This window comes from Pseudomonas sp. UBA5706 (genome assembly GCF_002419965.1).
Classification (GTDB): Bacteria; Pseudomonadota; Gammaproteobacteria; order Pseudomonadales; family Pseudomonadaceae; genus Aquipseudomonas.
In genome coordinates this window covers 8,052-64,659 of record NZ_DIHC01000039.1, presented here as the reverse complement: position 1 = coordinate 64,659, position 56,608 = coordinate 8,052, and the positions used below count along the sequence as shown (strand labels likewise).

The window sequence follows — 56,608 nt, the reverse complement described above, 5'->3', positions numbered from 1 at the left end:
TTGGCGATGGCGATGATCGGTTTCTTGAAATCTTCGTCTTTCATCCCCGTGGCGCGCCACAAGGCACGCGCACCGGCCATATTGCGGCCGTGGGTAGAGGTTTTCGAGCGGTAATCAGGCATTGGAGCACTCCGGGCGGCTAATCAGGTTCAGTAGGGGAGTGAGCTTCTCTTGGTCCGTTGCAACGGCGACAGGTCGCTACCGTTGCGGATGAGGTCGGTAACGCCACAGGATCACTGCGCGCTCGACCGGAGCTCATAAACCCGCCGGGGGATGATTGGCGATGAATAGGCCGATTCTACACCGCTGGCGGCGGGATGGAATGCCAAGACCGATCATGGGCCTTTAGTCGTGAGTGTGTAGGAAATGTCTGAGTTTTTTCCTTCGGGTTTTTTAGCCTTGCTTGCTTGGTTAACATCCCCGCGCCGCATGTGCGGTCAACGAGAAATCATCTTAATGGACCACCCCGGTTTAAGTTCCTCGAGAACACACAATCTGGCCCGACCGCAGCGGTGGTGGCCTTGTCTGTGAGCTGATGCGTCCGCTCTCCAGGCAGGCACGCGCCGTTGTCTGGAGAACACCATGACCACTTTGAACTTCGCTCAACTGCTTCGCGCTTCCCTGCAGGAGCACCACCTCAAGCCACAGGCTGTCGCCAGCCATCTGCTTTCAGCTGACATTGCCCGCTACCTGGACCAACTGGAACTGGCCGATATTATCCGCCTGCTCAATGAACTGCCCCTGGAGAAGCGCGCCGAGGTCTTCGGCTACTTTCCCTTGGAGCGTCAGGCCGCACTGGCCGAAACATTGCCCCGCAGCGCTCAGGTTGCCTTGATCGCCGCTATGTCATCGGACGAACGCGCCGACCTGTTCAACCGCATCGGTCAGCCAGCCCGGGATGCTCTGCTGCCAGCGCTGGCTCACTTGCAACGCGAAGACCTGCGCAACCTGGCCAGCTATGCCGAAGGCACCGCTGGCGCCGTGATGACCAGCGAATACTCTGCGATTTGCGCCGGACTCACTGCCGCACAGGCTATCGACGCGCTTCGTCGCGAGGCAGCGGATGCGGAGACTATCTACCAGACTTATGTGCTCGACGATCAACGCCAGTTGCTTGGCACCGTGTCGTTGCGCGAACTGATCCTGGCCGCGCCGTACGCGCCTGTCACACAGCTGATGATCAAGCCGGTCATCAGCGCGCGCGTTGACACCGATCAGGAAGAAGTCGCGCGCCTGATCAGCCATTACGACCTGCTTGCTTTGCCTATCGTTAACGCCGAGGGCGCTCTGGTGGGCATCGTGACCTGCGATGACGCCATGGACGTCGTCGTCGAGGAAGCCACCGAGGACTTCCACAAAGGCGCGCTGATCGGCAAGCATCTGGGCAATATTGCGACGGCTTCGGCGGCCATGCTTTACCGCAAGCGGGTGTTTTGGCTGGTGCTGCTGGTATTCGGCAATCTGTTTTCAGGCGCGGGAATTGCCGTGTTCGAAGACGTGATAGCGGCCAACATCGTGCTGGTGTTTTTCTTGCCGCTTCTGGTGGATAGCGGCGGCAATGCCGGCGCGCAGTCGGCGACTTTGATGGTCCGTGCGTTGGCGACCGGGGAGGTGGTCCTTAAAGATTGGCTGCGTTTGCTATGGCGCGAATGCTCGGTTGCCCTGGCGCTGGGCGTCACAATGGCCGTTGCGGTAGCCTTTTTGGGGGCGGTGCGTGGCGGCTGGGAAATTTCAATGGTGGTGGCCAGCAGCATGCTGGTCATCGTATTGATCGGCAGCCTCATTGGCATGAGCCTGCCTTTCATGTTCAGCCGCCTGCGGATGGACCCGGCTGTCGCCAGCGGGCCGCTTATCACGTCGATTGCCGATGCGGCTGGGGTTGTGGTTTATTTTGGTATTGCCTCCGCAATGCTGGATCTGACCGTTTAAAGGTATTGGATTGACGGGTGTATCCTCCTAAATCCGCGTCGTGTATTTGTCCACTCATCGATTCCGAGGGTCTCCTGTCGTCGTCCCGTTGAGACGTGAACGATGGCAGGAGCCCACCCTTGCCCTCGGTGGGCACGAAACAGGCAGGTAGCGATGTGTCTAGTTACCCTGCATTTATAAAGTTTTCGCATATTCTATTTTGCTATAAATGTTAGTGCGAATTAATAAGTTCGAAGTTATAGCTTGGGTCTAATATAATTTAAGTACATTTCGCGATGGCTAATATTAATTTAACTTCGCAGAGTGCTCTGGATGGCAGCTAGCTGCAACCAATCATTACCTGTATTCGATTCTCAATCATGGAGAACATCATGGCAGTTGCCGATCTGAAGTATTCAGTAAGTTAATAGCGGCCATACGCGCCGGGGAGTTTGGTGAGATAGAAAATTTATCGAGCAGGCTGGATGATCATACGATTTTTAGCGGCCAAGAGCGCACGACATTTGGTTCTGCCGTCAGAGAGGGAATTCAGTCAGGACTGAAGTCTTGGGTTGCTGTGTCTGAGCGCGAGCGGAAGGCAGAAGGCAACGAGAACGTGCGGGAGGAGGCAATAAAAGAAAAACAAGAAATTGAAAAGGTGCTCAGGGCATTTTGCAATAAACTTATAAAAATCGTGAGGCAGCAGTTAGACTTAGGAGGCGAAACTGTTCACAAGGTTTTATTCGGAACGCTTTTAGGAGATATATACACCTGTTTAGCACGCATTCTACTAACGGAAGAACGTAATTCGGTTATCGATCAGGCGCAGCGTTCTTATAATAAAGCTTTTGACGAAGCGGAGAAAAAATTGAGTACCTTCGATCCCTATAGACTTAGCTCGGCGTTGAGCTCTTCGATTTTTGATTTCGAAATTCTTAACCAGCTGCACAAAGCCTGTGATTTCGCTAAACAAACTTATGATAAGGCGATTGTTGAAATTCCCTCCTTGAACGAAGCTCCCGAAACTCAGGAAGCCTGGGCACTGATGCAGCAACTGCGGGATAAGGTACTTTTATGGGCCAGCTATATTGACGAGGAATAACCGAGGTCGGTGATAAGAATGACACTTGAAAAATGCGTGGGCATGGCTTGATGCGTGCAGATGTCAACGAAATCGTTAGTTGACGCTACGCATCGGTCAGGATCTGGCTTCGATGCGTAGCTTCCCGCGTCATTCGTCTTGCCGGATTTAGATCGCTCCAGGCGCAGCAGCCGCCAACCCCGGCAAGAGACGTAACCTCAACTATTAGGCAACAACCGGCACGTAATGCTCTTGATATAGCGCGTTTCCGGAATCGCCGGGTGTACCGGATGGTCCGGGCCTTGGCCGCCGCGTTCCAGCAACTGGATATTGCGGTCCAGATGGCGGGCGCTGGTCAGGAGGATGTTCTGCAGATCGTCTTCGGGCAGGTGCATTGAGCACGAGGCGCTGACCAGAATGCCGTCCTTGCTGAGCAGACGCATGGCCTGTTCGTTGAGGCGGCGGTAGGCGCCTTCGCCGTTTTTCAGGTCTTTCTTGCGTTTGATGAACGCAGGCGGGTCGGCCACGATCACGTCGAAGCGCTCCTCAGCCGCTTTCAGTTCTTTCAGGGCCTCGAACACGTCGCCCTCGATGCAGGTCACTTTCTCAGCGAAACCGTTCAGCGCTGCGTTGCGTTCAACCCCATCGAGCGCGAAGCTCGACGCGTCGACGCAGAACACTTCGCTGGCGCCGAAGGCACCGGCCTGCACGCCCCAGCCACCGATGTAGCTGAACAGATCCAGCACGCGCTTGCCCTTGGCGTATGGCGCCAGGCGCGCACGGTTCATGCGGTGGTCATAGAACCAGCCGGTTTTCTGGCCTTCCATCACCGGCGCTTCGAATTTCACACCATTCTCTTCCAGCGCTACCCACTCCGGCACCAGGCCAAACGCAGTTTCGACATAGCGATTCAGGCCCTCGGCATCACGAGCCGCCGAGTCATTCTTGAGCAGGATGCCGCTTGGCTTGAGCACTTGAATCAGCGCAGCCAGCACGTCGTCCTTGTGCTGCTCCATGGTAGCGGACGCCAGTTGCACGACCAGAATGTCGCCAAAACGGTCCACCACCAGCCCTGGCAACAGGTCGGAGTCGCCATACACCAGACGGTAGAACGGTTTGTCGAACAGGCGCTCGCGCAGGGACAGGCAGACGTTCAAGCGATGCACCAGCAGCGACTTGTCCATCGGCAGTTTGACGTCACGCGATAGCAGGCGCGCGCAGATCAGGTTGTTCGGGCTCATGGCAACGATGCCCAGCGCTTTGCCGCCTGCTGCTTCAAGAATTGCTTGAGCGCCTGGAGCAAAGCCGTTGAGCGGGGTGGTAGCAACGTCGATCTCGTTGCTGTAGATCCACAGGTGGCCGGCGCGCAGGCGACGATCGGCGTTGGGCTTGAGGCGCAAGCTAGGCAGGGACATGACGTCGCTCCGGAAAAAAGAGCGGGATTATAGCGCGTGATGTTGCTCTAGCGTGGGCTGATGAATAAACGGGGAGCCATCAGACAGTTTCGAAAGGTCTTTGCGACAGATGTCGAAGTGGGGCTGCTAGGGTTAGAATCGCCCCCTGACCTTGAGTGTTTATCTATGTCCCAAGAGCTTACCTCCGAGCAGATCCAGCAGGCATTGCAAGGCATCACCGTGCCGCCCCAGCCGCAAATCATGGTGGATTTGCAGATGGAGCAATACATGCCCGACCCCGATCTGGGGGCGATCGCCCGGCTAATCGCGCAGGACCCCGGACTGTCCGGTGCCTTGTTGAAAATCGTTAATTCTCCTCACTATGGCCTGACCAACAAGATTGCGTCGATCCAGCGTGCAGTGAATCTGCTGGGCAGTCGTTCGGTGATCAACCTGATCAACGCCCAGTCGATCAAGGGCGAGATGAGCGATGAGACGATCGTTGTGCTCAACCGCTTCTGGGATACAGCACAGGACGTCGCGATGACCAGTCTGACGCTGGCCAAGCGTATTGGCTCGCAGACTGTCGACGAATCCTACGCCTTGGGTCTGTTCCACGATTGTGGCGTGCCGCTGATGCTCAAGCGTTTTCCCGAATACATGAGCGTGCTGGAAGAGGCCTACGCCAAAGCCGGGCCCACGTGTCGGGTGGTTGATACCGAGAACCGTGTGCTAAACACCAATCACGCCGTTGTTGGTTATTTCACCGCCAAATCCTGGCGTTTGCCCGAACATGTCAGCAACGCCATCGCCAATCACCACAACGCACTGGCGATTTTTCAGGAAGACTCGGGTCGAAACGCGCCACTGAAGAATCTGCTGGCGATCCTGAAGATGGCCGAGCATGTCTGTGCGTCCCACCGTGTGCTGGGCAATCAGGCTGTCGACCATGAGTGGGACAGCATTGGTCACCTGATCCTCGATTATGTCGGGCTGTCCGATTACGACTTCGAAAACCTCAAAGAAAGTATTCGAGAGCTGAGCGCCCATTGATTTTGTGCGCTCGGGTTTCACCTGCCATTGAGCTGCCCCATGCCTGAATTACCGGAAGTCGAAACCACCCGCCGGGGCATTGCGCCTCATTTGGAAGGCCAGCGCGTCAGCCGTGTGATCGTCCGCGATCGCCGCCTGCGCTGGCCGATCCCGGAAGACCTGGATGTGCGGCTTTCGGGGCAGAAAATCGTAGTCGTCGAACGCCGCGCCAAATACCTGTTGATTCAGGCAGAAGTCGGCACGCTGATCAGTCATTTGGGCATGTCCGGCAATTTACGCCTGGTCGAAGCGGGGCTGCCCGCGCTCAAGCATGAGCATGTGGATATCGAGCTGGAATCGGGAATGGCCCTGCGCTACACCGACCCGCGTCGTTTTGGCGCGATGTTGTGGAGCCTGGATCCGCACAACCATGAGTTACTCATTCGCCTGGGGCCGGAGCCGCTGACCGAGCTGTTCGACGGTCTGCGGTTGTACGAGCTGTCCCGTGGGCGTTCGATGGCGGTCAAGCCGTTCATTATGGACAACGCGGTAGTGGTGGGCGTCGGAAACATCTATGCGACCGAGGCATTGTTTGCGGCAGGCATCGACCCGCGTCGTGAAGCCAAAAGCATCTCCAAGGCGCGCTATATAAAGCTTGCGATCGAGATCAAGCGCATCCTCGCCGCTGCCATCGAGCGCGGTGGCACCACGTTGCGCGACTTTATCGGCGGTGACGGCCAGCCCGGTTACTTCCAGCAGGAACTGTTTGCTTATGGCCGTGGCGCAGAGCCCTGCAAGGTCTGCGGGGCCCTGCTGCGCGAGGTCAAGCTGGGGCAGCGAGCGAGTGTGTATTGCCCCAAGTGCCAAAAATAACGAATGCAGCCACCCCGTATCCTGCAGCTGTGCGGCTTGCCTATTGGCGACGATTTCATAGCCGCAGCCCTCGTCGATCGTGCGGCTACAGAATGTCGCGAATGAAATAGACATCCCCTTGCTTAACCCTGATCGCTGTTTATAGTGAGCAGCATCACTTTTCCTGCTGCGCCTGAAGGATCACGCCATGAGCCCGTTTCGTATTCTTGCTGCTTCGCTGACCCTGGTTTTCGGCCTGCACATGACGTCGGCCATGGCGCAGGTCGAGGCCTCAGGCAGTGGCGATCCGGTTTACCAAATTGATAACCCACCTGCATACGCCATGATTGGTGACTTACTGATCGCACGTCCACTGCTGATCGTGGCAACGGTTGCCGGTGCAGCGCTATTCGTGGTTGCGTCGCCGTTCGCGGCGGCGGGTGGCAACCTGGGCGCCACAGGCAAGGCCCTGGTGGTCGATCCCGGCAAGGCTGCATTCGTACGCTGCCTGGGTTGCACCACCAGCGGCTACGGCAAACACGACTGATCGCCGCAGCCGGGCACCCTGTCCAATGGTGCGGCCGGCCGGAAAATCGCTGAAACGCCCACGCCGCGATGATCACTCGCGGCCTCTACGCTGGCGTTGTTCTTGCGCCACAGCAACACCTGTTCATTGCCGAAGTCGCGTTTTGCCTCCTTCAGCTGATACCCGCGCTCGCGCAAGTCGCTCAACTCTGCATCCGTAAACGCATCCGGCTCATACTCAAGCACATCGGGCAGGTATTGATGGTGGTAGCGCGGCGCCGATGCCCAATTGGCCACGGGCTGATCGTCCAGGTATTGCAGCATCGACAGCAGCACAATGCTGGGAATCCGGCTGCCGCCAGGTGTGCCGAAGGAGGCAAAGGCGCGGGGGCTTTCAATGAAGCTTGGGCTCATGCTGGACAGCGGTCGCTTGCCTGGTTCGACAATGTTGGCCTGGCTGCCCACCAGCCCGTAGGTATTGCTGGCTTTTGGATCGACGGCAAAATCGTCCATATCATCGTTGAGCACCACACCGGTGCCGGGCACCGTGAAAGTCGAACCGAACGGCAGATTCAGCGAAAGCGTTGCCGCAACAGCGTTGCCCTGGTCGTCGAGTACCGAGAAGTGGCTGGTATTGTCACCCTCCCGCCAGCGAGGGGCTGGGGGCAGAGCGCTGTTGGGCGTCGCACTGTGCGGATCGACGCTGGTGGACAGTTGCAACAGGTAATTCGAGGAGAGCACCTGGGCAGTCGGATTGGGTACGAAGTCCGGGTCGCCGAACAGCGAGCGGTCGCGGTAGGCCCGGCGCAGTGTTTCCACCACGTAATGGGCACGCTGGACTTTTGCGGATTCACGCCAAGGCAGCTGCTGCAACATGAACAGGCTCTGCGCCAGCGCAATGCCTCCCGCGGAAGGGGGCGGGGCGCTGATCAGTTCGCGCTGATCGGCCAACTGGAAGCGCAGGGGCGTACGGGTGATGACCTCGTACTCCTCGAAGTCATGATAATTCCAGATTCCACCTCCTGCCCGCACCCCACTGACCATCGCCTGCGCGGTCAGACCGCTGTAAAACCCGGCGCGGCCCTGATCGGCCAGCCGATCCAGCGTCTGCGCCAGTTCCGGTTGCCTGATGATTTCGCCTAACGCCGGCACGTTGTTGTTACGCAGGAACAGCCGGGCGCTTTCCTTGTTGGCGCGTAAGGCGAACAGCCGCCAGCTGGCGCGTTCGCGATACAACTCGTCCACCTTGAAACCGCTGTAGGCAATCCGTATGGCCGGCGCCATGGAGATGCTCAGTGGCAGGCGACCATAATGCTCGGCCAGTTCGACCAATGCCGCAGGCAGGCCGGGAATCGCCGCTGCCAATGGGCCGTTCAGGGATAAATCCGGCTGCACGATGCCATTGCGGGTGAACATCTTGAGTCTGGATTTGAGCGGCGCTTTTTCTCGCGCATCAAGGAACTGGTACTGCACCGGGTCGCCCGCCTGGCGCAGCAAAAAAAAGCCGCCGCCCCCCAGGCCCGAACCATAGGGCTCGACCACGGCAAGCGTCGCACTGATCGCGATGGCGGCGTCGAACGCATTACCGCCGTCGACCAGGATTTCCCGGCCGGCGGCGGTGGCTATGGGGTGAGGACTGGCGACGGCGGCCTGATCGGGATGATCAGGACTGCCTTCAACCGATAGGGCGCACAGCAAAAGTGCTGCGCCAAACGAGGAGGGTACCCACGTAAGCTTTAATGTCATGCGTATCTCGCTCAGGTCAACAGGCATTACAGCCAGTGTCTTCGGCGAAATCGCGGATGCCGACAGGAATATGCCTTCGTTTATGCCTTGCTTGTTATCAACTGGTATTTGGCCATCAGCTCATCTTTGCTCTCGACGTGGTTTTCATCCAGGGGGATGCAATCCACAGGGCAGACTTGCTGGCATTGCGGCTCGTCGTAATGACCAACACATTCGGTGCACAGGTTCGGGTTGATCACGTAGATCTCTTCACCCTGGGAAATCGCTTCGTTCGGGCACTCGGGTTCGCAGACGTCGCAGTTGATGCAATCGTCGGTGATGATCAGGGACATGGATACTCCTGCCACGGTCGACACCGGGGCATATCAAAACTAATGCAGCGAATTGTGCCGCATTAGTGAGCGGTATGCACCTGTGCATCACTCAGGAACCCGGCTGGAACTTCTCCTTGAGCGCCTGGGCGACGGCCGGGTGTACGAATTTGGTGATATCCCCGCCCAGCGCCGCGATTTCCCTGACCAGCGTAGATGAAATGAATGAATAGCGTTCGGAGGGGGTGAGAAAAAGACTCTCCACGTCAGGCGCCAGCTGTTTATTCATGTTTGCAAGCTGGAATTCGTACTCGAAGTCGGAGACCGCACGCAGGCCTCGTAGCAGAATATTGGCGTTCTGCTCTTGGGCGAAATGCGCCAGCAGGGTGGAGAAGCCAACGACTTCGACGTTGGGCAGGTGCTTGGTCGCTTCTCGAGCCAGCTCGACCCGTTGCTCCAGCGCAAACAGCGGGTTTTTCTTGGGACTGGCAGCGATGGCGATAACCACTTGGTCGAACATGCGCGAGGCTCGCTCGACCAGATCGCCGTGGCCCTTGGTGATCGGGTCGAAGGTGCCTGGGTACAACACTCGGTTCATCGCATCGTCCTGATCGGAATCCGTTGGGGACTGGGATGGTATCGCAGCGCGACGAGGCGGCCAAGTCGCGGCAGCGCCGGGAATGTGCGAGCTCTAGAGTGAGCCCTGTTGAAGACATCGCAGGCTGCGACGGCAGCCAAAGCGATAGGTCAGTGACGAAGGTATTCACTGACACGCTGCATGGGCGGGTAAGGCTGACTCTGCGGCCCAGTACGCATCGGGATTGGGCGCAGGCCCCGGACTCAACGTACGAAAAGCCTGTAAATAAGCTTCTGAATCGACCGGCCATAGGGCGGATAGATGAGCCTCGCGGCGTTGAAACGCTGCTTGATGAAGACCCCCTTAGCCTTGCTGAATGTCAGGAATCCCTCGCGGCCATGGTACTGGCCCATGCCCGAAGGACCGATCCCGCCAAAGGGCAAGTCATCCTGTGCCACATGCAGCAGGGTGTCGTTCAAACACACACCGCCGGAGTGCGTCTGCTCCAGCACCCGTTGTTGCTCCGCCTTGCTGTAGCCAAAGTAGTACAGCGCCAAAGGCCGCGGTCGCTGGTTGATGTAGGTAAACGCTTGTTCAATGCGCTGATACGGCACGATCGGCAGCAGCGGGCCGAAGATTTCGTCCTGCATTACCAACATGTCGTCGCTGACATCGAGCACCAGACTGAATGGCATGCGTCGTCCCTGGCCCTGTTCGTACAGCGAAATGATCCGCGCGCCTTTACTGCTCGCATCGTCCAGATAGCTGTTGAGCCGAGCCATCTGCCGGGGATTGATGATAGCGGTGTAGTCTGGGTTGTCGGTCAGCGTCGGATAAAAACCGTTGACCGCCTGGCGGTAGGCATCAACGAACTCGTCCACTCGATGTTCGGGCACCAGCACGTAATCCGGCGCTACGCAGGTTTGTCCGGCGTTCAGTGTTTTGCCGAAAGCGATGCGTTCGGCCGCGTCCTTGATCGGTACGTCATGGGCGACGATGGCTGGGGATTTACCCCCCAGCTCCAGCGTCAGCGGTGTCAGGTTCTGCGCTGCTGCGCGCATTACATGGCGTCCGATGCTGGTCGCGCCGGTGAACAATAAATGATCAAACGCCAACCTGGAGAACGCCTCGCCCACTTCGGCCTCACCCAACACGACAGCGACCAGGTCCTCGGGAAACACCTTGGCGAACAGCGTTTTGAGCAACGATCCCGTGGCGGGCGTCGACTCGCTGAGCTTGAGCATTACCCGATTACCTGCGGCCAGGGCGCCCACCAGCGGGCCAATCGCCAGATACAGCGGGTAATTCCACGGCACGATCACGCCAACAACGCCCAGCGGCTGATAGATGACCTTCGCCGATGCCGGCTGAAACGCTAGACCGACGCTGCGCCGCGAGGGCCGCATCCATGTTTTCAAATGGCGACGAGCATGATGGATGTTGTGCAGGCTCGGCATCAGTTCGGCGAGCAACGTCTCGTCGGCGCTGCGGTGGCTGAAGTCTGTGCTGATCGCGGCGATCAACGCCTGGCGTTCGTCGCTGAGCACGCGGCGCAGGTTGTCCAGCCACTGAAGGCGTTGCCCGGCGGGCGGCATCGGGTTGTCTGTAAACGCCTGGCGCTGCATGTCGAACAGTTGTTCAAGGTCCGTGCGCGAGGAACCAGCACCAGCGGGAAGGGGCGAGCACACGGATTCGAACGTCATCACTGCGGTTCCTTTTGACTTTATAGAGCGGTTCTAGAGTCAATGCTCTATAAAGTCAAACGACACGCCTGATCAACACCAGCACTTGCGCTAAGATCCGGCACATCTGTGTTACACCCTACGTTCGAGTCGAGCATGGCCCCGCGTATCAAAACCCTACGAACCAATACCCGCGAACGTATCGTGCAGAGCAGTCTGGAACTGTTCAACCTGCAGGGCGAGCGCAGCGTCAGCACCAACCATATCGCCGCGCACATGGAGATTTCGCCGGGCAACCTGTATTACCACTACCCTAACAAGCAAGCGATCATCGCCGAGTTGTTCAGCGAATATGAAGCACGCGTGGATAGCTTCCTGCACCCGCCGAAGGGGCGACTGCCGAACGTCGAAGACAAGCACCATTACCTGATTGCCATCCTTGACTGCATGTGGCGCTACCGTTTTTTGCATCGCGACCTCGAGCATCTGCTTGACGCCGATCCAGAGCTTGCAGCCCGCTATCGTCGCTTTTCGCAGCACTGCCTGATCAAGGCGATGGCGATTTACGACGGTTTCGTTGCGGCGCGGATACTGGACATGGACAAGGTGCAGATCGAGTCGCTGACCCTCAACGCGTGGATCATCCTGACATCCTGGGTGAGGTTTCTCTGTACCACCCGAGAGAGCGCCACGCATCTGAACCAAGACGCTATCCGTCGCGGTGTGTACCAGGTATTGGTGCTGGAGCTGGCCTACGTTACGCCCCAGGCGCATGACGCCGTACATGCGTTATGTGCAGAATTTTATGTGCCGCTGAACAAGGCACTGGAAGACGCCAATTGAAATGCGTCTTTATCTTCTAATAGCTTGTCTTATCGCTTAGTCACTTTCACTGTCTGCAGGAGCCGTCATGTCCATCGCGCAATTGATCAGCCCGCAACAACTGGCCGAACGCCAGACGAAGCCAAACCTGGTGATTCTGGATTGTCGTTCTTCCCTGGAGGATCAGGACTACGGCCAGCGCAGCTACGCAGAAGGGCATATCGCGGGGTCTTGCTACGCCGACCTGCTCAACGACTTGAGCGGCCCGATCACCAAGGGGGTGACCGGCCGCCATCCGCTGCCGGAACCGCAGGCATTGATCGAGCGTCTGCGATTCTGGGGCGTCAACAACGATAGCGACATCGTGCTCTACGACGATGGCCCCGGTGCTTACGCCGCTCGTGCATGGTGGCTGTTGGCGTGGCTGGGCAAGCGTGTTGGCGTGTATATCCTCGATGGCGGCCTCAAAGCCTGGCATGCCGCCGGGCAGCCACTGAGCCTGGACCCGCCCGGACATCCCAAGGGCTGGTTCGACGGCAAGCCCGACGACTCGTTAATACTGAGCGCAACCGAGGTGCAGCAGGAGAAAGATCAGCCGGACGTGACGTTGATCGACGCCCGTGCCCCGGCGCGTTTTCGGGGAGAGGTGGAGCCCATCGATCCGGTGGCGGGACACATTCCGGGCGCGCAGTGTGCCGCCTTTACCGACAACCTCGGTCCGGACGGCCGTTTCCTGCCAGCGGAGCAACTCAAGCAACGCTTTAACGACGCCCTGAACGGCCGCCCGCCGGAGAAACTGGTCGCCTATTGCGGCTCAGGCGTAACCGCCTGCCACAACCTGTTCGCCCTGTGCATGGCCGGCTATCCGCTGGGGCGTTTGTATGCCGGGTCCTGGAGTGAATGGATCACCGACCCGCAGCATGGGGTCGCAAAAGGGGAGTGAGGCGAGCGGGTCTTGCGTGGGCTGACCTGAACGGCAGCCCATTCACTGAGCCATGTGCCTAGCGCACAAGCTTCTGATCCGGGACCACGAAGCCCCGGTAATTGGCGTCGATGAACTGTTTCACTTCAGGTCCCGTCAGGTACTTCGCCAGCAGGGTTACCCGCGGATCATCAAGCATGTCGTTGCGGGCGTAAATCAGGTTGGCGTAAGGATTGTCGGTCGTGTGTTCTCGCACCAGCGCCCGAGAAGGGTCGATGCCGTTCGAGAGAGCGACGTCACCGTTGATGAAACTTGCGTCGGCGTCGGGTAAGGCTTTGGCACGCAGCACCGTGTCGGTGGGGACCAAGTGCAAGTGCCGAGGGTTCTCGACGATCGACTTCTCGCTCACGGAAATGGCCGCCGGCGAGCTGTCGAGTTTATCCACGTTGAGTTTGATCAGGCCCAGGTCCTGAAGAATGAACAGCGATCGGGGCAGGTTGGTTTGCTCGTTGGGGATCAGGATTTTTGCGCCGTCGGGCAGATCGCCAGCGCTTTTGTATTTCTCGGAGTACAGGCCGAAGGCATTCAGCAGAACGGTCGCCTTGCCGTCGAAGTTATCGAGTGTGGGGTGTGCCGCCTTCCAGGTATTGACGTAAGGCTGATGCCCGGTGAAGTTCACGTCGGTGTCGCCGCTGGCGAGCAGTTCGTAGGAATCCAGCGCGCCGCTGCCACCGCTGGTGGTCAATTTCAGCGTAAGCCCCGATCCGTCTGCGTCTGCCAGTTTCTGCACGAAGCGAACGATGTCGCCTTGGGGCGATGCGGTGGCATAAATTTTCAGCGGCGTGTCAGGTACGGTTGTGCCCTTGTTGGCGGTGGTTGCCAGCTCGCTGGCCGATGCGTACGCGTACTTGCCCAGCACCGGTAGAACCAGCGCGGCGCCCACGGCCATCACTCCAATGGCGGCACTGCGCAGTACTGTGCGTCTTGACTTGGCTCGTGTGTTTTCCATGATTTCTCTTCGACAAGGGGTGGGCGGGGCTGACTGCTGGATAGGTGTAGCTAGCGCTTGTGACTGCGTGCGCGGATCCACACGTCGCCGGTCACCTGAATCAGTTGCACGATGATCACCATGGCAAATACCGAGATGAACATCAGTTCGCCATAGAAGCGCTGGTAACCGAACTCGATGGCAAAGTCGCCGACCCCGCCCGCACCCACGGCTCCGGCCACCGCCGTGCCTTCCACGGTGCCCACCAGAATGATGGTGATAGCGTTCAGCAGGCCGGAGAATGACTCGGGCAGCAGCACGCGGAAAATCAATTGGATGCGAGTCACGCCCATGGATCGGGCGGCCTCGATCCGGCCTTGGTCGATCTCGCGCAACGCCGCTTCCACCAGCCTTGAGAAGAACGGCGTGAATCCCAGCACCAATGGAATAATCGCGGCGATGGGCCCAAGTGTGGTGCCCACCGCCGCTCGGGTGATGGGAATCAGCAGCACGATGAGGATAAGGAACGGGATGGAGCGCCCAATGTTCACGGCCGTGGTCAGCAGGTAATAGAGCGCCGGCCTCGGCGAAATGGACTGCGGCGCAATCAGGTACAGCGTGGTTCCCACTGTCAGCCCGAACACGATGACGCAAGGGCCGGCGATGGCAATCATGTAGAGGGTCTGGGCCAGTGCGGCCCAGAAATCCGGTAGGTAGCTTTGCCAGGTCATTGGGCTCATGGGGCGCTCGAACGGATATTAAAGATTGACGGTGATCATCTGGTCGGTGAGCCACTGCCTGACCTGCAGCACATCGACCCGGGTTTGCGGAGGGCGCGGGCGAAACCTCACCTGAAACCGTGCAACCGGGGTCTTGCCCAGGTTGTCGACGCGCCCGGACAAGATCGAGAAATCGATACCCAAGACACCGGCCAGCGTGGAGAGAAGCTCGGTCTGGGTTTCGGGGTGTTCGAAAATCAGGTCGAGGGTGTCCGGGCCGCTTTGCCAGGCAGCGTCCTTGTTAAGCGGCAGGAGATGATCCTTGAGCGCCGAATGCTCCCGCTGGATGACCTGCGTGAGCGTGCCGGTTTCGGTAATACGCCCATGTTCGATCAGCACGGCGGCGTCGCAGGCGTAACGAATAACGTCCCAGGAATGGGTGATCAGAATGACGGTGAAGCCATAAAGCCGCTTTAGCTCAACCAGCAGATCGAGAATCGTCTGGGTGGTTTGCGAATCCAGGGCACTGGTGGCTTCGTCGCACAGCAACACTTCGGGGTTGGTGATCAAGGCGCGTGCAATGCCGACGCGTTGCTTTTGCCCGCCGGACAACTGCGAGGGGTAGTGTCCTTCGCGATCGTGCAGGCCGACCTTGGCAATCAGCTCACGGGCGCGTGCATACCGCTCAGCGGCCGGTATACCGCGGATTGCCAATGGAAAAGCGACGTTGTCGAGCACCGTTTTACCGTGGAAAAGATTGAAATGCTGGAAGATGGTCGACACTTTCGACAGGTATTCGCGTTGCCCTTTGGCATCCAGCAGCGCAAGGTCCTGGCCATTGAATTCGATGATGCCCGTCGTGGGGATTTCCAGCAGATTGAGCAGGCGCAGCAGGGTGCTTTTACCGGCACCCGACGTGCCGACGATACCCAGAAAGGAACCGCGCTGGATTTCCAGCTCAATATCGGACAATGCGGTCGTTGCTGTATTGTCGCGGGCGAAGGTTTTACTGACGTGGGCCAGACGGAAAATCGGATCACTCACTGCAGCTGTCCTGGGTGATATTCGCGTGCGCGAACAAATCAGACGTCAAAAACCGCCGACATCAGAAGTGCCGCCAATCATTCAAGAACCGCATAATCAGTGCATCTTGTTATAGCTGAAAGGAATTTTTAATTCTTTGCTTATAACCTTCGACATGTGAGTAGACCCTCGCGGTCCATGCGTTGCTGGCTCCCTAGCTGTCCGGCCTATCGGCGGCAGCGCCCTTGAGCTCACCGCCGCCGGCAAGCCGCACGGCTATCGGGTATCGGGTATCGGAGCTGCACCTCAGATCTGCCCCAGTGCCCACCGCAGCAAAAAGAACGCCATCAACCCGCCACCGATGGTCGCTAGCAGATTGCGGCTGAGCGCGGCTATCCCGATTGCCGCGATGCCTGCCAGCAGGTAGGCGTTAGTCCACGACATCTGCCAGTGCTGTCCGTCGGGCAACAGCATTCCTGGCACAACGATAGCGGTCAGCACCGCCGTCGGCACGTAATGCAGCCCCTGTCGCACAACGGGCGGGAAGCGCAGGTTCGGCCAGGCGAAGAGGCTATAGCGCATCAGAAAGGTGATCGCGCTCATCCCCAGAATCAGCCACCAGTCACTCATGGGTGAGCTTCCTTGGCCGAGACGTCGCAGGGTTTTGACAATGGGTGGCGTTCGAGCAAAACCCCTACAGCGATACCACTGAACGCCGCAGCCATCAGGCCCAGTTTGTACGGCCACGACCAGGTCAGCAGGGCGACAGCACCTGCCGCCAGGGCTGCAGCGACTTGCGGCCGGTTGCGCAGAAGGGGCACGACAATGCCAATGAAAGTCGCCAGCATCGCGAACTCCAGACCCCAACTGGCGAGGTCCGGTACGGCCTGACCGAACAGCACACCGACCAGCGAGCTGATGACCCAGCAGGCGTACAGCGCGCTGGTCACGCCCAGCCAGTACCAATGCGTCAGTGGCCCACGGCCGTGCAACTGGTAATAGCGCTGGACCACTGCGAAGGTTTCGTCGGTGAGCCAGAAGGCCAGCAGCAATCGCCAGCGCTGCGGCAGGCCCTGGACCTGAGGCTGCAGTGTGGCGCTGTAGAGCACATGGCGCAGATTAACGATGAAAGTGGTGAGCAGAATCACCACAGCACTCGCGCCCGCGCCCATGAGGCTGACGACGATGAATTGTGCGGACCCTGCATAGACGAACAACGACATACCCACCGCCTGCCACAGCGACAGGCCACCGACCCCGGCCAGGGTTCCAAATATGATGCCGAATGGCGCAACGCCGACGAGCATGGGCACGCTGTCGCGAAGGCCGCGAACGAACAGTTGATGACGGGACATGCGATTTCTCCTTATGCCCCTGATGTTAGGACCTTCGCGGGAAGGGTTTCTAGAACGATCTTGCACGGCCGTGCTGCTGCAAACGAATGCGTGCCTGGGGTCAGAGCGTCGGGTGGCCGCTGTGCACATCTGCCAACCATTCCGGAATCCGCTGTTCCAGGTAATAGCTCGGTGTTCTTATCGTGCCGCCGACGAATCCGACATGTCCGCCGCGCTCCTGCAGGTCGAACCGAGTGCTTGCAGACAATTCGCGCGCTTCGGGCAAGCTGTGCTTGAAGACGAAAGGATCATCCAGAGCCTGCACCAGCAGGGTGGGTGTGCGAATCGCGCCAAGGTAATAGCGGCTCGAGGCGCGTCGGTAATAATCGCGGGCGTCGACGAACCCGTTGAGCGGTGCAGTCACCTGGCCATCGAACTCCCAGAAGGTGCGCAGGTTGTCCAGCGAGCCGAGGGCCGCCAATGTTGCCAGTCCGTCGCCCAGGCCTTCATGTTGAAAGCGTCGTTGTTTGTCCTTGATATAACCCACCATCTCGCGCATGAAATGCCGCTGGTAGACCCTGGAAAACCCCAGGCCGATACGGTCAGCGCACTCGTCCAGACGAAACGGCACCGACACCGCTGCCGCGCCTTGCAGGTGGCTGTCCTGCCCTGACTCTCCCAGATACTTGAGCAGGATGTTGCCACCCAGCGAATACCCAACCGCATAGAGCGGTGCCAAGGGGCGCGCCGAGCGCAGGTGTTCGATGACCGCCGCCAAATCTTCACTGGCACCGGAGTGATAGCTGCGCGGCAACAGGTTGGGTTCGCCCGAGCAACCGCGCCAGTTCACTGCCACGCTGGACCAGCCGCGTTGCTCCATTGCCCGTTGCAGGCCCACCACATAGGGTGAGTTCGACGAGCCGGTCAGGCCATGCAGCACCAGCACCACCGGCACGTTCGCGTCATGCGGCCCGTGCCAGTCCATGTCGAGAAAGTCGCCATCTTCCAGCCAGAGGCGTTCGCGACGGCGCTGCAGATGAAGGGTCTTGCGCCACAGCGGCCCCCACAGCGTCTGCAGGTGAGGGTTGCCAAGGCCGGTTGCCGGAACGAACGGCCGGCTGTCAGTTGGCGACGACACTTCGTTCCCACAGCGCGTAGTACACCTGACCGGCTTTCTTCTCCCGATGCAAGCGCCAGTTACCCGGCATGCCGAGCGTCGATGGCGCGGTTTCGCTTTCGGTGTAGATCCATGCGTTGTCCGCCAGCCAGTTGCGTTCTTCCAGCAGCGTGCACGCAGGTGCCAGCAAGTTCTGGTGAAACGGCGGATCGAGAAAGATGACGTCGAACTGCTCCGCAGGCTGGGTTTCGAGATAGCGCAGGGCGTCGCCAGTCGATGTCTTGCCAACCGTGCAACGCAGCGTTCCCAAATGCTCGCGCAAGTTGGAGATGGCCGATGAGTTGGTGTCCAGCGCCAGACCCATGCTGGCGCCACGGGACAATGCCTCCAGGTACAGCGCGCCACTCCCGGCAAACGGGTCGAGGACCCGGGCGCCCGCAATGTAGGGTGCCAGCCAGTTGAACAGGGTCTCGCGAACCCGGTCCGGCGTCGGACGCAGGCCCGGGGCATCAGGAAAGCTCAGACGCCGACTGCGCCATTCGCCGCCGATAATCCGCAATTGGCCCAGGCCCGTGTGGATTTTGTGCCCTTTGTGAATGCGTGGCGGCTTGGATGTCGAGGTCATTAGTGCTCCGGAACGCCGAGAGGTTGTTCGGCTGGTTTATCTGTAGGGGCCGGCAAAGGCTTCTGCGCGACAGTGGGGCCCGCGGTCACGATGACCAGCTTGTCCACGTCCAGATGCTTGTTCATCACCGTCTTGATCTGTTCGACAGTGACGCTTTGGGACTGCGTCATGAAATCCTCAAGGTAGGTCAGCGGCAGATTATAGAAGCCGATGGCGCCCAGTTGGCCAACGATCGCCGAATTGCTTGCGGTGGACAGCGGGAAGCTGCCGGCCAGTTCGCGCTTGGCATCGTCGAGCTCTTTCTGGGTTGGGCCGTTGACCAGGAAATCACGCGTAATGTCCTTGACCAGCTTGAGTGTGTTTTCGCTCAATTCGGCGCGGGTTTGCAGACCAATCATGAATGGGCCTTGCGCTTGCATTGGCGTGAAGCCCGATGACACGCCGTACGTCAGTCCGCGTTTCTCGCGCACTTCAGTCATCAGACGACTGCCGAAACCGCCACCGCCGAGGATCGAGTTACCCAGCGACAACGCTGCGTAGTCAGGATCGGCGCGGTCGATACCCAGCTCCGCCAACATCAGATGAGTCTGCTTGGACGGAAATTCGATGTGGGTTTCGCCAGGTTTAGGTTCGGCTGGCGCGGCCGTCTTGGCCAGCGCCGGGCCTTTAGGCAGCGAAGCGGACACTTGCGCCGCCACGGCTTCTGCCTCCTGGCGAGACAGATCGCCCACCAGCGCGATAACCGCATTGCCAGCGGCATAGGCCTTGGCGTGGAAGGCCTTGAGCTGGGCGAGGGTAATCGGCGTGATGCTTTTCGCCGTGCCCATGCTCGGGTGCGCGTAAGGGTGATCGCCGTACAAGCGTTTAAACAGCTCATCGCCCGCCAGTTTGCCGGGATTCTGCTTCTGGTACTCGAAGCTGGCCATCAACTGGTTTTTGATCCGTGCCAGGGAGTCGGCGGGGAACGTCGGTTTGCCGACGACTTCCGAGAACAGCTTGAGCGCCGGTTCACGCTTGTCCGCTGCACTCAGGCTGCGCAGCGACGCGAGCGCCATGTCGCGGTAGGAGCCGTTGCCGAAATCGGCGCCCAGGCCTTCGAAGCCCTCGGCGATTGCACTGACGTTCTTGCCTTTGACGCCTTCGTTGAGCATGGCGTTGGTGATCAAGGCGATACCAGGGGTAGCGCCGTCCTGACTGCTCCCTGCGGCGAACAGCAAGCGCAGATCGAACATCGGCAGCTCGTGAGCTTCGACGAACAGCACGCGCGCGCCTTCAGCCGTGTTCCACGACTGAATGTTCAACTCGCGGCGGGCCGGGGCCTTACCGTCGAGTTCCTTCAACGATTGGAGCGTATTGGCAGCCTTGTCGATGGCTTTAGGCGCAGCGGCTGGCGTATCGGCCATCACAGGGGTGGTGCCGAAAAGGCCCAGCGTCACGGCCAACAGCAGTGCAGGAGCCCGCGTTCGCGAAGCGCGTAGTTCGATGCGCTGGGTCATTGGGCTTTCTCCTCAGGCAGAACATGGGCGACGGCAAGACGTTCGCGAGTGAAATAAGTGCGGGCGGCTTTCTGGATGTCTTCCGGGGTAACGCTTTGCAGCGCAGCCAGTTCACCATCGATCAACCTCCAGGACAGACCTACGGTCTCCAGTTGACCGATCGTACTGGCCTGGCTGGTGATGGAATCACGTTCGTAGACCAGGCCGGCAATGACCTGGGCGCGAACCCGTTCGAGTTCTTCCCTGGTCGGCGGCTTGGTTTTCAGCTCGTCGAGCAAGCGCCAAATACCGGCCTCGGTGTCGGCCAGGGTTTTTTTCTTCTGCATGTTCGGCGTGGCGCTGATGGTAAACAGGCTGTCGCCGCGCGTGTAAGCGTCGTAGTCCGACGATGCGCCTGTCACCAATTCCTCACCGCGTTCCAGACGGGTCGGGATGCGCGCGCTGTAGCCACCGTCGAGCAGCGCGGAAATCAAGCGTAATGCGTTAACCGATTGCGGATCGGTCGTGGTCGCCAGGCTTGGCACGTTGAAGCCGTACATCAGGCTTGGCATCTGCGTGGCCACATGCACCGTGATCTGGCGCAGGCCCGGCTCTGGCAATTCCAGCGGTTTCTTCGACGGTGGCACGTCGCGGCGCGGGATCGGCCCGAAGAAGCGCTCGGCCAATGCTTTGACCTCGTCGGGTTTCACGTCACCGACGACTACCAGCGTGGCGTTGTTCGGTACATACCAGGATTCATACCAGTGGCGCAGTTCCTCGACCTTCATGCGGTCTAGGTCAGCCATCCAGCCGATGGTCGGCGTGTGATAACCGCTGGCGGGGTAGGCGAGGGCCTTGAAACGCTCATAGGCCTTGGCGTTCGGCTTGTCGTCGGTGCGCAGGCGGCGTTCTTCTTTAATAACCTCGATCTCGCGAGCGAACTCTTCCGGCGGCAGCCGCAAGCTGGCCATGCGATCGGCTTCAAGCTCGAACGCCACGCCCAGACGATCACGGGCCAGGACTTGGTAGTAGGCGGTGTAGTCATCGCTGGTGAAGGCGTTTTCTTCCGCGCCCAGGTCGCGCAGGATCAAGGAGGCTTCACCGGGGCCGGCCTTGGAACTGCCTTTGAACATCATGTGTTCCAGCGCATGGGAAAGGCCGGTCTGGCCGGGCGTCTCATAGCTGGAGCCCACCTTGTACCAGACTTGGGACACCACCACCGGCGCGCGATGATCTTCGCGCACGACCACCTTCAGGCCATTATCGAGCGTGAATTCGGAAGTGGGTTGAGGGTCGGCGGCGAGAGCAGCAAGGGGCAAACACAATGTGCCGAGCAGAAGGCCTGCGGCACGGCGGGCAATAGCATTCATTCGTAATTTGAACCTTCGAGACGGCCTGCTTGAACTTAGCGTCGGCGGGCGCGGGGGTGTTAGGATAGCGGCCAGTTTGGCTGCCGACTATGTCTAAGACTCGTGCTTGGGAATCGGACTACGAGAAAAACCGTTCGTCTGACGGGTTTTTGGTACAAGTCTTCACAGGTCCCGGCAGGCGGTGACATAGCCGGGCTCAGCCAGCGGATGAACAAGCGGACATAAAAGCAGTCTGTTTCGCATACAGAATTTTTCAGAGGCGCCGCTCTGGCGCGTCGCTACCTTGAGATAGCCGTCCTCCATGTTTGGTTCCAACGACGACAAGAAGACCCCAGCCCCGGCTGGCGAGAAGAAAGGCCTGTTCGGATGGCTGCGCAAGAAGCCGCAGGAAACCGTCGCTGATCAGCCCCAAGACTTATCCACAATAGCGCCTGAGCCTATCGTCGAATCGACGCCGCCCGCCGCTGAACCGCAGATCGCACCGAGCATTTCTCCCGCGCCTGTGCCGCAAGCCGTAACTGCCGCACCGCCTGCGCCCGTCAAGGACGAGCAGCCGACGTCAGAGCCTTGGCTGAAATTACCGGTCGCCGAAGAGCCTGTCGCGCTGGTCGACGAAAGCGAACCCCACGTCACGCCGCAGATTCCGGCCCATACCGCATCTCACGTGCCATCCGAAGCCGTGATTGAGTCGGCGCCGGTTCAGCATGCTGCGGTGGATACTGCCGCACTGCCAGTGCCGCCATCGATCGAGCCTGTACCAGTCGTCGAACCCGGCCCGGTTGCGGGCGGCGATCTGCCTGCGTTGTCGCAGCCGTCAGCGGTTGTTGCGCCAATTATTGCCGCGCCGGTTGCACCCGCAGCACAAACGCCACCCGCGGTGATCACGCCTGAAACACCCGCGCAGCCGGTCGAGCCAAAACAGCCCGGTTTTTTTGCCCGTCTTAAGCAAGGCCTTTCCAAGACCAGTGCCAGCCTCGGTGAAGGCATGGCCAGTCTGTTCCTGGGCAAGAAAGCCATCGACGACGACATGCTCGATGAGCTGGAAACCCGGCTGCTGACTGCCGACGTTGGCGTTGAGGCGACATCGTTGATCGTGCGCAACTTGACGCAGAAAGTGGCCCGTAAACAGCTGACTGACAGCGACGCTCTGTATAAATCGTTGCAAAGCGAACTGACAGAGATGCTCAAGCCTGTGGAAGCTCCATTGGTCATTGGCTCGCAGAACAAACCGTTCGTGATTCTGGTCGTGGGTGTCAATGGTGCAGGCAAGACCACCACCATCGGCAAGTTGGCCAAGAAGCTTCAGCTCGAAGGCAAGAAAGTCATGCTCGCGGCGGGCGACACCTTCCGTGCGGCGGCTGTGGAGCAGCTTCAGGTCTGGGGTGAGCGCAACAAGATCCCGGTTATTGCCCAGCACACCGGCGCTGATTCGGCGTCGGTGATCTTCGACGCCGTGCAGGCTGCCAAGGCCCGTGGTATCGATGTGTTGATCGCCGATACGGCCGGTCGTCTGCATACCAAAGACAACCTGATGGAAGAGCTGAAAAAAGTGCGCCGTGTGATTGGCAAGCTCGACGAAGCGGCTCCGCACGAAGTGCTGCTGGTGCTCGACGCGGGCACCGGTCAGAACGCCATCAACCAGGCCAAACAGTTCAACCAGACCGTGAGCCTGACCGGCCTGGCGCTGACCAAGCTCGACGGCACTGCCAAGGGTGGGGTGATCTTCGCCCTGGCCAAGCAGTTCGGGTTGCCGATCCGTTACATCGGTGTCGGCGAAGGCATCGACGACTTGCGGACTTTTGAGGCCGAACCTTTTGTTCAGGCCCTATTCGCCGAGCGGGAGCGCACATGATTCGTTTCGAACAGGTCGGCAAACGCTATCCGAACGGACACGTCGGCTTGCATGAGCTGAGCTTTCGAGTGCGTCGTGGCGAGTTTCTGTTTGTAACCGGCCACTCCGGTGCCGGCAAAAGTACCTTGCTGCGCCTGTTGTTGGCCATGGAGCGTCCAACGACCGGCAAATTGCTGCTGGCCGGGCAGGATCTGGGACAAATCAGTACTGCGCAGATCCCGTTTTTGCGGCGTCAGATTGGCGTCGTTTTCCAGAACCATCAGTTGTTATTCGACCGCACCGTATTCAATAACGTCGCCTTGCCGCTACAGATACTCGGTTTGTCAAAGCCTGAAGTGACCAAGCGCGTCGATTCGGCGCTGGAACGCGTAGCGTTGTCCGACAAGGCCGAGCTTTACCCAGGCGATTTATCCACCGGCCAACAGCAGCGAGTGGGTATTGCGCGCGCTATCGTTCATCGCCCGGCCTTGCTGCTGGCGGACGAACCCACTGGTAACCTCGATCCACGGCTGGCGGCGGAAATCATGGGTGTATTCGAAGACATCAATCGCTTGGGCACCAGCGTGCTGATCGCCAGTCACGACCTGGCCCTGATTGCCCGTATGCGCCATCGCATGCTGACTCTGCAACGCGGCCGACTGATCGGCGATGGGGAGGCTGGCGTATGAGTGCCACGCGCAGTTCCAAGGTTTCCGAGCGGGTGGCGCCTAAGGCGTCCGAGCCTGCCCCGAAGAAGAAAAAGAAACACGACGATGATGACGGCCCCGGTTTCGGCCAGCTGTTTAATGCGTGGATCGAAGCACATCGTTCCAGCATGGCCGACAGCTTGCGTCGCTTGGGCAAACAGCCGATCGGGAGCTTCTTTACCTGTCTGGTGATGGCGGTTGCGTTGAGCTTGCCGATGGGCCTGTCGCTGTTGCTGAGTAACGTCGAGCGTTTGGGTGGCTCGTGGCAACGCGCCGCGCAAATCTCCCTTTATTTGCAACTGGATGCTTCACCGGCCGAAGGGCAGGGCCTGGTTACGCAAATCAAAGCAATGCCCGGCGTTGCCGAATCGCAGTACATCTCCCGCGATCAGGCGCTGAACGAGTTCCAACAGCAGTCCGGTCTGGGTGAAGCGCTGAAGGAATTGCCTCAGAACCCGCTGCCGGGTGTAGTGTTAGTTACACCGAAGGAAGTTGACAAAGCCGCGCTGGAGGCATTACGTACGCGTCTTGCCGAATTGCCGAAAGTCCAGCAGGCCCAACTGGATCTGGTCTGGGTTGAACGTTTGGCGGCAATTCTCAAGCTCGGTGACCGCTTCGTGTTTGGTCTGACGGTTTTGCTGGTGGTAGCCCTGTTGCTGGTCATCGGTAATACCATTCGTCTGCACATCGAGAACCGGCGTACCGAGATTGAAGTCATCAAGTTGGTAGGCGGCACCGACAGCTACGTGCGTAGGCCCTTCCTTTATATGGGGGCGCTTTATGGCTTCGGTGCAGGGATTCTCTCGTGGGGTGTCCTGGCCTTCGGACTGGACTGGCTTAACGAAGCCGTGGTCCGCCTGGCAGGGTTGTACGGCAGCGATTTTGCCTTGGCCGGTGTGCCAGTGTCTGATGGCCTCTCGCTCTTGCTTGGAGCGGTCTTGTTGGGGTATATCGGTGCTTGGATTGCAGTCGCACGCCATTTGAGAGAGCTGGCACCTCGCTGAGTTTTAGGATCACATAATTTTTTTGCGTAAATTTTGTTTCATCTATTGACTTTTCAGCTAGGGAACTTGTTTAGCGGTTCCCGGTCAATTTCGCAGTGCTGAACTGCACGAGTCATGTGTCGGAGGTTTTTTCGTATGACCAATTCTTTGCAACCTGCTTATGCCCTGGTTCCCGGTGCAAACCTGGAAGCCTATGTGCACACGGTGAACAGCATTCCACTGCTGACGCCCGAGCAGGAGCGTGAACTGGCCGAGAGTCTCTATTACGAGCAGGATCTGGAGGCGGCTCGGCAGATGGTGCTCGCCCACCTGCGTTTTGTCGTGCATATCGCACGCAGTTATTCCGGTTATGGCCTGGCGCAGGCTGACCTGATTCAGGAAGGCAACGTCGGCCTGATGAAAGCCGTTAAACGCTTCAACCCTGAGATGGGTGTACGCCTGGTGTCCTTTGCGGTGCACTGGATCAAGGCCGAGATCCACGAGTTCATCCTGCGCAACTGGCGCATCGTTAAGGTGGCGACGACCAAGGCTCAACGCAAGCTGTTCTTCAATCTGCGCAGCCAGAAGAAACGTCTGGCGTGGCTGAACAATGAAGAAGTGCATCGTGTGGCCGAAAGCCTCGGTGTCGAGCCGCGCGAGGTTCGCGAAATGGAAAGCCGGCTGACCGGCCACGACATGGCGTTCGACCCGGCTGCCGAAGCCGACGACGACAGCGCGTTCCAGTCGCCGGCCAACTACCTGGAAGATCATCGCTACGATCCGGCACGTCAGCTGGAAGATTCCGACTGGACGGACAATTCGACCGCCAACCTTCATGAAGCGTTAAACGTCCTTGACGAGCGCAGCCGTGACATCCTTTACCAGCGCTGGCTGGCCGAGGACAAAGCCACTTTGCATGACCTGGCCGAGAAGTACAAAGTCTCTGCCGAACGTATTCGTCAGCTCGAAAAGAGCGCGATGAACAAGCTGAAGCTGTCGATAGCTGCATAAGCGACACGCCGCAATAAAAAACGCCCCGAGATGATCGGGGCGTTTTGCTTTTTGCAGTTATTTCAAAGCGCCATTGCTGGCTGTGATGCTGCCGGGTGTCGCAGCGAAGAAATCGGTCGTGCACCGGAATAGCTCAGGGTTTACCACCTGCGGCTGTGATTCAACCCAACAAGGTATTCATTCCCGCCCAACTGCCCCATCTGCTGGCGAATCCATCCGGCACGGCGCGACACATAGCTGCTTGGGTGGCTGGCGCTCCATTCGCGAGGATTAGGCAGCACTGCCGCAAGATAGCTGGCCTGCTGGATCGACAGCTGACTGGCGTTAACATGAAAGTGGTGTTGCGCGGCAGCTTGGGCGCCGAACACGCCGTCATCCCATTCCACGCTGTTGACATACACTTCAAGAATCCGTTGCTTGGACCAGAACACCTCGATCAGCGCTGTGAACCAGGCTTCCAATCCTTTGCGCAGGTAACTGCGCCCCGACCACAGAAACAGGTTCTTCGACACCTGCTGGCTCAGTGTGCTGGCGCCCCGAATGGAGCCGCCGCGTTCGTTATGGAGCAATGCGGCCTGGATGGCTTGCACATCGAAACCCCAGTGCTCGGCAAACTTCTGGTCTTCGCCGGCGATGACCGCGACTTTAAGGTCATCGGAGATCTTGTCCCACGGCTGCCAGTCGCGTTGCAGGTCGATGGGTTGACCGTTGAACCAGGATTCGATCTTGCGCTCGACCATCAGTGCGGTGAACGGCGGGGGCACGAAGCGATACATCAAAACCAGCACGATGCTCGCCACTGCGAACCAGAGCAGGCCTTTGGCGACACGACGGAGGAGGAAACGCAGCATAGAGATGGCTTGGCCGAACCGTTTGAGCGGGCCATTATACAGACCACGCGTCATTGAACGACTTTGCCTGGAGCTTCACATGTTACGAACCTTTCTGATGCTGGCCGCTTTCTTCGGCTTCACCGGCGTTGCCCTCGGCGCGTTCGCGGCCCACGGACTGAAAAATCGACTGACGCCTGAGTACCTGGCGATCTTCCATACCGGCGTGCTGTATCAGTTGATCCACGCGCTAGCGATCTTCGGCGTAGCGATTCTGGCGACACAGATCCAGGGCCGATTGGTCAGCTATGCAGGCATTGCCTTCACGCTGGGCATTTTGCTGTTCTCCGGCAGCCTCTATCTGTTGACCCTGACGGGCGTCGGCAAACTGGGCATCATCACCCCGATCGGCGGGCTGTGCTTTTTGGTTGGCTGGTTCATTCTGGGCTGGCTCGCCTGGCGACTTGGCCTGGATACACTGTAAGCCAGCGCTGGCAAGCCGGATCGCTACAGCGCATCTGGCGCCGGCTGACCAGCGACAAAGACGAATGGCGTGCCTTTGCCTTGGTCATACCGGCTGATCGGGCTAGAATGCTCGCCCCCTAAAATGATGGCTGCCCTTCGCATGCGCATTCAGTTGAACGGTGAATCCTACGAACTGCCGGACGGCGATACCGTTGCGGCGTTGCTGAATCGTCTGGACCTGACCGGGCGTCGAGTTGCGGTCGAGCTCAATCTGGATATCGTCCCGCGCAGCCAGCATGCCTCCACCGCGCTCAACGAGGGCGACCAGATCGAAGTGGTGCATGCCATCGGTGGCGGCTAGGCCTCTGCGTCCATCCGTAGCAGCCGATCCAGATGAACTGCAAGAACCTCAACCGTAAAGAGGATTTCCGATGAGCAACGTTCGTAGCGACAAGCCGTTCACCGTGGCCGGTCGTACTTTCCAGTCGCGCCTGCTGGTCGGCACTGGCAAGTACAAGGACATGCAAGAGACCCGTTTGGCCATCGAAGCCTCGGGCGCCGAGATCGTCACTGTCGCCGTGCGCCGCACCAACCTGGGCCAGAACCCGGGTGAACCGAACCTGCTCGACGTGTTGCCGCCGGATCGCTACACCATCCTGCCCAACACTGCCGGTTGCTACGACGCCATCGAAGCAGTACGCACCTGCCGTCTGGCGCGTGAGCTGCTCGAGGGTCACAACCTGGTCAAGCTCGAAGTGTTGGCTGACCAGAAGACCCTGTTCCCCAACGTGATTGAAACCCTCAAGGCTGCAGAAACGCTGGTCAAGGACGGTTTCGACGTGATGGTCTACACCAGCGATGACCCGATCATCGCGCGTCAGCTGGCAGAAATCGGCTGCTGCGCGGTGATGCCGCTGGCAGGCCTGATCGGCACCGGCCTTGGGATCTGCAATCCGTATAACCTGCAGATCATCCTGGAAGAGTCGAAGGTCCCGGTATTGGTCGATGCAGGTGTCGGTACGGCTTCCGACGCAACCATCGCCATGGAGCTGGGCTGTGAAGCGGTGCTGATGAATTCGGCTATCGCGCACGCGCAGCAACCGGTGCTGATGGCCGAGGCCATGAAACACGCCATCCTGGCAGGCCGCATGGCTTACCTGGCTGGCCGTATGCAGAAGAAACTCTATGCCAGCGCGTCCTCGCCGCTGGATGGTCTGATCAAGTAAGAGCCTGTTGATGATTGATTCGCAAATGAGCGACCCGCTTCCGGACGACGAAGTGATGAACGACGAAGACGCTAAAGCCCTGGGCGATGACAGCCATCATCGGCGCATCAAGAGCTTCGTGATGCGTGCCGGTCGCATGACCGAAGGCCAGCAGCGTGGTCTGGATCAGGGCAAACCCTTGTTTGTCCTGCCACTGGCCGATGCGCCAGTGGATTTCGATCAGGTGTTCGGTCGTTCGGCCGCGCGCACCCTTGAAATCGGTTTCGGCATGGGCCACTCGTTGCTGGAGATGGCAGCGGCTGCGCCGGAGCAGGACTTCATTGGAGTGGAAGTGCATCGTCCAGGGGTGGGCGCGCTGCTCAATGGCGTGCTGACTCAGGGCCTGACCAACGTGCGGGTTTACGATTGCGATGCGATCGAAGTGCTCAACCGTTGCGTGGCCGATAACAGCCTTGATCGTTTGATGCTGTTTTTCCCGGATCCCTGGCACAAGGCGCGGCACCACAAGCGCCGTATCGTGCAGGCTGAGTTCGCAGCACTGGTGCGCAGTAAGCTCAAGCCCGCTGGCATTCTGCACATGGCCACCGACTGGGAACCGTATGCCGAATACATGCTGGAAGTGATGAACGTCGCCCCGGGCTATCGAAACCTGTCTGCAGACGGCAAATGCGTACCGCGCCCGGCCGAGCGTCCTATCACCAAGTTCGAGCGCCGGGGTGAGCGTTTAGGGCACGGTGTGTGGGATTTGAAGTTCGAGAAAACAGCCTGACCCTGCAGGAGCCGGCTTTCAGCACGCCGGCTCCTGCAGTGGATTGTGTAAACCTTCGGTTCACTTCCTGTCTGCCACAACCCCAATCAACACCAGCACCACCAACAACACCGGCGCCAGGCTGTAGTTGTTGAACTGGCTTAGCCCGCGCACCACCCAAGGCGTCGCATAGATTAGCGCCGCGCCGCTGCCGATGGTGCACAGCAAGGCCATGACCGGGACGCGCAATGCCCCGGCAAAGCTGCTCAGACGACCCTCGATCCAGCCTTTGATATCTGCGCCGAACAGGATCAGCAAACAGCCTACCAACGCCAAAGCGATTTCCGAGAGGTTGCCGCGACTCCAGCGCGAAACGCTGGCCAGCAGGTCGAGTACGTGGTCCATTCAGTTTCCTTTGCGTTAAGCCTTAAATAAGAAAGTACTGCAGCAGGTCATTGAGAAACAGCTGACCCCGAGCCGTTGCCACCAGCCGCGCTGGATCGTCTTCCAGCAAGCCCCGTTGTTCGGCCTGTCGGCGTGCGCTGGCGAGCGAATCGACGCTTAGACCGGTGCGGCGCTGAAATAATGCAGCGTCCACGCCATTTGTCAGGCGCAGCGCGTTCATCAGGAATTCGAAGGGCATTTCGTCCATCGGCAACAGTTTCTCGCCCGCCTGAAATGCTTTCGCCGGATTCAGATAATCCTTGGGCAGTCGGGTCTTCCAGGTGCGTACGATGCGCCCGTCGGGGTGACTGAGCTTGCCGTGTGCGCCGGCGCCGATACCGATGAAGTCCCCGAAGCTCCAGTAATTCAGGTTGTGGCGTGCAGCACGTCCTGCCTGCGCATAGGCTGAGACCTCGTATTGGGCGTAGCCGTTTTCCCGGAGCAGCGTTTGGCCGGCCTCCTGAATGTCCCAGAGGATATCGTCCTCCGGCAGCGTTGGCGGCTGGTTCCAGAACACGGTGTTGGGTTCGAGGGTCAGTTGATACCAGGACAGGTGCGTCGGCGCCAATGCGACGGCCTGACGCAAATCGCCGAGAGCGTCGTCCTGCGACTGATTCGGCAGCCCATGCATCAGGTCCAGGTTGAAGTTATCGAAACCGGCTTGCCGCGCCATATCGGCAGCGCGCACGGCTTCATCGCCATTGTGGATGCGCCCCAGCGCCTTGAGCTTGGCTTCCTGAAAACTCTGAATGCCGATGGAAAGGCGGTTGATACCCAGGCCGCGGTAGGCGCTGAACTTGTCCTGTTCGAAGGTGCCCGGGTTCGCCTCCAGAGTGATTTCGATGTCCGGCGCAAAGCGAACGCGCTGCTCGACCCCTCTCAGCAAACGGCCCAAAGCGTCGGCGCTGAACAAGCTCGGCGTGCCTCCACCGAAGAAAATCGTGCTCAGCTCGCGCCCATAAATATGAGGCATGTCCTGGTCGAGGTCGGCCAATAGCGCATCGACGTACTCCTGCTCGGGAAGTACGGCGCTGGCGGTGTGGGAGTTGAAGTCGCAGTACGGGCATTTGCGCACGCACCACGGAATATGGATGTACAGCGACAGCGGGGGTAGCTCGGGCAGGGGGTTTCTTGGCTGCTGTGAGCTGAAACCGGCCGCGCCAGCAATCAGCGGCCGGGTGGTGGAGTCCTGATTCATTTCAGGTCAGGGCTCGGATTCAGGCGTTCACGCAGGATAGCCATGGCGCGGGCGCGATGGCTGATCTGGTTCTTGTCGGCCGGGGGCAGTTCGGCGCTGGACAGGTTGCGTTCCGGCACCCAGAACAGTGGATCGTAGCCAAAGCCGTGCTCGCCGCTGGCAGCGGTCAAAATGCGCCCGTGCCAGAGGCCCTCGCAGAGAATCGGCAGCGGATCGTCGGCATGCCGGACCAGCGCCAATACGCAGACGAACTGCGCGCCACGTTGTTCTTCAGGCACGTCTTTGAGCGCGTCGAGCAATTTGGCGTTATTGGCCGCATCGCCGTTGCCGTCGGCATAACGCGCCGAATAGATGCCTGGTGCGCCACCGAGGAAATCTACTGCCAGCCCCGAATCATCGGCCAGTGCCGGCAGCCCGGAAATACGTGCCGCGTTGCGGGCCTTGAGAATTGCGTTCTCGACGAACGACAGGCCGGTTTCGTCCGGCTCGACGCTGCTGAACTCGCCGATCGACCGCAGCTGTACGCTGCCGCCGAGCATGGCCTGGAGTTCCTTGAGTTTGCCGGCGTTGTGGCTGGCCAGTACGAGTTGGGTGAAATTCATGTGAGGTCCGTGAAAATGTGCTGGCTGAAACTGTGGGGCAAGCGGTGCTGGCGCGTGTATCCAGGTTGATGTCACACGGCAATCCGATGGTCCTGCAAGCCCGGACTGCTGACCCTATAGATGCCGATCTCACCCAACAGATTAGGCCATAGCTTGCTGGCCCAACCGTGGCGATGCTGTTGATCCACTGCCAGCCGATCGATGACCTTCGCCGAGCGACCCCGGCACAGCTCTTCGAAGTCTTCGAAGGTGCAGAAGTGGATGTTGGGCGTGTTGTACCACGTATAGGGCAGGAACTCGGACACCGGCATCCGGCCCTTGCTTGCCAGGTACCAGCGGCAGCGCCAGTGGCCGAAGTTGGGGAAAGTAATGATGCACTGGCGACCGACCCGCAGCATTTCGTCGAGAATCCGGTCGGGGTAATGCACGGCCTGCAGCGCCTGCGTCATGACCACGACGTCGAAGCTGTTGCTGGCGAAGTTGCCCAGGCCCTTGTCCAGGTCCTGTTCAATGACATTGACGCCCCGCGCGACACAGCGCGCAATGTTATCGGCGTCGTTTTCCAGGCCGTAGCCGGTCACTTGCTTGTTGTCGCGCAGCCAGGCCAGCAATTCGCCGTCGCCGCAGCCGAGGTCGAGCACGCGGCTGCCTGCCGGTATCCAGTCTTGGATGATTTCCAGGTCGGCTCTCATGGTGTCCTCAGAATGCAATTCGGTTCATGTAGCGGGTGAAGGCCTGCAGGTAGCGCGGGATCGGCATCAGGAAGGCGTCATGGCCTTGGGGAGCGTCGATCTCCAGATAACAGACGTCCTTTTTCGCCGCCATCAGCGCATCCACCAGCTCCCGCGAGCGCGCTGGCGAGAAGCGCCAGTCAGTGGTAAACGACATCACGCAGAATTTCGACGTGACGCCTGCGAAGGTTGCGGCCAGGTTGTCGTTGAAGTTGGCTGCAGGGTCGAAGTAATCCAGCGCCTTGGTCATCAACAGGTATGTATTGGCATCGAAACGCCCGGAGAACTCTTCACCCTGATAGCGCAGATAGCTCTCGACCTGAAACTCGACGCTGTGGAAGTCGTAGTTGAGGTTTTCGTTTTTCAGGCCGCGGCCGAATTTTTCGCCCATGGAGTCGTCGGACAGGTAAGTGATATGCCCGACCATGCGCGCCAGCATCAGACCGCGCTTTGGGATCACGCCCATTTCCTGGAACGACCCGCCATGGAATTCGGGATCGGTGAGGATCGCCTGACGCGCCACTTCGTTGAAGGCGATGTTCTGCGCCGACAGCTTGGGCGCCGAAGCAATGGCCAGGCAGTGACGTACGCGATCCGGGTAGGTGATGGTCCATTGCAACGCCTGCATACCGCCCAGGCTGCCGCCCACGATGGCCGCCCACTGCAGAATGCCAAGGGTGTCGGCCAGCCGCGCCTGGCTATGAACCCAGTCTTCCACTGTCAGCACCGGGAAGTCGGCGCCAAACGGCTTGCCGGTTTCCGGGTTGATGCTGCTTGGGCCGGTCGAGCCGTTGCAGCCGCCGAGATTGTTGAGGCTGACGACGAAGAATTTGGTGGTATCGATCGGTTTGCCGGGGCCGATGCAGCTGTCCCACCAGCCCGGCTTGCGGTCGTCGGGGCTGTGGTAGCCGGCGGCGTGATGATGACCGGACAGGGCGTGACAGATCAGCACCGCGTTGCTCTTGGCCGCGTTAAGTTGACCGTAGGTTTCGTAGATGAGGTCGTAGGCAGCCAGTGAACGACCGCAGGCCAGCGCCAATGGCTCGCTGAAATGCGCCGTTTGCGGCGTGACTAGACCGACAGAATCTTCGGGAAAGACCGTGGACATCGACTCTGCTCTCGCTGAAATGAGGCGTAAGTCTAAAGATCAGGCGGGGTAGCGGCAACCAAGTAAATATTGAATTCGCTGCCGGTCGTGCTTTTGATTCTGCGCGGAGGGCGTGGGAGCCAGCTTGCTCGCGATCTGTCGCAAAACGACAGCAAAATCAGACACCTCGGTTGTCAGATGCACCGCAGTTCCCGGACTTATTGCCGCTGCGCGACAGATCGCTGGCAAGGTGGAGCGCCACCCGGCAGCTCCTACGCCAGCGGCAGAAGCGAACTGTTTAGGTCGTAAATCCGGGCAACCGGATGTTGGCGTTGCCCTGGATATTCAGATCAGCCGCCACAACTCCTGCGGCATGGCCGCGTAGGCCGCCAGTTCAGGCATAACGTACGACTGCAGCACCTGGATCGCCAGAAACGCGAAGATCGGCGAAATATCCAGACCGCCGAGGTTCGGGATGATGCGGCGGAACGGCGCCAGAATCGGCTCGCTGATCTGGTAGGCCAGTTCGGCAGCGGGGTTGTGAGAGCCGGGTGCGATCCACGAAACGATCACCATGATGATCATCGCCACCCAGAAGATTTTCAGCAGCAGCGAAGTGACGCCGATGATCGACCACATCAACAGATGTGGCACGTCGCCGATAGTGCCATAGGTCATCATCAGCACGAACGCCATCAGCAGCGCCTGAATCACGATCGCTAGCAGCAGCGACGATGTGTCCAGCCCAAAGACGCTTGGGACGATACGGCGGATGGGCTTGAGCAGCGGCTGGGTCGCGCGCACCGCGAACTGGCTGAGCGGGTTGTAGAAGTTGGCTTTGACCAGTTGCAGCACGAAGCGCAACAAAACGATGGTCAGGTACAGGCTGATCAACGTCTGAATGACAAAGATCGTAGCGCCGGTGAGTGCATTCATGAATGGCTCCTTATTTGCCCAGCTGTTCGGCAAGCTCGGTCGAGCGATGCGCGGCGGCGGTCAGCGCCTTCTCGACGATCGCTTCAAAACCATCTGCCTGGAACGATTTGATCGCAGCTTCGGTAGTGCCTGCAGGGGACGTCACGCGCCGACGCAGCTCGGCAGCATCGACGTCGCTGCTGGTCGCCATGCGGGCGGCGCCCAGTGCAGTTTGCTCGGCCAGCGTCTCGGCAACATCGCGCGACAAGCCCAGCTTCACACCCGCTGCGGTCATAGCCTCGATCAGCAGGAAGAAATACGCAGGACCGCTGCCGGAAACGGCGGTCACCGCATCGATTTGCTGTTCTTCGTCCACCCACAGCGCAATGCCGACGGCGGACAACAGGGTCTCGGCCTGCTCGCGCTGGGTGTCGGACACATCGGCAGTGGCATACAGGCCGCTCACGCCCTGGCGCAGCAGCGCCGGGGTATTGGGCATGCAGCGCACCAAAGGCTGTTCGCCGAGCCATGCCTTCATGCTGGCGCAGGTGATGCCGGCGGCGATGGACACCACCAGTTGGTGGGGCTGCAGGGCTGGCCTGAGTGCTTCGCAAACGACTTTCATCATCTGCGGCTTGACCGCCAGCAGCACCACATCGGCGCCCTCGACAGCTTCGGCGTTGTCGGCGACGACTTTGATGCCGTGTTCCTTGGCGATGCGCTCGCGGGTTTCTGCGCCAGGATCGCTGGCACGGATCGAGTCAGCGTCGACGCCTTGGGCACGCATGCCGCCAATCAGGCTGGCAGCCATGTTTCCAGCACCGATAAACGCGATACGGGTCTTGCTCATGAACGATTTCCTGTGAGCCAAAAGTTAAGGCTGCCCGTAATGACGGGCGCCGAAGAGGGCAGTGCCGATCCGCACCCAGGTTGCGCCTTGTGCAATGGCGGCTTCCAGGTCGTGGCTCATGCCCATGGAGAGGGTGTCCAGCGGCAGATTGAGTTGATGTTGCAGATTGCGTACGGCAGCAAAGGCAGCGTTTTGTTCGTCGCTGTCCTCGGTCGGCTCGGGGATGGCCATCAAGCCGCGCAATTTCAGGTTGGGCAGCGCACTGATGGCGTGTGCCAGCGCAGGCAGGTCCTCGGGGCTGCAGCCTGACTTGCTGGCTTCGCCACTGACGTTGACCTGGATGCAGATGTTAAGGGGGGGCAGTTCGGCGGGGCGCTGTTCGGACAGGCGTTGTGCGATTTTCAAACGATCCACGGAGTGTACCCAGGCAAACTGCTCGGCGATGGCGCGAGTCTTGTTTGACTGGATGGGGCCGATGAAATGCCAGATCAAGGGCAGGTCGCTCAATTGGGCCTGTTTACCGAGCGCTTCCTGCAGATAGTTCTCGCCGAAGTCGCGCAATCCGGCGGCATACGCCTCGCGCAGATCGTCCGCCGGTTTGGTTTTGCTCACGGCCAGCAGGCCGACGGACGCCGGATCGCGCTGTGCGGCCTGCGCTGCGTCGTGAATTCGCTCTGCGAGCGTTGAAATGTTCTCTGCTATCGTGGACATTGATTTGCGCCAGCAGGGCTAAAGTCTGCGGCATTCTATGTGATGAGGAGCTGTATGGATATTACCGAGCTGCTTGCCTTCAGTGCCAAGCAAGGCGCGTCGGACTTACACCTCTCTGCCGGCCTGCCGCCAATGATTCGCGTCGACGGCGATGTGCGGCGGATCAACCTGCCAGCATTGGACCAGAAAGAGGTTCAGGAGCTGATCTACGACATCATGAACGACAAGCAGCGCAAGGACTTCGAAGAAGACCTGGAAACGGACTTCTCGTTCGAGGTGCCCGGCGTTGCGCGTTTCAGGGTCAATGCGTTCAACCAGAACCGCGGTGCAGGAGCTGTGTTCCGGACCATCCCGTCGAAGGTCCTTAGCATGGACGATCTGGGCATGGGAGAAGTGTTTCGCAAAATTACAGACGTTCCTCGCGGGCTGGTGCTGGTCACCGGGCCCACCGGTTCGGGCAAGTCGACGACGTTGGCGGCGATGGTCGATTACCTCAACGCCAACAAGCATCACCATATCCTGACCATTGAAGACCCCATCGAATTCGTACATGAGTCCAAGAAAAGTCTGATCAACCAGCGTGAAGTCCACCGCGACACCCACGGGTTCGCCGAAGCGTTGCGTTCGGCGCTGCGGGAAGACCCGGACGTGATTCTGGTAGGTGAGCTGCGTGACCTGGAAACCATCCGCCTGGCGCTGACCGCTGCAGAAACCGGGCACTTGGTGTTCGGCACGTTGCACACCACGTCGGCGGCGAAAAGTATCGACCGGATCGTGGACGTTTTCCCGGCTCAGGAAAAATCGATGATTCGTTCGATGCTGTCCGAGTCGCTTCACGCCATCGTGTCCCAGGCGCTGCTGAAGAAAGTCGGCGGAGGTCGGGTGGCGGCTCACGAAATAATGATCGGCACTTCGGCGATCCGCAACCTTATCCGCGAAGACAAGGTGGCGCAGATGTATTCGTCGATTCAGACCGGAGGCGCGCTGGGGATGCAGACACTGGATATGTGCTTGAAGGATCTGGTGACCAAAGGGTTGATCACCCGCGAAAGCGCTCGCGAGAAGGCAAAGACGCCGGATAACTTTTGAGGGACAACGATATCGCTCGACGCGATAGCAAATGAGAGGCGGGGATGCGGTGGACGCCGATCAGCCTCTGCCGAAGGCGTAGGAGCCTGGCTTGCCAGCGATCTGCCGGGAACCGGCAGCATAACCAGACGGCGGAACCGACAGCAAAAATCGGATCGCGCGGTGTGTCAGGTAGGCGCAGGTTGCAGGGTTTGCGACTGCTGCGCAGCCGATCGCCGGCAAGCCGAGCTCCTACGGCCTTCGGCCAGAATCAACAGCGGGATGCGGTGGACTCCGATCTGCCTCTGCCGAAGGCGTAGGAGCCTGGCTTGCCAGCGATCTGCCGGAGCCGGCAGCATAACCAGACGGTGGAACCGGTGGCACAGGCAGATCGCGCGGTGTGTCAGGTAGGCACAGGTTGCAGGGTTTGCGACTGCTGCGCAGCCGATCGCCGGCAAGCCGGGCTCCTACGGCCTTCGGCCAGAATCAACAGCGGGATGCGATGGACTCCGATCAGCCTCTGCCGAAAGCGTAGGGGCCTGGCTTGCCAGCGATCTGCCGGGAACCGGCAGCACTACCAGACGGCGGAACCGGTGGCACAGGCAGATCGCGCGGTGTGTCAGGTAGGCGCAGGTTGCAGGGTTTGCGACTGCTGCGCAGCCGATCGCCGGCAAGCCGGGCTCCTACGGCCTTCGGCCAGAATCAAGGACGGGATGCGGTGGGCTCCGATTTGCTTCTGCCGAAGGCGTAGGAGCCTGGATTGCCAGCGATCTGTCGGAGCCGGCAGCATAACCAGACGGCGGAACCGGTGGCACAGGCAGATCGCGCGGTGTGTCAGGTAGGCATAGGTTGCAGGGTTTGCGACTGCTGCGCAGCCGATCGCCGGCAAGCCGGGCTCCTACGGCCTTCGGCCAGAATCAACAGCGGGATGCGGTGGACTCCGATCTGCTTCTGCCGAAGGCGTAGGAGCCTGGCTTGCCAGCGATCTGCCGGAGCCGGCAGCATAACCAGACGGTGGAACCGGTGGCACAGGCAGATCGCGCGGTGTGTCAGGTAGGCACAGGTTGCAGGATTTGCGACTGCTGCGCAGCCGATCGCCGGCAAGCCGGGCTCCTACGGCCTTCGGCCAGAATCAACAGCGGGATGCGGTGGACGCCGATCAGCCTCTGCCGAAGGCGTAGGAGCCTGGCTTGCCAGCGATCTGCCGGGAACCGGCAGCATAACCAGACGGCGGAACCGGTGGCACAGGCAGATCGCGCGGTGTGTCAGGTAGGCATAGGTTGCAGGGTTTGCGACTGCTGCGCAGCCGATCGCCGGCAAGCCCTCCTACCGCCTTTGCCCGGAATCAAACCTTGATCAGCGCTGCGCGATCCGCACCAGGCCTTTTTTGCTCGGTGGCTGTTTGGGCAGTACTCGTTTGGCAACCACATAGTGGCTGTCCCAGTACGGCTTCTTCAACGTATCGATCGTTACCGCTTTGCCACGGCGCGGGGCGTGCACGAAGCGATCGTCACCCAGATAAATGGCAACGTGGTTCACCTGGCTGCTCTTGATGTTGAAGAACAGCAAGTCGCCCGGTTTCAGATCCTTGCGATCGACCTTTTGCCCATGACCTTCGGCCATGGCGTTGGAGGTACGGGGCAGATCCACTTCGCTCACGTCATTGAAGGCATATTTCACCAAGCCGCTGCAGTCGAAACCTTTTGTCGGGCTGGTGCCGCCCCAACGATAAGGAGTACCAATGGCCTTGACGGCCCGATTGACCACGTTGCTGCTCTGTTTGGTGCCCATCAACCCAGGCGTGGCGAGGGCGACGGTATTCTGCGAAATCTTGCGAGAACCCTGGGCTTTCTTGCCTTTGGTTGCTCGCGCTTTTTTGCTTGATGTTTCAAGCGGGGTTGCTGTCTCTTCAAGCGCGGCCATTGCTGCTCGTTGAGCGGCAATATTGCGCGAAACGACTGCCGCCGATTCGGTTTTGGCGGTGAAGCCGGTGAAGCCTGAAGGAAGCGGTTGCTCACGGTTGGTGGCGTGGGCGGCCAGTGGCATTAATAGGCAAATGGTTAGCCATGTCTTGAAAAATGGACGCATTAGGCAGGGCTCATAGTGGTCAGCGCGCAACTTTATAACAGCTTTTTCAGAATTTCCGAGGCCATTTGTCGAACAATTTACTGGCCCGAGGGTCGAAGTTGACCGCCAAATTGTCACATCACTGTGGCCATCACCTTGCAGAACATGGGTTTGCGCCTGCGTGCAGAGGTTCAAACCATACGTCGGACGGCCTCGGCAAAGTCACAAAAGTTACGCATATTTTTTTCTATCAGTGCAAAGAGGTAGCCAATGAACACCTATTACCCTGACGGCCAGCGTCCGGACACCCACAGCAAGGTCATGGGTTATCTGCTGTGGATCGTCGGCTTCACCGGCTCGCATCGCTTCTATTACGGCAAGCCTGTCACCGGGACGATCTGGTTTTTCACCTTGGGATTACTCGGAATTGGCTGGGTAATCGACCTGTTCCTGATCCCGTCGATGGACCGGGAAGCGGACATGCGATTCAACGCCGGGCCGACGGACTACAGCCTTGCGTGGATCTTGCTGACGTTTCTCGGCGTGTTCGGCGTACACCGCATGTACCAGGGCAAATGGATCAGCGGGATCCTCTACCTGCTCACAGGCGGCCTGTTCTTTATGGGCGTGCTTTATGACTTCTGGACACTGAATGACCAGATTTCCGTGAAGAATGCCCGGCGTTGAGGGTTAGCGCTGTAGCCACACGGCTTGACGCAGTGGTGATCATGAGACCGCCACCGCCGGCAAGCCGCACTGCTACAGGGTTGTGACTGGCGTCTGATAGAAGTCTGCCAGTGGGTTACGCGGTATAGCTGATCCGCCCATCAACAAAGGTGTACTTCACAGCGCCCGGCAGGCAATGGCCGAGGAAGGGGCAGTTCTCGCCTTTGGACAGCCAGGTTTCACCTGCCACGGTCGAGGCGGCCGGGTCGAAAAGTACCAGATCCGCCGCAGTCCCGGCGGTCAACCGTCCCGCAGCCAAGCGTAGCGCCGCCGCAGGGCCCGCACTCAGGCGCGACAGCAGCGTCGGCAGGTCCAGCAGGCCATCCTCCACCAACGTCATCGCCAACGGCAGCAGCAGCTCGACGCTGCTGATGCCCGGCTCGGTCGCGCCGAACGGTGCCAGCTTGGCATCGCGCTCGTGTGGCTGGTGATGGCTGGAAATCGCCTGAACCACCCCCGACTTGACCGCTTCACGCAAGGCATCGCGGTCGGCGCGAGTGCGCAGCGGCGGTTGCACGTGGTAGAGGCTGGAGAAGTCGATCAGTGCTTCGTCAGTCAAAATCAACTGATACAGCGCAACGTCCGCAGTCACCGGCAGACCGCGGGCTTGCGCCTGTGCGATCAGGGCAACGCCACGGGCGCTGGTCAATTGGCTGAAGTGAGCACGCACGCCGCTTTGCTCAACCAGCAACAGATCGCGCGCCAGGGCCACGGTTTCGGCGGTTTCCGGGATGCCCGGCAACCCGAGAAACGCTGCCGTCGCACCGTCGTGCGCCAGACCGCCCGCCGCCAGATCATGATCCTGCGAGTTGAAGATCACGGTCAGGTCGAACGTCGCGGCATATTCCAGTGCGCGGCAGAGGGTGCGATTGCTGCTGAACTGGCTCAGGCCATTGGTGAACGCCACGCAGCCCGCATCGCGCAGGGCGATCAATTCTGCCAATTGTTCGCCTTCCAGGCCTTTGCTCAGCGCACCGATCGGGAATACCTTGCTGTGCCCCGCTTCGCGGGCGCGATCCAGGATCAATTCGGCAACGGCGGAGGTGTCGAGCACCGGTTTGGTCCGAGGTGGGCAACACAGGCTGGTGACGCCGCCTGCTGCCGCGGCGCGGGTTTCGCTGGCGATGCTGCCTTTGCGACTGTAACCCGGCTCGCGCAGGGAGACATTCAAGTCAACCAGACCAGGCGCTGCGACCAAACCTTTACCGTCGATGGTTTGCGATGGGCTGAAACCGGTCGGTGCTGCGCCCAGGGCGAGAATCTTGCCGGCCTCCAGGTGAACGTCGATGACTTGATCCAGACCGCTGACAGGGTCGATGACGCGAGCGCCGAGGATGCTGAACTTCACTGGGCGTTCTCCTGTTCGAACTGACGTTGGGCGGTTTGGCCACTCATGGCCATGGACAGCACGGCCATGCGCACCGCGATGCCGTAGGTCACTTGGTTGAGGATCACCGAGTGGGCACCGTCGGCCACTGACGACTCGATTTCGACGCCGCGGTTAATCGGGCCGGGGTGCATGACGATCGCATCAGGCTTGGCACCGGCCAGGCGTGCGGTGGTCAGGCCGAACAGGCGGTAGAATTCACCTTCGCTCGGCAGCAGGCCACCGGACATGCGCTCGCGTTGCAGGCGCAGCATGATCACGACGTCCACGTCTTTGAGGCCCTGCTCCAGATCGGTATAGACCTTCACACCGTACTGCTCGACGCCAATCGGCAGCAGGGTTTTCGGCGCGACCACGCGAATATCCGGGCAGCCCAGGGTCTTGAGCGCAATCATGTTCGAGCGCGCTACGCGCGAATGCAGGATGTCGCCGACGATGGCCACCGAGAGATTTTTGAAATCACCCTTGTGGCGGCGGATGGTCAGCATGTCGAGCATGCCCTGCGTCGGATGCGCGTGACGCCCGTCGCCGCCATTAATGATCGCGACCTGTGGGCACACATGTTCGGCAATGAAGTGCGCCGCGCCCGAGTCGCCATGACGTACGACAAACATGTCGGCGGCCATCGCCTCAAGGTTGCGCAGGGTGTCGAACAGGGTTTCGCCCTTGCTCGTCGAAGAGGTCGAGACGTTCAACGTGATGACGTCCGCCGACAGTCGTTGTGCCGCCAGTTCGAACGTGGTGCGGGTGCGGGTCGAGTTCTCGAAGAACACGTTGCACACGGTCTTGCCGCGCAGCAGCGGGACTTTTTTCACCGCCCGGGCGCCGACTTCAAGGAACGAGTCGGCGGTATCGAGAATTTCGGTGAGCAGTTCGCGGCGCAAACCGTCGAGCGAGAGAAAATGTTGCAACTGACCCTGATGGTTCAGTTGCAGCGGGCGCTTGGCGTCGAAAGGCGTCATCGCAAAGGACTCTTAAAGGGCGGCGGAATCGGTCGAAAGGTCTTGCAGTTCTAGCGTCAGTGGCATCGGGCCGGACAGTTTGACGCGCTCGTCTGAAGACAGGTCCAGCGTCGCACCGGTCACATTCGGGCGAATCGGCAACTCGGCGGCATCCAGGTCCAGTAGCGAAACCAGGGTTACGCTGGCGGGGCGACCGTAGTCGAACAACTCGTTGAGGGCCGCGCGTATGGTCCGGCCGCTCATCAATACGTCATCGATCAGCACCAGATGCTGGCCTTCGATCTCGAACGGAAGTTCCGATGGACGCACTTGCGGGTGCAGGCCGTTCTGGCTGAAGTCGTCGCGATAGAAAGAAACGTCGAGCGTGCCCAGCGGCGCTTGGCTGTTGAGCGCCTCAAGCAGGGCCTGGGCGACCCACACGCCACCGGTGCGGATGCCGATGAAGCGAGGCTCGCTGATGCCGCGTTTGTTCAGGTGCGCGTTCAGATCGATCGCCATCTGGCGGATCAGTTCGGCGGGGTTGGGCAGGGTCATGGTTGCTCCTTCAGAGGCCCGGTCGTATTCCTTGTCGGCACGGGCTAAAGCTCGAATTTGATGCTGTTCACTGCACAGCAGTGTAAATCGCTCAGGTATCAAACAGTGCTGTGTTTTCTTCCAGCCAGCTCTGCAACAAGAGCGCCGCGGCGATGGCGTCCACTGGATTGTCGCGGTAGCTGCCGCGTTGACCGCCGCGGGACATGCGCTCGCCCTTGGCTTCAAAGGTGGTCAGGCGTTCGTCCTGGGTGTAGACGGGCAGATTGAAGCGGCCATTGAGCTTGCGTGAAAACTTTTCGGCGCGGGCGCTCATCTCGCTGGGCGTGCCGTCCATGTTCAGGGGCAGGCCGACCACGATGGCGTCCGGCTTCCATTCGGTGATCAGGGCTTGCACCTTGTCCCAGTCCGGCACGCCGTTCTGGGCCTTCAAGGTACACAGCTCACGGGCCTGGCCGGTAATGACCTGGCCGACTGCGACGCCGATCTGTTTGCTGCCGTAATCGAACCCCAGTAGCAGGCGCAATGCGGCCATCAGGCGTGGCCCGCCTGGCTAGTCAGCAGATTCAGGTTTACGCCCAGTTTTGCGGCAGCAGCGTCGAGACGCTGTTCGCTTTCGAGTTCGAAGAGGATGGCGGGGTCGAACGCGCAATTGAGCCAGGCATTGGCCGCGAATTCAGCTTCCAGTTGCCCAGCGTCCCAGCCAGCGTAACCCAGAGTGATCAAATTCTGATCAGGTCCGTAGCCGTCGGCGATGGAGAACAGGACGTCCTGTGAGGTGGACAACGAAATCCCGCCCAGATCGACCGTCGCTTGAAAGACCTGACCGGTTGGATGCAGGACAAAGCCTCGATCTTTCTGCACCGGGCCGCCGACGTGGATGGGGATGTCCTCGCAACGCGATGGCGGCGGCAGTTCGGGGCGCAATTGCTCGAGAATGTCTGCCAGCGACAGGCTTTGCGGTCGGTTGATCACCAAGCCCATGGCGCCATTGGCGTTGTGCTCGACGATGTAGGTCAAGGTCTGCGCAAAGTTCTCATCGTGCATGTGAGGCATGGCGATCAGAAATTGATGTTTGAGGTAAGACGGAGTGACGTTTTTCATGAGCCCTAGTGTGGCGCCGTGGGGCTGTTGTGACAACTGGCAGAACCGACGCTGCAGTGGATAAATCGCGACGTGCGTCAGGTTTCATGTTTATGTCAAAACGTGTCGAGGGAGGTTTACGCTGACCTTCTTTGGCGGCCCGGCTCACCGACAGTAGCGATCTGGACCGCGGCACGTGGGCGGCTCCAAGGGGCATCCTTGGTGTCAGTTACTGAAGAGCTTGTCGCCGCGAGCAAATTTCCAGGTGCGGATGATCTCCAGCCGGTCGATGTCCGAAAGATCGCCGCTGAACGGCGCAAAAGGCGCGGCCAGGCGCACGATTTTCTGCGCGGCCTGGTCCAGCAACGGCTGGCCAGACGACTCCAGCACCAGCACCTCATATAAGGAGCCATCGCGGTTGATCGACACCATCATCCGCAAACTGCCGTAGATCTGCTTGCGCCGTGCTTCTTCGGGGTAGTTGAGGTTGCCGACGCGCTCGATCTTCTTTCGCCAATCCTCTTTGTACCAGGCGCCCTTGTCACGCATGGTGGACGCCGCACTCAGGCGGTGGATCTTCGGCCGTTTGGCGTAGGCCTGCTGTTCATCGGCCAACTCGGCTTCCAGGCTGGCGATTTCGCTATTGAGCTGAGCGCTGTCGAACGTCGGCGCGGCTTTCTTCGGCGCGTCTGGCTTGACCTCATCGCGTTTGGCGACGGTCTTCTGCTGCACTTGGGCCTTGGTGGCCACGGCGGTTTTCGGCGCCTCTTGCTTGACCACCGGTTTGGAGGCGGGAGGCGGCGTCACTTTGTTGATCTGAGTGTCCTGATAGGGCGCGATTTCGGTGGTTTTGGGCACCGCTTTCTTGTCGAGGGTGCCGCTGCCCTGCTGGTTTTCCTGAGCGAGGAAGTCCGCGTCCTTGGGCTTGGTGTCGCTTTTGAAAGGCGCGAGGGTGATTTCCAGTGTCTGGCTGATCTTCTCCGGTTTGACGTAGGTAAACCCCACACCAAGGATCACCGCCAGATGCACGAGCGCAGCGATCACCAGGGTAAAGCCCAGACGATCGGCCGGGCGCACGCGGGTGCGGGTCAGGGCCGTCGGGAGATCATTGTCGAGCGCAGCGTTCATCAACACTCCGCAATCACATGAACCAGCATTGCTAAAACCCACCTAGGGCGAAATTCAGGCCGCGCATGATAACGCAATGTCGCAGGCCGCTTGGGCTTTGATGCCGGCGGGCCGATTAGTGGGCTTGGCGCGCGCAGTGCCTGTTGCTGTCCGGCTTGTCGGCGGTGGCGATTGTGAAGTCGCCGACGTCGTCAAGCCGGATTGCTCCTAGGAGAGGGCGTGCGGATTACGCTCGGGCTTGAAGCTTCTTCTCGATCACATCCATCAACATTCCGCCGATATCCGTGTTGAATGCATTGTCGATTTCGCGGATACAGGTCGGGCTGGTGACGTTGATTTCGGTCAGGTGCTCGCCGATCACATCCAGCCCTACGAACAACAGGCCTTTTTCACGCAGGGTCGGGCCTATTTCGGCGGCGATCCAGCGATCACGCTCAGTGAGCGGGCGGGCTTCGCCGCGGCCACCGGCTGCCAGGTTGCCACGGGTCTCGCCCGCAGCCGGGATGCGCGCCAGGCAATACGGCACCGGCTCGCCATCGACCATCAGGATGCGCTTGTCGCCATCCTTGATCGCTGGCAGGTAGGCTTGGGCCATGATCTGTTGCTGACCATGCAGCGTCAGGGTTTCCAGGATCACCGACAGATTCGGATCGCCAACGCGATGGCGGAAGATCGACGCGCCGCCCATGCCGTCCAGTGGCTTGAGGATCACATCGCCGTGTTTGGCGGCGAATTCACGCAGAATATCCGCGCGACGGCTGACCAGCGTGGGCGGTGTGCAATGCGGGAACAGCGTAGCGAACAGCTTTTCGTTGCAGTCGCGCAGACTCTGCGGCTTGTTGACAACCAGCACGCCCGCCCGCTCGGCCTGCTCCAGCAGGTACGTGGCATAGACGAATTCCATGTCGAACGGCGGATCCTTGCGCATCAGGATCACATCCAGATCGGCCAGCCCGCTGTCGATTTCGGCTTCGAATTCGAACCAATGTGCAGGGTCAGCAAAGACTTTCAATGGCTTCATGCGGGCCCGCGCTTGCCCCGCGTCCTGATACAGGTCGTGCTGCTCCATGTAGAACAGTGACCAGCCGCGCGCTTGCGCCGCAAGGAGCATGGCCAGCGAGCTATCCTTTTTATAGGCGATGCGCTCGATGGGGTCCATGACAATTCCCAGGCGAATGCTCATGGGCGATATCCTCTGATCGATAAGGGCCGCAACGGGCCGAAAACAGGCGTCAGGGTGGCGCTGCGCTGGCCTGCGGTCAAGGGGCAAGGACGGCGGACATGCTTTATGGATTGAGTGTCTGGAGTGTGCTAAAAAGGCTCGGCATCTGGCGTCGAGCCGGTTGTCCCAGGCCCCTTAAGGTGGGGGCAGCGATTCGAGCAGCACCCAAGCCAGGCAGAACGCACACCCATCTGAATCGTCGCGGCGATGGTAGAGCAGATATGGAACAGCATTCAGCCCCATTGAAAGTCATGGTCATCGACGACTCGCGCACGATTCGTCGTACCGCCGAGACGCTGTTGAAGAATGTCGGCTGTGAAGTGATCACGGCTGTCGATGGCTTCGATGCCCTGGCCAAGATCGCTGATAATCATCCGAGAATCATTTTTGTCGACATCATGATGCCCAGGCTGGACGGGTATCAGACCTGTGCGTTGATCAAGAACAACCGGGCATTCAAGTCTACGCCGGTGATCATGCTGTCCTCCCGGGACGGGCTGTTCGATAAGGCCAAGGGGCGTATCGTCGGTTCCGATCAGTTTTTGACCAAGCCGTTTAGCAAGGAAGAGCTGCTCAGTGCGATCAAGGCTCACGTGCCGGGTTTCGTTGCAGTAGAACAACAACTATCTTGATGCCGCTCCTGAGTTGAAGGACGGCGGTTTCTATGGGGAAGCACCATGGCTCGAATTCTGATCGTCGATGATTCGCCGACCGAAATGTACAAGCTGACCGGGATGCTGGAAAAGCACGGCCATCAAGTCCTCAAGGCGGAAAACGGTGCTGATGGCGTGGCCCTGGCGCGTCAGGAAAAGCCCGATGCAGTGCTGATGGACATCGTCATGCCCGGCCTTAATGGCTTCCAGGCGACCCGGCAACTGACCAAGGATGCCGACACCAACATGATCCCGGTGATCATGATCACCACCAAGGACCAGGAAACCGACAAGGTCTGGGGCAAGCGCCAAGGTGCGCGGGATTATCTAACCAAGCCGGTGGACGAAGAAACCCTCATGAAAACCCTGAACGCGGTTCTGGCGGGCTGAGCGCCGGCCAGTATTCATGGCTCAGTCGAAAACCGCCTTTCAGCTGCTGCTCGACATCGATCAGCGGTGCCGCTCGCTGGCTGCCGGACTGCCCTTGCAGGAAACCCGGCAACAAGGCTGGAGCGGCATTGGCTTTCGCATGGGCGAGCGTTTTTACGTTGCGCCCATGGGCGAAGTCGATGAAATCCTTCACGAGCCACGCTATGCCCCACTGCCGGGGGTGAAACCCTGGGTCCGGGGCATCGCCAACCTGCGTGGCCGATTGCTGCCGATCATGGATCTTTACGCTTTCTTCGGCCACGAGTCATCGCCCTTGCGCAAGCAACGGCGGGTGCTGGTCATCGATCATCAGGATGTCTTCGCCGGTCTGCTGGTGGATGAAGTGCTGGGCATGCAGCATTTCAACGAGCGCAGTTTGATGCCTCACTCGCCCGAGGACAGCGACTCCGATATGACCCCTTACATTCAAGGCCGCTTCCTGCGCGAGCAGGCGTGGCGGGTTTTCAGCCCCAGAGTCCTTGTGCAGTCGCAGGGTTTCATGGATGTCGCACTTTAATAGTGTCTGGCAAAACTGCGAAGGCGTCCGTCGTCCTGGCGGGCGCGCGGCGGGCGCCAACCCCTGCAGTGGGTCGTCGTGTACATGCCGCCTTGACCCAAACCCAACATCAGGCGGAGCCCTGAGACATGAGTAATACCGGCAAGTCACTGGAAGGCGTGCGCAGCCGCTCGCAAATCATCGCGCTGTTCGTCGGCCTGATCGTTTTCATCATGCTGCTGTTCGTCAACTTTGCGTATTTGAGCACGCAGTCCAACTACGACAAGCAGTACATCGGCCACGCTGGGGAGTTGCGCGTGTTGTCCCAGCGGATCGCCAAAAACGCGACCGAAGCCGCCGCCGGCAAAGCTGCAGCATTTAAACTGTTGGCCGATGCACGCAACGATTTCGACACGCGCTGGAGTTACTTGAAAAAGGGCGACAAGAGCACGGGCCTGCCCGCCGCGCCTGCGGGGGTCGCCGACGAGCTCAAAGCGGTGCAGAACGATTGGGAAAACCTGCGCAAAAGCACCGATGTCATCCTGGCACGCGAACAGACAGTGCTGTCCCTGCATCAGGTCGCGGCAACCCTGGCCGAGACCATTCCGCAACTGCAGGTGGAATCGGAAAAAGTCGTCGACATCCTTTTGCAAACCCGTGCACCCGCCAGCCAGGTGGCGCTCGCTCAGCGTCAGTCATTGTTGGCCGAGCGGATTCTCGGCGCGGTCAATACCGTGCTCTCGGGCGACGAAACAGCGGTTCAGGCGGCCGACGCGTTTGGTCGGGACGCCAGCCAGTTCGGTCGTGTACTCAATGGCATGCTCGAGGGCAATCCGACCCTGAAGATCACCCAGGTCGAAGACCGCGACGCGCGTGCGCGACTGGCCGAGATTTCCGAGTTGTTCCAGTTCGTGTCGGGATCGGTCGACGAGATTCTGGAAACCTCGCCGGAACTGCTGGATGTTCGTGAATCCGCAGGTAGCATCTTTACCCTCTCCCAGACCCTGCTTGACGAGGCGTCGGTGCTGGCCAACAGTTTCGAGCACCTGGCCGGTGGTCGAACTACCAATACCTACTTAGGTTACGTGCTGGGTTTGCTGGCACTGGCCTCGATCATCCTGATCGGTCTGGTGATGGTTCGGGAAACCAATCGCCAGCTGCGCGAAACCGCCGAGAAGAACGAGCGCAACCAGACCGCGATCATGCGCCTGCTCGACGAGATCGAAGACCTGGCCGATGGCGATCTGACCGTGGCCGCTTCCGTGACCGAAGATTTCACCGGTGCTATCGCCGACTCCATCAACTACTCCATCGATCAGTTGCGCGAACTGGTCGCGACCATCAACCTGACCGCCGAACAGGTTTTTGGCGCGGTCAAGGATACCCAGACCACCGCGACCCAACTGGCGGCAGCTTCCGAGCATCAGGCGTTGCAAATCGCCGCGGCGTCGAATGCAGTCAATGACATGTCCCGTTCCGTCGAGCAGGTATCGGCCAACGCATCGGAGTCGGTGGCGGTTGCCGAGCGCTCCGTGGCGATTGCCAATAAGGGTAATGAGGTGGTGCACAACACCATCAACGGCATGGACAACATCCGCGAGCAGATTCAGGACACCTCCAAGCGCATCAAACGGCTCGGCGAATCCTCACAGGAGATTGGCGACATCGTTAGCCTGATCGACGATATTGCCGACCAGACCAACATTCTTGCCCTCAATGCGGCGATTCAGGCGTCCATGGCCGGCGATGCCGGCCGTGGCTTCGCCGTGGTTGCAGACGAGGTGCAACGTCTGGCCGAGCGTTCTTCGTCGGCGACCAAGCAGATCGAGACGCTGGTCCGCGCCATTCAAAATGACACCAACGAAGCAGTCATCTCGATGGAGCAGACCACCACGGAGGTGGTACGGGGTGCTCGACTGGCGCAGGATGCAGGTGTCGCCCTGGAAGAAATCGAAGGGGTCTCCAAGGTGCTCGCGGCGCTGGTCGAGAGCATTACCAACGCCGCTCAGCAGCAGGCGGCATTGGGTCAGCAGATTTCCGCGACCATGACCGTGATCCAGCAGACCACCACCCAAACCACCTCGGGCACGGCGGCCACTGCGCAGAGCATGGGCAACCTGGCAAAAATGGCCAGCGAGATGCGTCGCTCGGTGTCCGGTTTTACACTGCCGGCTTCACGGGATCAGCATTGATCGACAGGTCACAAGACTTGGGCAACCGGAGCCACCATGCCTGACCGTCACGACTACGTGGCCCTGGAATGGGTCAAGGGCGAAATAGCCGAAACCTTCAAGCAGGCCCGGCAGGCGCTGGACGCCTTCGTTGCGCGTCCTCTCGAGCCTGCTGCGATGCAAACCTGTCTGGACCTCATTCATCAGGTTCATGGCAGCCTGCAGATGATCGAGTTCTACGGCGCGGCCCTGTTTGCCGAGGAAATCGAACAGCTGGCGCTGGCCTTGCAGCAGGGACATGTGGTTCGCAAAAGTGAAGCCATTCAGTTGCTCAATCAGGCGATGAGCCAATTACCAGCCTATCTGGACCGCGTGCATTTGGCCCGCCGTGACCTGCCGTTGGTGGTGCTGCCCTTGCTCAACGACCTGCGCAGCGCGCGTGGGGAAAGCCTGCTCTCGGAAACCAGCCTGTTTGCGCCGCAGCTGCTGTCGCTCCCCGCACTCGATGCTCGGGCTCTGGCCGAGCGTGATGACCTGCAACTGCCAGCAAAGCTGCGCAAGTTGCGTCAGACCCTGCAAGCCGCGTTGGTCGGGCTGTTGCGTGAGCAGGATATGCAGACGCAGCTCGGTTACATGAGCAAGGTGTTTGCGCGGCTTGAAGTGCTGTGCAAGGACGCACCGCTGGAGCCGCTGTGGCGTATCGCCTCGGCGCTGGTCGAGACCATGGCCGGCGGCAACTTCACCAACAGCCCGGCGCTACGCAGCCTGTTCAAGGAGGCCGACAAGGAGCTTAAGCGCCTGTTGGAACAAGGCATTGCAGGCATCAATCAGCCAGCGCCGGATGAGTTGCTCAAAAGCCTGCTGTTCTATATCGCCAAATCCGACAGCCAGGCCCAGAGGATGATGCAATTGAAGGATCAATACGCACTGGCGGACGCGCTGCCGGAAAGCACGCTGGTCAATGAAGAGCGCTCAAGCATGGAAGGGCCGGATCGCGACGCCATGCGCTCGGTGATCATCGCACTCTGCGAAGAACTGGTACGCACCAAGGAGCGGCTGGACGTTTTCGTGCGTGGCGATCGGCAGCATGTCAGCGAACTCAACGCGCTGCTGCCGCCGCTTCGGCAGATCGCCGATACCTTGGCGGTTCTGGGTTTCGGGCAGCCGCGCAAGGTCATCATCGACCAACTGGCGGTGGTCCAGGGGCTGTCCCAAGGCCAGCGCGAACCCAGCGACTCGACATTGATGGATGTTGCAGGCGCCTTGCTTTATGTGGAGTCGACCCTGGCGGGCATGGCGGGAACAGTCGATCAGAGCAGCCCCGAAGAAAGTCGCTTGCCGACCACCGACTTGAGTCAGATTCATCAGTTGGTGATCAAGGAAGCCCGCGTCGTGCTGCAACAGGCCAAGGACGTGATCGACGATTACATCGATGGCGAGCTCGACCACCAGCGTCTGGCGCCGGTGTCCGAGCAATTGATACAGGTGCGTGGCGCATTGGCGATGATCCCGCTGTCCAGGGCTTCCGGCTTGCTGGCGGCCTGCAACGAATACATCGTCGAGCATCTCCTGAAGGGTGGGGAGCGTCCGGCCTGGTCGCAGCTGGACCATCTGGCCGACGTCATCATCGGCATTGAGTATTACCTGGAGCGTATGGCCGAAGACCCGGAGGCGCCGGGTGAGCATGTGCTTGATCTGGCGCAGGACAGCCTGGCCAAACTCGGTTACTCCCCGGCTGCCGATGCCATTGAGGTACCGGTTCTTGATGAGGTCATCAGCCAGGAAGAGCTTGACGCGTTGCGCGAGCAGCAGGCGCTGGCCAGTGCCAGCCTTAACCCGAGTATTGCCCACGTGCTGGCCAGCCCGTTGTCAGCCGTCAATCCTCCTGCGCGTCACGTGCCTGCCAGCTTGCTGCCACCACCCAAGGGTGAGCAAACGGTCGACGACGAATTGCGCGATGTGTTTCTGGAGGAGACCGATGAGGTGATCGGCGCCCTGCTCGAATACCTGCCGCGCTGGCTGGCCGACACCGGCAACCTCACGGCGCTGGGCGAGATCCGGCGCGCCTTTCACACCCTCAAGGGCAGCGGGCGCATGGTTCGCGCGTTAGTACTCGCAGAACTGGCCTGGTCGGTGGAAAACCTGCTCAACCGCGTACTGGAGGGCAGCGTCGAGCCGAATGCGCAGGTTCAGCAAGTGTTACAGGATGTGCTGGCGCTGCTGCCTGACGTGATTCGTGATTTTTCCGAAGACGTTCAACGTCAGCGCGACGACGTGGACGAACTGGCCGCTCGCGCCCATGCATTGGCCCAGGCAAACAGCGACGAACTTGCGCACCCGGTGCCTGCTGCGCACACGCAAGCTGAAAACGAAGGCTTCGACCCTCAACTGCTGGAAATCTTCCGTCAGGAAGCCCAAGCCCATCTGCACGTGCTCAATCGCTACCTCGATGCAGCACGGCAAGATCCGTCACCTTCCTTCAGCGATGATTTGCTGCGTGCGCTGCACACCCTCAAGGGCAGCGCCTACATGGCCGGTGTGTTGCCGATGGCGGAGCTGGCGAGCCCGCTGGATCAGTTGGTGCGCGAGTTAAAGACTAACCTGATTGCCGTGGGTCAGGCGGAGATCGACCTGCTATGTGCGGCCGAGCCGCTTTTTCAACAAGGGCTGACGCAACTGGAAGTCGATCCGCTGATGCCGATCGAGGGCGCCTCGCAGCTCATCGCCGCTGCTCATGAACTGCTTGACCGGCGCATGGCCGCCGCTTTTAGCGCCGGTGACAACGGGCAGCGCATACGCCGCAATCCGCAGCTGATGGCTAGCTTCTTAGCCGAAGGCATGGACATCCTGCTGGACGCAGAAAACCTGCTCAAACGCTGGCGGCGGCATCCGCGCGAGCGTCAGGAACTCAATGCGCTGCTCGATGAGCTGACCTTGCTCAGCCACGGGGCGCACATGGCCAATCTGTCTCAGGTTGATCAGTTGTGCGAAGCGCTGCTCGATCTGTATGGCGCAGTGGAGGAGAGCAGTCTTGCGATCAGCGAGCGGTTTTTCGATGAAGCGGAAAATGCCCACGAAGCACTGATCAACATGCTCGATCAGGTGGCGGCCGGGCAGCAGGTCGAGCCATGCCCGGCGCGTGTGCAGGCGTTGCGTGAGTTGCTTGATCAAGCGCTGGACCCAGGCGCGATGGGGCTGATCAAAAGCGATGGAGGGTTGGCGACCCGTGTCACGGAGTTGAGCCAGGCCACTGAAAGCCTCGACTTTGAACCTGAGCCGACCCCGCCGCCCTCGGACGATATCGATCAGGAGATCGTCGATATCTTTCTAGAGGAGGCGGTCGATATCCTCGACAGTGCAGGCCAGGCCTTGCAGCGCTGGCTGGACGACCCGGAAAATCCGCTGCCGCTGTCGTCGCTGCAACGTGATTTGCACACCCTCAAGGGCGGCGCGCGTATGGCCGAGATCGGTCCGATTGGCGACCTTGGGCATGAGCTGGAATCGCTTTACGAAGGCTTGATTGACCGCCGCTGCGGCCACACACCTGCGCTGGCCGATTTGCTGATGCGCAGCCATGATCACTTGGCGATGATGCTCGAACAGTTGCAGAACCGCACTGAACTGACGTCCCCCGACGCGTTGATCGACTCAATTCGCGCCTTGCGCCAAACGGGCGCGAGCATGCCCGTTTCTGAAGGCGGGCTGCGTAACGTCGAATCGATGATTCAGCCCCTGGATGAGCGCGACCCCGAGTTGCTGGAGATCTTCCTCGAAGAAGCCGACGACATCATCGAAAGCTCGAGCGCTGCGCTGGTGCGCTGGCAGGCCGATGCGCACAACACCGTGGAGGTGGAGAACCTGCTGCGCGACCTGCACACCCTCAAGGGCGGGGCGCGGATGGTAGAAATCGCCCCTATTGGCGACCTGGCCCATGAGTTGGAATCGTTGTACGAAGGCCTTGCGTCCGGGCACTTGAAAAACAGTGCGCTGCTCAACGGGCTGCTACAAAGCGGCCACGACATGCTGGCCGACATGGTCGATGCCGTTCGCGGTTACGCGCCGTTGCCCAATCCGGCGCTTCTGATCGACAGCATCACCCGCTATTCGTCGTCGGGGGGTATCCAGGAAATCGTCGCCAAGCCTGCGCAACCCACTGCCACTGCCATTGCCACTGCCCCTGCGGCGCCGCCTGGCCCCGACCCCGACCCGGCTTGCGCAACGCCGGATGCCGACGCCGAGCGCGCCGGGCCGGAAATGGTCAAGGTGCCCGCCGAGCAACTGGAGGATCTGGTCAATCTGGCGGGCGAAACCTCGATCTTTCGGGGCCGCATCGAACAGCAGGTCAGCGACGCGCAGGTCAACCTTGCCGAGATGGAAACCACCATCGAGCGGATGCGCGATCAACTGCGGCGCCTGGACATCGAGACGCAGGGCCGGATCCTCAGCCGCGATCATCAGACCGAGCGCTTGGGTTATGAAGAGTTCGACCCTCTGGAAATGGACCGTCACTCCCAGCTCCAACAATTGTCCCGGGCGTTGTTCGAGTCTGCCTCCGATCTGATGGACCTTAAGGAAACCCTCGACACTCGTGCCCATGAGGCTCAGACCCTGCTGCTGCAACAGGCACGGGTCAACACCGAGATTCAGGAAAGCCTGATGCGTACGCGCATGGTGCCCTTCGAGCGTATGGTCCCGCGCCTGCGCAGGATCGTGCGGCAAGTGTCGGGCGAGCTGCACAAAAAGGTCACCTTCGACGTGGTCAACGCCGAAGGTGAAATGGATCGCAACGTGCTGGAACGCATGGTCGCGCCTCTGGAACACATGCTGCGCAATGCTATCGACCACGGCCTGGAAAGCACTGAAAAACGCGTCGCAGCGGGCAAGCCGCAAGCGGGGCACATTACGCTGAGCCTGGCCCATGAGGGTGGCGACATCGTGATTGAAATGAGCGATGACGGTGCCGGAGTGGATTTCGAAGCCGTGCGACGCAAGGCGATCAAGCGTGGCCTGATTGGCCCTGACGCCGAACTGAGCGAGCACGACACCCTGCAGTTCATCTTGCAGGCCGGTTTTTCTACCGCCGAAACCATCACCCAGATTTCCGGGCGCGGCGTGGGCATGGATGTCGTGCACGCGGAGGTCAAGGAACTGGGCGGGTCGATGATCATCGACTCCAAATCGGGGCAGGGCGCGCGTTTCCGGATTCGTCTGCCGTTTTCGGTGTCGGTCAACCGGGCGCTCATGGTCCAGTGCGGCGAAGAGCAATATGCCGTGCCTTTGAACAGCGTCGAAGGCATTGTCCGCGTTATGCCCAGTGAGCTGGAAGCTTGCTATCAAGCCCTGTCGCCACGCTATCAGTATGGCGGGCGCTCCTATGAACTGCGCTATCTGGGCGAATTGCTCAACAACGGCCAACCGCCCAGGTTGAGCGGCCAGACTCAACCGCTGCCTGTGCTGCTGGTTCATGTGCATGACCAGTGGGTGGCGGTGCAGGTGGATGCGTTGGCCGGTTCGCGGGAAATCGTGGTGAAGAACCTTGGCCCGCAGTTCGCCGCGGTGAAGGGGATCTCCGGGGCGACCATTCTAGGGGATGGCCGCGTGGTGCTGATTCTTGATCTGTTTGCGCACATTCGTCGCCTGCACGCGCGAATACTGGCGATGCAGATGTCCGGGCAGGTGCCACCGCGTTACGTCGAAGTTGAGCAGGCGCGACCGCTGCTGGTGCTGGTGGTAGACGACTCGATCACGGTGCGTAAGGTCACAGGGCGTCTTTTGGAGCGAAACGGTATGAACGTGTTGACTGCCAAGGATGGGGTAGACGCCATGGCGCTGCTGCAAGAACACACCCCGGACGTAATGTTGCTGGACATCGAAATGCCGCGCATGGACGGTTTTGAAGTGGTGAGCAAAGTACGTGAAGACGAAGCGCTAAAACACCTGCCAATCATCATGATCACGTCCCGCTCAGGCCAAAAACATCGCGACCGCGCCATGGCGCTAGGGGTGAACGACTACATGAGCAAGCCGTATCAGGAAGCGGCGCTGCTGGAAAGCGTCGCCCACTGGAGTCACGCGCATGTCTGATACCACTACCCAAACCACGCGCCTGACCAGTCTCACCGGACTGCTGATTCCCTTGAGTGACCGGCATTTGCTGCTGCCCAATGTGGCTGTCGCGGAATTGATCGACTATCAGGACAGCATCGCCGACCCCGCCGCGCCGCAGTGGTACCTGGGGCCGATCAACTGGCGCCACCGCAGCCTGCCGCTGCTCAGCTTCGAAGCCGCTTGCGGCAGCCGGGCACTGGTGGGCGGCCGAGCGCGGATCGTGGTCCTCAATGCACTGGGTGAACGACCTGACCTGAAATTCATCGCCCTGCTCACGCAAGGCATCCCGCGTTCATGCAAGCTCGACAGCCAACTGAGCTACGTCGACGTGCCGCTCGCCGAGCTGGAGCTGGCGGCGGTGCAAGTGGGCGAGACCGTGGCACGAATCCCGGATCTTGTGGCACTGGAGCAATGGCTGGTGGATTCGGGATGGGCGCAGGGAGTGGGGCCGGGGATTTGACAGGCCCCGTCATGCCGCAATTCTTGCTGCCGCTTCGCGCCAGATCGCGAGCAAGCTTGCTCCTACGCCTTCGGCAGAAGCGGATCGACGTCTACCGCAGCCTGCTTTGATTTTGGCGCTTTTGATTCTGGCCTAAGGCCGTAGGCGCGTAGCTTGTTCGCGATCTGCTGCGCCGCAGCAGTAAAACCGGACAACCGCTTTGTTTCAGGTACTGCGCATGTTCAGGGTTGGCTGCCGCTTCGCGCCAGATCGCGAGCAAGCTGCGCTCCTACGCC

General features: G+C 59.9%; 55 protein-coding genes (1 of these 55 running past the window's edge). 23 read left to right on the top strand and 32 right to left on the bottom strand.

The window, feature by feature from the left end:
* Positions 1-122, bottom strand: partial view of a dihydroxy-acid dehydratase gene (gene ilvD / locus B3I26_RS19245; protein ID WP_296259944.1) — the 5' portion only. 1,726 nt of this gene lie to the left of the window's left edge; 122 of the gene's 1,848 nt are visible here — the first part of the coding sequence; it begins with the start codon at positions 120-122; its stop codon lies beyond the left edge, outside the window.
* A gap of 460 nt (positions 123-582) precedes the next feature.
* Here ilvD and mgtE point away from each other — a divergent pair, with 460 nt between their 5' ends.
* Positions 583-1,929 carry a magnesium transporter gene (mgtE, locus tag B3I26_RS19240; protein WP_296259941.1) on the top strand — a complete coding sequence of 449 codons (1,347 nt, stop codon included), beginning with the start codon at positions 583-585 and terminating at the stop codon, positions 1,927-1,929.
* A 556-nt stretch (positions 1,930-2,485) separates the two neighbouring features.
* Entirely contained in the window at positions 2,486-3,010 is a 525-nt protein-coding gene (locus B3I26_RS19235) for a 14-3-3 family protein (protein WP_296259939.1), read from the top strand.
* 197 nt (positions 3,011-3,207) lie between these two features.
* On the opposite strand, the gene B3I26_RS19230 is transcribed toward B3I26_RS19235, so the two are convergent.
* A complete protein-coding gene (locus B3I26_RS19230; protein ID WP_133752339.1) occupies positions 3,208-4,404 on the bottom strand; it encodes a class I SAM-dependent rRNA methyltransferase in 1,197 nt (398 codons plus the stop codon).
* A gap of 219 nt (positions 4,405-4,623) precedes the next feature.
* Between B3I26_RS19230 and B3I26_RS19225 the strand changes: the two genes are divergently transcribed.
* The 3 genes from B3I26_RS19225 (at position 4,624) to B3I26_RS19215 (ending at position 6,814) form a co-directional block, all read left to right on the top strand.
* Entirely contained in the window at positions 4,624-5,436 is an 813-nt protein-coding gene (locus B3I26_RS19225) for an HDOD domain-containing protein (RefSeq protein WP_296260030.1), read from the top strand.
* A gap of 39 nt (positions 5,437-5,475) precedes the next feature.
* The gene (mutM, locus tag B3I26_RS19220; RefSeq protein ID WP_296259934.1) at positions 5,476-6,288 is read left to right on the top strand and encodes a bifunctional DNA-formamidopyrimidine glycosylase/DNA-(apurinic or apyrimidinic site) lyase; all 813 of its coding nucleotides are present in this window, start codon (positions 5,476-5,478) and stop codon (positions 6,286-6,288) included.
* A 187-nt stretch (positions 6,289-6,475) separates the two neighbouring features.
* A complete protein-coding gene (locus tag B3I26_RS19215; RefSeq protein ID WP_296259932.1) occupies positions 6,476-6,814 on the top strand; it encodes a multidrug transporter in 339 nt (112 codons plus the stop codon).
* Here B3I26_RS19215 and ggt read toward each other — a convergent pair.
* The 4 genes from ggt to B3I26_RS19195 form a co-directional block, all read right to left on the bottom strand.
* Positions 6,796-8,538, bottom strand: coding sequence for a gamma-glutamyltransferase (gene ggt / locus B3I26_RS19210; protein WP_296259931.1), 1,743 nt, complete (start codon positions 8,536-8,538; stop codon positions 6,796-6,798). The genes B3I26_RS19215 and ggt overlap by 19 nt on opposite strands.
* A gap of 80 nt (positions 8,539-8,618) precedes the next feature.
* Positions 8,619-8,870 (bottom strand): YfhL family 4Fe-4S dicluster ferredoxin, encoded by a 252-nt coding sequence (locus tag B3I26_RS19205; protein ID WP_074752410.1) that lies wholly within the window; start codon positions 8,868-8,870, stop codon positions 8,619-8,621.
* A 91-nt stretch (positions 8,871-8,961) separates the two neighbouring features.
* Complete coding sequence (coaD, locus tag B3I26_RS19200; RefSeq protein ID WP_296259929.1) at positions 8,962-9,447, bottom strand: pantetheine-phosphate adenylyltransferase; 486 nt, start codon at positions 9,445-9,447, stop codon at positions 8,962-8,964.
* 242 nt (positions 9,448-9,689) lie between these two features.
* Positions 9,690-11,129 (bottom strand): coniferyl aldehyde dehydrogenase, encoded by a 1,440-nt coding sequence (locus tag B3I26_RS19195; protein WP_296259928.1) that lies wholly within the window; start codon positions 11,127-11,129, stop codon positions 9,690-9,692.
* A gap of 135 nt (positions 11,130-11,264) precedes the next feature.
* Between B3I26_RS19195 and B3I26_RS19190 the strand changes: the two genes are divergently transcribed.
* Both B3I26_RS19190 and B3I26_RS19185 read left to right on the top strand, forming a co-directional pair.
* Positions 11,265-11,951: a TetR/AcrR family transcriptional regulator gene (locus B3I26_RS19190; protein WP_296259925.1), complete on the top strand. Its 687-nt coding sequence runs from the start codon at positions 11,265-11,267 to the stop codon at positions 11,949-11,951.
* Between the two features lie 67 nt (positions 11,952-12,018).
* Positions 12,019-12,873: a sulfurtransferase gene (locus B3I26_RS19185; RefSeq protein ID WP_296259923.1), complete on the top strand. Its 855-nt coding sequence runs from the start codon at positions 12,019-12,021 to the stop codon at positions 12,871-12,873.
* 58 nt (positions 12,874-12,931) lie between these two features.
* Here the strand turns inward: B3I26_RS19185 and B3I26_RS19180 are convergent, their stop codons facing one another.
* The 9 genes from B3I26_RS19180 to B3I26_RS19140 all read right to left on the bottom strand — a co-directional run bounded on the left by B3I26_RS19180 (position 12,932) and on the right by B3I26_RS19140 (position 21,503).
* Positions 12,932-13,861, bottom strand: coding sequence for a MetQ/NlpA family ABC transporter substrate-binding protein (locus B3I26_RS19180; protein WP_296259922.1), 930 nt, complete (start codon positions 13,859-13,861; stop codon positions 12,932-12,934).
* A 50-nt stretch (positions 13,862-13,911) separates the two neighbouring features.
* Entirely contained in the window at positions 13,912-14,580 is a 669-nt protein-coding gene (locus tag B3I26_RS19175; RefSeq protein WP_296259920.1) for a methionine ABC transporter permease, read from the bottom strand.
* Between the two features lie 18 nt (positions 14,581-14,598).
* Complete coding sequence (locus B3I26_RS19170) at positions 14,599-15,603, bottom strand: methionine ABC transporter ATP-binding protein (protein WP_296259918.1); 1,005 nt, start codon at positions 15,601-15,603, stop codon at positions 14,599-14,601.
* Positions 15,604-15,888: 285 nt separating this feature from the next.
* Positions 15,889-16,212 carry an AzlD domain-containing protein gene (locus tag B3I26_RS19165; protein WP_296259916.1) on the bottom strand — a complete coding sequence of 108 codons (324 nt, stop codon included), beginning with the start codon at positions 16,210-16,212 and terminating at the stop codon, positions 15,889-15,891.
* Positions 16,209-16,937 (bottom strand): AzlC family ABC transporter permease, encoded by a 729-nt coding sequence (locus tag B3I26_RS19160; RefSeq protein ID WP_296259914.1) that lies wholly within the window; start codon positions 16,935-16,937, stop codon positions 16,209-16,211. The genes B3I26_RS19165 and B3I26_RS19160 overlap by 4 nt, the downstream gene beginning before the upstream one ends.
* A gap of 100 nt (positions 16,938-17,037) precedes the next feature.
* Entirely contained in the window at positions 17,038-18,054 is a 1,017-nt protein-coding gene (locus B3I26_RS19155; RefSeq protein WP_296259912.1) for a hydrolase, read from the bottom strand.
* Positions 18,038-18,658 carry a 16S rRNA (guanine(966)-N(2))-methyltransferase RsmD gene (rsmD, locus tag B3I26_RS19150; protein ID WP_296259910.1) on the bottom strand — a complete coding sequence of 207 codons (621 nt, stop codon included), beginning with the start codon at positions 18,656-18,658 and terminating at the stop codon, positions 18,038-18,040. The genes B3I26_RS19155 and rsmD overlap by 17 nt, the downstream gene beginning before the upstream one ends.
* Positions 18,658-20,154, bottom strand: a complete 1,497-nt coding sequence (locus B3I26_RS19145) for a M16 family metallopeptidase (protein WP_296259909.1) — start codon at positions 20,152-20,154, stop codon at positions 18,658-18,660. The genes rsmD and B3I26_RS19145 overlap by 1 nt, the downstream gene beginning before the upstream one ends.
* Positions 20,151-21,503, bottom strand: a complete 1,353-nt coding sequence (locus tag B3I26_RS19140) for a M16 family metallopeptidase (protein WP_296259907.1) — start codon at positions 21,501-21,503, stop codon at positions 20,151-20,153. Before B3I26_RS19140 ends, B3I26_RS19145 begins: the two co-directional genes overlap by 4 nt.
* A 301-nt stretch (positions 21,504-21,804) precedes the next feature.
* Between B3I26_RS19140 and ftsY the strand changes: the two genes are divergently transcribed.
* The 4 genes from ftsY (at position 21,805) to rpoH (ending at position 26,035) form a co-directional block, all read left to right on the top strand.
* On the top strand, positions 21,805-23,355 hold the full coding sequence (ftsY, locus tag B3I26_RS19135) for a signal recognition particle-docking protein FtsY (protein WP_296259905.1): 1,551 nt from the start codon (positions 21,805-21,807) through the stop codon (positions 23,353-23,355).
* Complete coding sequence (gene ftsE / locus B3I26_RS19130; protein ID WP_062385499.1) at positions 23,352-24,023, top strand: cell division ATP-binding protein FtsE; 672 nt, start codon at positions 23,352-23,354, stop codon at positions 24,021-24,023. Before ftsY ends, ftsE begins: the two co-directional genes overlap by 4 nt.
* Entirely contained in the window at positions 24,020-25,045 is a 1,026-nt protein-coding gene (gene ftsX / locus B3I26_RS19125; protein WP_296259903.1) for a permease-like cell division protein FtsX, read from the top strand. Before ftsE ends, ftsX begins: the two co-directional genes overlap by 4 nt.
* A gap of 135 nt (positions 25,046-25,180) precedes the next feature.
* Entirely contained in the window at positions 25,181-26,035 is an 855-nt protein-coding gene (rpoH, locus tag B3I26_RS19120; protein WP_296259901.1) for an RNA polymerase sigma factor RpoH, read from the top strand.
* A gap of 140 nt (positions 26,036-26,175) precedes the next feature.
* Here the strand turns inward: rpoH and mtgA are convergent, their stop codons facing one another.
* Entirely contained in the window at positions 26,176-26,886 is a 711-nt protein-coding gene (gene mtgA / locus B3I26_RS19115) for a monofunctional biosynthetic peptidoglycan transglycosylase (RefSeq protein WP_296259899.1), read from the bottom strand.
* Positions 26,887-26,965: 79 nt separating this feature from the next.
* Between mtgA and B3I26_RS19110 the strand changes: the two genes are divergently transcribed.
* The 4 genes from B3I26_RS19110 (at position 26,966) to trmB (ending at position 29,325) form a co-directional block, all read left to right on the top strand.
* Entirely contained in the window at positions 26,966-27,349 is a 384-nt protein-coding gene (locus tag B3I26_RS19110) for a DUF423 domain-containing protein (RefSeq protein WP_296259897.1), read from the top strand.
* A gap of 141 nt (positions 27,350-27,490) precedes the next feature.
* Complete coding sequence (gene thiS / locus B3I26_RS19105; protein WP_296259895.1) at positions 27,491-27,691, top strand: sulfur carrier protein ThiS; 201 nt, start codon at positions 27,491-27,493, stop codon at positions 27,689-27,691.
* 70 nt (positions 27,692-27,761) lie between these two features.
* Complete coding sequence (locus B3I26_RS19100) at positions 27,762-28,556, top strand: thiazole synthase (RefSeq protein ID WP_296259894.1); 795 nt, start codon at positions 27,762-27,764, stop codon at positions 28,554-28,556.
* 55 nt (positions 28,557-28,611) lie between these two features.
* Positions 28,612-29,325 (top strand): tRNA (guanosine(46)-N7)-methyltransferase TrmB, encoded by a 714-nt coding sequence (gene trmB / locus B3I26_RS19095; RefSeq protein WP_296260028.1) that lies wholly within the window; start codon positions 28,612-28,614, stop codon positions 29,323-29,325.
* A gap of 60 nt (positions 29,326-29,385) precedes the next feature.
* Here the strand turns inward: trmB and B3I26_RS19090 are convergent, their stop codons facing one another.
* From B3I26_RS19090 to B3I26_RS19055, 8 genes are all read right to left on the bottom strand, one after another.
* A complete protein-coding gene (locus B3I26_RS19090; RefSeq protein ID WP_133752319.1) occupies positions 29,386-29,709 on the bottom strand; it encodes a DUF3392 domain-containing protein in 324 nt (107 codons plus the stop codon).
* Between the two features lie 22 nt (positions 29,710-29,731).
* Positions 29,732-30,946, bottom strand: a complete 1,215-nt coding sequence (gene hemW, locus B3I26_RS19085; protein WP_296259891.1) for a radical SAM family heme chaperone HemW — start codon at positions 30,944-30,946, stop codon at positions 29,732-29,734.
* The gene (rdgB, locus tag B3I26_RS19080; RefSeq protein ID WP_296259889.1) at positions 30,943-31,548 is read right to left on the bottom strand and encodes an RdgB/HAM1 family non-canonical purine NTP pyrophosphatase; all 606 of its coding nucleotides are present in this window, start codon (positions 31,546-31,548) and stop codon (positions 30,943-30,945) included. Before rdgB ends, hemW begins: the two co-directional genes overlap by 4 nt.
* 71 nt (positions 31,549-31,619) lie before the next feature.
* The gene (gene metW, locus B3I26_RS19075; RefSeq protein ID WP_296259887.1) at positions 31,620-32,240 is read right to left on the bottom strand and encodes a methionine biosynthesis protein MetW; all 621 of its coding nucleotides are present in this window, start codon (positions 32,238-32,240) and stop codon (positions 31,620-31,622) included.
* 7 nt (positions 32,241-32,247) lie between these two features.
* Positions 32,248-33,387, bottom strand: a complete 1,140-nt coding sequence (gene metX, locus B3I26_RS19070; RefSeq protein ID WP_296259886.1) for a homoserine O-succinyltransferase MetX — start codon at positions 33,385-33,387, stop codon at positions 32,248-32,250.
* Positions 33,388-33,711: 324 nt separating this feature from the next.
* Positions 33,712-34,302, bottom strand: coding sequence for a YggT family protein (locus B3I26_RS19065; RefSeq protein ID WP_296259884.1), 591 nt, complete (start codon positions 34,300-34,302; stop codon positions 33,712-33,714).
* Between the two features lie 10 nt (positions 34,303-34,312).
* Positions 34,313-35,131, bottom strand: a complete 819-nt coding sequence (proC, locus tag B3I26_RS19060) for a pyrroline-5-carboxylate reductase (protein WP_296259882.1) — start codon at positions 35,129-35,131, stop codon at positions 34,313-34,315.
* 24 nt (positions 35,132-35,155) lie between these two features.
* Positions 35,156-35,842 (bottom strand): YggS family pyridoxal phosphate-dependent enzyme, encoded by a 687-nt coding sequence (locus B3I26_RS19055; protein WP_296259880.1) that lies wholly within the window; start codon positions 35,840-35,842, stop codon positions 35,156-35,158.
* A gap of 54 nt (positions 35,843-35,896) precedes the next feature.
* On the opposite strand from B3I26_RS19055, the gene B3I26_RS19050 reads away from it, so the two are divergent.
* Positions 35,897-36,931: a type IV pilus twitching motility protein PilT gene (locus tag B3I26_RS19050; protein ID WP_296259878.1), complete on the top strand. Its 1,035-nt coding sequence runs from the start codon at positions 35,897-35,899 to the stop codon at positions 36,929-36,931.
* A gap of 1,335 nt (positions 36,932-38,266) precedes the next feature.
* Here B3I26_RS19050 and B3I26_RS19045 read toward each other — a convergent pair.
* Complete coding sequence (locus tag B3I26_RS19045; RefSeq protein WP_296260027.1) at positions 38,267-38,998, bottom strand: C40 family peptidase; 732 nt, start codon at positions 38,996-38,998, stop codon at positions 38,267-38,269.
* 249 nt (positions 38,999-39,247) lie between these two features.
* Between B3I26_RS19045 and B3I26_RS19040 the strand changes: the two genes are divergently transcribed.
* Positions 39,248-39,664 carry an NINE protein gene (locus B3I26_RS19040; protein ID WP_296259877.1) on the top strand — a complete coding sequence of 139 codons (417 nt, stop codon included), beginning with the start codon at positions 39,248-39,250 and terminating at the stop codon, positions 39,662-39,664.
* Positions 39,665-39,779: 115 nt separating this feature from the next.
* Here B3I26_RS19040 and B3I26_RS19035 read toward each other — a convergent pair whose 3' ends face one another.
* The 7 genes from B3I26_RS19035 to gshB all read right to left on the bottom strand — a co-directional run bounded on the left by B3I26_RS19035 (position 39,780) and on the right by gshB (position 45,977).
* Complete coding sequence (locus B3I26_RS19035; protein ID WP_296259875.1) at positions 39,780-41,051, bottom strand: dihydroorotase; 1,272 nt, start codon at positions 41,049-41,051, stop codon at positions 39,780-39,782.
* Positions 41,048-42,052, bottom strand: a complete 1,005-nt coding sequence (locus tag B3I26_RS19030; protein ID WP_296259874.1) for an aspartate carbamoyltransferase catalytic subunit — start codon at positions 42,050-42,052, stop codon at positions 41,048-41,050. Before B3I26_RS19030 ends, B3I26_RS19035 begins: the two co-directional genes overlap by 4 nt.
* 12 nt (positions 42,053-42,064) lie before the next feature.
* Positions 42,065-42,586: a bifunctional pyr operon transcriptional regulator/uracil phosphoribosyltransferase PyrR gene (gene pyrR, locus B3I26_RS19025; RefSeq protein WP_296259872.1), complete on the bottom strand. Its 522-nt coding sequence runs from the start codon at positions 42,584-42,586 to the stop codon at positions 42,065-42,067.
* A 91-nt stretch (positions 42,587-42,677) separates the two neighbouring features.
* On the bottom strand, positions 42,678-43,118 hold the full coding sequence (gene ruvX / locus B3I26_RS19020; protein WP_296259871.1) for a Holliday junction resolvase RuvX: 441 nt from the start codon (positions 43,116-43,118) through the stop codon (positions 42,678-42,680).
* Entirely contained in the window at positions 43,118-43,687 is a 570-nt protein-coding gene (locus B3I26_RS19015) for a YqgE/AlgH family protein (RefSeq protein WP_296259869.1), read from the bottom strand. The genes ruvX and B3I26_RS19015 overlap by 1 nt, the downstream gene beginning before the upstream one ends.
* Positions 43,688-43,891: 204 nt before the next feature.
* A complete protein-coding gene (locus tag B3I26_RS19010; RefSeq protein ID WP_296259868.1) occupies positions 43,892-44,794 on the bottom strand; it encodes an energy transducer TonB in 903 nt (300 codons plus the stop codon).
* Positions 44,795-45,020: 226 nt separating this feature from the next.
* Positions 45,021-45,977: a glutathione synthase gene (gene gshB, locus B3I26_RS19005; protein WP_296259866.1), complete on the bottom strand. Its 957-nt coding sequence runs from the start codon at positions 45,975-45,977 to the stop codon at positions 45,021-45,023.
* 260 nt (positions 45,978-46,237) lie between these two features.
* Here gshB and pilG point away from each other — a divergent pair, with 260 nt between their 5' ends.
* The 6 genes from pilG to B3I26_RS18975 all read left to right on the top strand — a co-directional run bounded on the left by pilG (position 46,238) and on the right by B3I26_RS18975 (position 56,333).
* On the top strand, positions 46,238-46,648 hold the full coding sequence (gene pilG / locus B3I26_RS19000; protein WP_110949460.1) for a twitching motility response regulator PilG: 411 nt from the start codon (positions 46,238-46,240) through the stop codon (positions 46,646-46,648).
* 45 nt (positions 46,649-46,693) lie between these two features.
* The gene (gene pilH, locus B3I26_RS18995; protein WP_093468272.1) at positions 46,694-47,059 is read left to right on the top strand and encodes a twitching motility response regulator PilH; all 366 of its coding nucleotides are present in this window, start codon (positions 46,694-46,696) and stop codon (positions 47,057-47,059) included.
* Positions 47,060-47,075: 16 nt separating this feature from the next.
* Positions 47,076-47,615, top strand: coding sequence for a chemotaxis protein CheW (locus B3I26_RS18990; protein WP_296259862.1), 540 nt, complete (start codon positions 47,076-47,078; stop codon positions 47,613-47,615).
* Between the two features lie 128 nt (positions 47,616-47,743).
* The gene (locus B3I26_RS18985) at positions 47,744-49,786 is read left to right on the top strand and encodes a methyl-accepting chemotaxis protein (RefSeq protein ID WP_296259861.1); all 2,043 of its coding nucleotides are present in this window, start codon (positions 47,744-47,746) and stop codon (positions 49,784-49,786) included.
* A 36-nt stretch (positions 49,787-49,822) separates the two neighbouring features.
* Positions 49,823-55,849: an Hpt domain-containing protein gene (locus B3I26_RS18980; RefSeq protein ID WP_296259860.1), complete on the top strand. Its 6,027-nt coding sequence runs from the start codon at positions 49,823-49,825 to the stop codon at positions 55,847-55,849.
* The gene (locus B3I26_RS18975) at positions 55,842-56,333 is read left to right on the top strand and encodes a chemotaxis protein CheW (RefSeq protein ID WP_296259858.1); all 492 of its coding nucleotides are present in this window, start codon (positions 55,842-55,844) and stop codon (positions 56,331-56,333) included. The genes B3I26_RS18980 and B3I26_RS18975 overlap by 8 nt, the downstream gene beginning before the upstream one ends.
* The last annotated feature ends 275 nt before the right edge of the window (positions 56,334-56,608 follow it).

Bases quoted from the DNA above. Each gene is read 5' to 3' on its own strand.
- mgtE (WP_296259941.1), top strand. From the start codon at position 583: ATGACCACTTTGAACTTCGCTCAACTGCTTCGCGCTTCCCTGCAGGAG.
- B3I26_RS19230 (WP_133752339.1), bottom strand. From the start codon at position 4,404: ATGTCCCTGCCTAGCTTGCGCCTCAAGCCCAACGCCGATCGTCGCCTG.
- mutM (WP_296259934.1), top strand. From the start codon at position 5,476: ATGCCTGAATTACCGGAAGTCGAAACCACCCGCCGGGGCATTGCGCCT.
- B3I26_RS19215 (WP_296259932.1), top strand. From the start codon at position 6,476: ATGAGCCCGTTTCGTATTCTTGCTGCTTCGCTGACCCTGGTTTTCGGC.
- ggt (WP_296259931.1), bottom strand. From the start codon at position 8,538: ATGACATTAAAGCTTACGTGGGTACCCTCCTCGTTTGGCGCAGCACTT.
- B3I26_RS19205 (WP_074752410.1), bottom strand. From the start codon at position 8,870: ATGTCCCTGATCATCACCGACGATTGCATCAACTGCGACGTCTGCGAA.
- coaD (WP_296259929.1), bottom strand. From the start codon at position 9,447: ATGAACCGAGTGTTGTACCCAGGCACCTTCGACCCGATCACCAAGGGC.
- B3I26_RS19195 (WP_296259928.1), bottom strand. From the start codon at position 11,129: ATGACGTTCGAATCCGTGTGCTCGCCCCTTCCCGCTGGTGCTGGTTCC.
- B3I26_RS19190 (WP_296259925.1), top strand. From the start codon at position 11,265: ATGGCCCCGCGTATCAAAACCCTACGAACCAATACCCGCGAACGTATC.
- B3I26_RS19185 (WP_296259923.1), top strand. From the start codon at position 12,019: ATGTCCATCGCGCAATTGATCAGCCCGCAACAACTGGCCGAACGCCAG.
- B3I26_RS19180 (WP_296259922.1), bottom strand. From the start codon at position 13,861: ATGGAAAACACACGAGCCAAGTCAAGACGCACAGTACTGCGCAGTGCC.
- B3I26_RS19175 (WP_296259920.1), bottom strand. From the start codon at position 14,580: ATGAGCCCAATGACCTGGCAAAGCTACCTACCGGATTTCTGGGCCGCA.
- B3I26_RS19165 (WP_296259916.1), bottom strand. From the start codon at position 16,212: ATGAGTGACTGGTGGCTGATTCTGGGGATGAGCGCGATCACCTTTCTG.
- B3I26_RS19160 (WP_296259914.1), bottom strand. From the start codon at position 16,937: ATGTCCCGTCATCAACTGTTCGTTCGCGGCCTTCGCGACAGCGTGCCC.
- rsmD (WP_296259910.1), bottom strand. From the start codon at position 18,658: ATGACCTCGACATCCAAGCCGCCACGCATTCACAAAGGGCACAAAATC.
- B3I26_RS19145 (WP_296259909.1), bottom strand. From the start codon at position 20,154: ATGACCCAGCGCATCGAACTACGCGCTTCGCGAACGCGGGCTCCTGCA.
- B3I26_RS19140 (WP_296259907.1), bottom strand. From the start codon at position 21,503: ATGAATGCTATTGCCCGCCGTGCCGCAGGCCTTCTGCTCGGCACATTG.
- ftsY (WP_296259905.1), top strand. From the start codon at position 21,805: ATGTTTGGTTCCAACGACGACAAGAAGACCCCAGCCCCGGCTGGCGAG.
- ftsE (WP_062385499.1), top strand. From the start codon at position 23,352: ATGATTCGTTTCGAACAGGTCGGCAAACGCTATCCGAACGGACACGTC.
- ftsX (WP_296259903.1), top strand. From the start codon at position 24,020: ATGAGTGCCACGCGCAGTTCCAAGGTTTCCGAGCGGGTGGCGCCTAAG.
- rpoH (WP_296259901.1), top strand. From the start codon at position 25,181: ATGACCAATTCTTTGCAACCTGCTTATGCCCTGGTTCCCGGTGCAAAC.
- mtgA (WP_296259899.1), bottom strand. From the start codon at position 26,886: ATGCTGCGTTTCCTCCTCCGTCGTGTCGCCAAAGGCCTGCTCTGGTTC.
- B3I26_RS19110 (WP_296259897.1), top strand. From the start codon at position 26,966: ATGTTACGAACCTTTCTGATGCTGGCCGCTTTCTTCGGCTTCACCGGC.
- thiS (WP_296259895.1), top strand. From the start codon at position 27,491: ATGCGCATTCAGTTGAACGGTGAATCCTACGAACTGCCGGACGGCGAT.
- B3I26_RS19100 (WP_296259894.1), top strand. From the start codon at position 27,762: ATGAGCAACGTTCGTAGCGACAAGCCGTTCACCGTGGCCGGTCGTACT.
- trmB (WP_296260028.1), top strand. From the start codon at position 28,612: ATGAACGACGAAGACGCTAAAGCCCTGGGCGATGACAGCCATCATCGG.
- B3I26_RS19090 (WP_133752319.1), bottom strand. From the start codon at position 29,709: ATGGACCACGTACTCGACCTGCTGGCCAGCGTTTCGCGCTGGAGTCGC.
- hemW (WP_296259891.1), bottom strand. From the start codon at position 30,946: ATGAATCAGGACTCCACCACCCGGCCGCTGATTGCTGGCGCGGCCGGT.
- rdgB (WP_296259889.1), bottom strand. From the start codon at position 31,548: ATGAATTTCACCCAACTCGTACTGGCCAGCCACAACGCCGGCAAACTC.
- metW (WP_296259887.1), bottom strand. From the start codon at position 32,240: ATGAGAGCCGACCTGGAAATCATCCAAGACTGGATACCGGCAGGCAGC.
- metX (WP_296259886.1), bottom strand. From the start codon at position 33,387: ATGTCCACGGTCTTTCCCGAAGATTCTGTCGGTCTAGTCACGCCGCAA.
- B3I26_RS19065 (WP_296259884.1), bottom strand. From the start codon at position 34,302: ATGAATGCACTCACCGGCGCTACGATCTTTGTCATTCAGACGTTGATC.
- proC (WP_296259882.1), bottom strand. From the start codon at position 35,131: ATGAGCAAGACCCGTATCGCGTTTATCGGTGCTGGAAACATGGCTGCC.
- B3I26_RS19055 (WP_296259880.1), bottom strand. From the start codon at position 35,842: ATGTCCACGATAGCAGAGAACATTTCAACGCTCGCAGAGCGAATTCAC.
- B3I26_RS19050 (WP_296259878.1), top strand. From the start codon at position 35,897: ATGGATATTACCGAGCTGCTTGCCTTCAGTGCCAAGCAAGGCGCGTCG.
- B3I26_RS19045 (WP_296260027.1), bottom strand. From the start codon at position 38,998: ATGCGTCCATTTTTCAAGACATGGCTAACCATTTGCCTATTAATGCCA.
- B3I26_RS19040 (WP_296259877.1), top strand. From the start codon at position 39,248: ATGAACACCTATTACCCTGACGGCCAGCGTCCGGACACCCACAGCAAG.
- B3I26_RS19030 (WP_296259874.1), bottom strand. From the start codon at position 42,052: ATGACGCCTTTCGACGCCAAGCGCCCGCTGCAACTGAACCATCAGGGT.
- pyrR (WP_296259872.1), bottom strand. From the start codon at position 42,586: ATGACCCTGCCCAACCCCGCCGAACTGATCCGCCAGATGGCGATCGAT.
- ruvX (WP_296259871.1), bottom strand. From the start codon at position 43,118: ATGGCCGCATTGCGCCTGCTACTGGGGTTCGATTACGGCAGCAAACAG.
- B3I26_RS19015 (WP_296259869.1), bottom strand. From the start codon at position 43,687: ATGAAAAACGTCACTCCGTCTTACCTCAAACATCAATTTCTGATCGCC.
- B3I26_RS19010 (WP_296259868.1), bottom strand. From the start codon at position 44,794: ATGAACGCTGCGCTCGACAATGATCTCCCGACGGCCCTGACCCGCACC.
- gshB (WP_296259866.1), bottom strand. From the start codon at position 45,977: ATGAGCATTCGCCTGGGAATTGTCATGGACCCCATCGAGCGCATCGCC.
- pilG (WP_110949460.1), top strand. From the start codon at position 46,238: ATGGAACAGCATTCAGCCCCATTGAAAGTCATGGTCATCGACGACTCG.
- pilH (WP_093468272.1), top strand. From the start codon at position 46,694: ATGGCTCGAATTCTGATCGTCGATGATTCGCCGACCGAAATGTACAAG.
- B3I26_RS18990 (WP_296259862.1), top strand. From the start codon at position 47,076: ATGGCTCAGTCGAAAACCGCCTTTCAGCTGCTGCTCGACATCGATCAG.
- B3I26_RS18985 (WP_296259861.1), top strand. From the start codon at position 47,744: ATGAGTAATACCGGCAAGTCACTGGAAGGCGTGCGCAGCCGCTCGCAA.
- B3I26_RS18980 (WP_296259860.1), top strand. From the start codon at position 49,823: ATGCCTGACCGTCACGACTACGTGGCCCTGGAATGGGTCAAGGGCGAA.
- B3I26_RS18975 (WP_296259858.1), top strand. From the start codon at position 55,842: ATGTCTGATACCACTACCCAAACCACGCGCCTGACCAGTCTCACCGGA.